The sequence below is a fragment of the Roseibium sp. TrichSKD4 genome (genome assembly GCF_000148725.1).
GTDB lineage: Bacteria > Pseudomonadota > Alphaproteobacteria > Rhizobiales > Stappiaceae > Roseibium.
Map to the genome: position 1 here is coordinate 425325 of NZ_GL476310.1, position 53363 is coordinate 478687.

The 53363-nt window shown below is 54.9% G+C and carries 65 protein-coding genes and 1 tRNA gene (2 of these 66 cut by a window edge); 16 read left to right on the top strand and 50 right to left on the bottom strand.

Annotation, left to right across the window (positions count from 1 at the left end; translation table 11 throughout):
• Nucleotides 1-95: the 5' end (the start) of a DNA recombination protein RmuC gene (locus tag TRICHSKD4_RS07795; RefSeq protein ID WP_050763375.1), read on the bottom strand. The gene continues 1093 nt to the left of window position 1, outside the view; the window shows 95 of its 1188 coding nt (coding positions 1-95); the start codon lies at nt 93-95; its stop codon lies off the left edge, out of view.
• Nucleotides 96-219: 124 nt separating this feature from the next.
• Between TRICHSKD4_RS07795 and def the strand changes: the two genes are divergently transcribed.
• Genes def through truA form a run of 5 tightly spaced genes read left to right on the top strand, consistent with a single transcriptional unit; the run spans nt 220 to nt 3783 of the window.
• Complete coding sequence (def, locus tag TRICHSKD4_RS07800) at nt 220-744, top strand: peptide deformylase (protein ID WP_040616498.1); 525 nt, start codon at nt 220-222, stop codon at nt 742-744.
• 29 nt (nt 745-773) lie between these two features.
• Nucleotides 774-1406 (top strand): MarC family protein, encoded by a 633-nt coding sequence (locus TRICHSKD4_RS07805; protein WP_009466958.1) that lies wholly within the window; start codon nt 774-776, stop codon nt 1404-1406.
• A 53-nt stretch (nt 1407-1459) separates the two neighbouring features.
• Nucleotides 1460-2395, top strand: a complete 936-nt coding sequence (fmt, locus tag TRICHSKD4_RS07810) for a methionyl-tRNA formyltransferase (RefSeq protein ID WP_040616567.1) — start codon at nt 1460-1462, stop codon at nt 2393-2395.
• Nucleotides 2396-2414: 19 nt separating this feature from the next.
• A complete protein-coding gene (locus TRICHSKD4_RS07815; protein ID WP_009466960.1) occupies nt 2415-2954 on the top strand; it encodes a GNAT family N-acetyltransferase in 540 nt (179 codons plus the stop codon).
• A 13-nt stretch (nt 2955-2967) separates the two neighbouring features.
• Nucleotides 2968-3783: a tRNA pseudouridine(38-40) synthase TruA gene (gene truA / locus TRICHSKD4_RS07820; RefSeq protein WP_009466961.1), complete on the top strand. Its 816-nt coding sequence runs from the start codon at nt 2968-2970 to the stop codon at nt 3781-3783.
• A 60-nt stretch (nt 3784-3843) separates the two neighbouring features.
• Here truA and TRICHSKD4_RS07825 read toward each other — a convergent pair whose 3' ends face one another.
• The gene (locus TRICHSKD4_RS07825) at nt 3844-4617 is read right to left on the bottom strand and encodes a DUF2189 domain-containing protein (RefSeq protein ID WP_009466962.1); all 774 of its coding nucleotides are present in this window, start codon (nt 4615-4617) and stop codon (nt 3844-3846) included.
• A gap of 182 nt (nt 4618-4799) precedes the next feature.
• On the opposite strand from TRICHSKD4_RS07825, the gene TRICHSKD4_RS07830 reads away from it, so the two are divergent.
• From TRICHSKD4_RS07830 to TRICHSKD4_RS07850, 6 genes are all read left to right on the top strand, one after another.
• Nucleotides 4800-5231: a DUF805 domain-containing protein gene (locus TRICHSKD4_RS07830; protein ID WP_009466963.1), complete on the top strand. Its 432-nt coding sequence runs from the start codon at nt 4800-4802 to the stop codon at nt 5229-5231.
• A 13-nt stretch (nt 5232-5244) separates the two neighbouring features.
• Nucleotides 5245-6420: a succinyl-diaminopimelate desuccinylase gene (gene dapE / locus TRICHSKD4_RS07835; RefSeq protein WP_009466964.1), complete on the top strand. Its 1176-nt coding sequence runs from the start codon at nt 5245-5247 to the stop codon at nt 6418-6420.
• A 3-nt stretch (nt 6421-6423) separates the two neighbouring features.
• Nucleotides 6424-7017 (top strand): hypothetical protein, encoded by a 594-nt coding sequence (locus TRICHSKD4_RS07840; protein WP_009466965.1) that lies wholly within the window; start codon nt 6424-6426, stop codon nt 7015-7017.
• Nucleotides 7018-7161: 144 nt separating this feature from the next.
• A complete protein-coding gene (locus tag TRICHSKD4_RS07845; RefSeq protein ID WP_009466009.1) occupies nt 7162-8514 on the top strand; it encodes an IS1380 family transposase in 1353 nt (450 codons plus the stop codon).
• Nucleotides 8511-8732: a hypothetical protein gene (locus tag TRICHSKD4_RS32255; RefSeq protein WP_009466966.1), complete on the top strand. Its 222-nt coding sequence runs from the start codon at nt 8511-8513 to the stop codon at nt 8730-8732. The genes TRICHSKD4_RS07845 and TRICHSKD4_RS32255 overlap by 4 nt, the downstream gene beginning before the upstream one ends.
• Before the next feature lie 143 nt (nt 8733-8875).
• A complete protein-coding gene (locus TRICHSKD4_RS07850; RefSeq protein WP_247642791.1) occupies nt 8876-9547 on the top strand; it encodes a class I SAM-dependent methyltransferase in 672 nt (223 codons plus the stop codon).
• 84 nt (nt 9548-9631) lie between these two features.
• Here TRICHSKD4_RS07850 and dapD read toward each other — a convergent pair whose 3' ends face one another.
• Complete coding sequence (gene dapD, locus TRICHSKD4_RS07855) at nt 9632-10480, bottom strand: 2,3,4,5-tetrahydropyridine-2,6-dicarboxylate N-succinyltransferase (RefSeq protein ID WP_009466968.1); 849 nt, start codon at nt 10478-10480, stop codon at nt 9632-9634.
• A 237-nt stretch (nt 10481-10717) separates the two neighbouring features.
• Here dapD and TRICHSKD4_RS07860 point away from each other — a divergent pair, with 237 nt between their 5' ends.
• A complete protein-coding gene (locus tag TRICHSKD4_RS07860) occupies nt 10718-11623 on the top strand; it encodes a DMT family transporter (protein ID WP_009466969.1) in 906 nt (301 codons plus the stop codon).
• Between the two features lie 19 nt (nt 11624-11642).
• Here the strand turns inward: TRICHSKD4_RS07860 and TRICHSKD4_RS07865 are convergent, their stop codons facing one another.
• The 9 genes from TRICHSKD4_RS07865 to rpmH form a co-directional block, all read right to left on the bottom strand.
• Nucleotides 11643-12506 carry a LysR substrate-binding domain-containing protein gene (locus TRICHSKD4_RS07865; protein ID WP_009466970.1) on the bottom strand — a complete coding sequence of 288 codons (864 nt, stop codon included), beginning with the start codon at nt 12504-12506 and terminating at the stop codon, nt 11643-11645.
• Nucleotides 12507-12593: 87 nt separating this feature from the next.
• Entirely contained in the window at nt 12594-13334 is a 741-nt protein-coding gene (locus TRICHSKD4_RS07870; protein ID WP_009466971.1) for a pyrimidine 5'-nucleotidase, read from the bottom strand.
• The gene (gene argB / locus TRICHSKD4_RS07875; protein WP_009466972.1) at nt 13331-14218 is read right to left on the bottom strand and encodes an acetylglutamate kinase; all 888 of its coding nucleotides are present in this window, start codon (nt 14216-14218) and stop codon (nt 13331-13333) included. The genes TRICHSKD4_RS07870 and argB overlap by 4 nt, the downstream gene beginning before the upstream one ends.
• A gap of 121 nt (nt 14219-14339) precedes the next feature.
• Nucleotides 14340-16181 (bottom strand): diguanylate cyclase, encoded by a 1842-nt coding sequence (locus TRICHSKD4_RS07880; RefSeq protein ID WP_168156990.1) that lies wholly within the window; start codon nt 16179-16181, stop codon nt 14340-14342.
• 377 nt (nt 16182-16558) lie between these two features.
• A complete protein-coding gene (gene yihA, locus TRICHSKD4_RS07885) occupies nt 16559-17206 on the bottom strand; it encodes a ribosome biogenesis GTP-binding protein YihA/YsxC (RefSeq protein WP_009466974.1) in 648 nt (215 codons plus the stop codon).
• A 45-nt stretch (nt 17207-17251) separates the two neighbouring features.
• Complete coding sequence (locus TRICHSKD4_RS07890) at nt 17252-17896, bottom strand: CatB-related O-acetyltransferase (protein ID WP_009466975.1); 645 nt, start codon at nt 17894-17896, stop codon at nt 17252-17254.
• Nucleotides 17897-18079: 183 nt separating this feature from the next.
• The gene (gene yidC, locus TRICHSKD4_RS07895; protein ID WP_009466976.1) at nt 18080-19891 is read right to left on the bottom strand and encodes a membrane protein insertase YidC; all 1812 of its coding nucleotides are present in this window, start codon (nt 19889-19891) and stop codon (nt 18080-18082) included.
• 6 nt (nt 19892-19897) lie between these two features.
• Nucleotides 19898-20293 carry a ribonuclease P protein component gene (gene rnpA, locus TRICHSKD4_RS07900; protein ID WP_009466977.1) on the bottom strand — a complete coding sequence of 132 codons (396 nt, stop codon included), beginning with the start codon at nt 20291-20293 and terminating at the stop codon, nt 19898-19900.
• A 63-nt stretch (nt 20294-20356) separates the two neighbouring features.
• The gene (rpmH, locus tag TRICHSKD4_RS07905; protein WP_040616499.1) at nt 20357-20491 is read right to left on the bottom strand and encodes a 50S ribosomal protein L34; all 135 of its coding nucleotides are present in this window, start codon (nt 20489-20491) and stop codon (nt 20357-20359) included.
• 329 nt (nt 20492-20820) lie between these two features.
• Here rpmH and TRICHSKD4_RS07910 point away from each other — a divergent pair, with 329 nt between their 5' ends.
• From TRICHSKD4_RS07910 to TRICHSKD4_RS07925, 4 genes are all read left to right on the top strand, one after another.
• On the top strand, nt 20821-21636 hold the full coding sequence (locus TRICHSKD4_RS07910; RefSeq protein ID WP_009466978.1) for a TVP38/TMEM64 family protein: 816 nt from the start codon (nt 20821-20823) through the stop codon (nt 21634-21636).
• A gap of 38 nt (nt 21637-21674) precedes the next feature.
• Nucleotides 21675-23105 carry an NAD(P)/FAD-dependent oxidoreductase gene (locus TRICHSKD4_RS07915; RefSeq protein WP_040616572.1) on the top strand — a complete coding sequence of 477 codons (1431 nt, stop codon included), beginning with the start codon at nt 21675-21677 and terminating at the stop codon, nt 23103-23105.
• 39 nt (nt 23106-23144) lie between these two features.
• Nucleotides 23145-24620, top strand: coding sequence for a HAMP domain-containing sensor histidine kinase (locus TRICHSKD4_RS07920; RefSeq protein WP_009466980.1), 1476 nt, complete (start codon nt 23145-23147; stop codon nt 24618-24620).
• 232 nt (nt 24621-24852) lie between these two features.
• Nucleotides 24853-24929 (top strand) — tRNA-Arg (locus TRICHSKD4_RS07925).
• 194 nt (nt 24930-25123) lie between these two features.
• Here the strand turns inward: TRICHSKD4_RS07925 and TRICHSKD4_RS07930 are convergent.
• From TRICHSKD4_RS07930 to TRICHSKD4_RS08110, 38 genes are all read right to left on the bottom strand, one after another.
• Nucleotides 25124-25756, bottom strand: a complete 633-nt coding sequence (locus TRICHSKD4_RS07930; RefSeq protein ID WP_009466981.1) for a trans-aconitate 2-methyltransferase — start codon at nt 25754-25756, stop codon at nt 25124-25126.
• A complete protein-coding gene (locus TRICHSKD4_RS07935) occupies nt 25753-27228 on the bottom strand; it encodes a ParB N-terminal domain-containing protein (protein ID WP_009466982.1) in 1476 nt (491 codons plus the stop codon). Before TRICHSKD4_RS07935 ends, TRICHSKD4_RS07930 begins: the two co-directional genes overlap by 4 nt.
• On the bottom strand, nt 27221-27418 hold the full coding sequence (locus TRICHSKD4_RS30175) for a hypothetical protein (RefSeq protein ID WP_009466983.1): 198 nt from the start codon (nt 27416-27418) through the stop codon (nt 27221-27223). The genes TRICHSKD4_RS07935 and TRICHSKD4_RS30175 overlap by 8 nt, the downstream gene beginning before the upstream one ends.
• Entirely contained in the window at nt 27384-27590 is a 207-nt protein-coding gene (locus tag TRICHSKD4_RS32260) for a Com family DNA-binding transcriptional regulator (protein WP_009466984.1), read from the bottom strand. Before TRICHSKD4_RS32260 ends, TRICHSKD4_RS30175 begins: the two co-directional genes overlap by 35 nt.
• Nucleotides 27591-27741: 151 nt before the next feature.
• Nucleotides 27742-27906 (bottom strand): hypothetical protein, encoded by a 165-nt coding sequence (locus tag TRICHSKD4_RS29170; RefSeq protein WP_009466985.1) that lies wholly within the window; start codon nt 27904-27906, stop codon nt 27742-27744.
• Between the two features lies 1 nt (nt 27907).
• Nucleotides 27908-28420, bottom strand: a complete 513-nt coding sequence (locus tag TRICHSKD4_RS07945) for a hypothetical protein (protein ID WP_009466986.1) — start codon at nt 28418-28420, stop codon at nt 27908-27910.
• A gap of 4 nt (nt 28421-28424) precedes the next feature.
• Nucleotides 28425-29411, bottom strand: coding sequence for a phage late control D family protein (locus TRICHSKD4_RS07950; RefSeq protein ID WP_009466987.1), 987 nt, complete (start codon nt 29409-29411; stop codon nt 28425-28427).
• Nucleotides 29408-29614, bottom strand: a complete 207-nt coding sequence (locus tag TRICHSKD4_RS07955) for a tail protein X (protein ID WP_009466988.1) — start codon at nt 29612-29614, stop codon at nt 29408-29410. The genes TRICHSKD4_RS07950 and TRICHSKD4_RS07955 overlap by 4 nt, the downstream gene beginning before the upstream one ends.
• Nucleotides 29615-29623: 9 nt before the next feature.
• Complete coding sequence (locus TRICHSKD4_RS07960) at nt 29624-30079, bottom strand: phage tail protein (protein WP_009466989.1); 456 nt, start codon at nt 30077-30079, stop codon at nt 29624-29626.
• A gap of 11 nt (nt 30080-30090) precedes the next feature.
• Nucleotides 30091-30345 carry a DUF1653 domain-containing protein gene (locus TRICHSKD4_RS07965; RefSeq protein ID WP_009466990.1) on the bottom strand — a complete coding sequence of 85 codons (255 nt, stop codon included), beginning with the start codon at nt 30343-30345 and terminating at the stop codon, nt 30091-30093.
• An 8-nt stretch (nt 30346-30353) separates the two neighbouring features.
• Nucleotides 30354-32792 carry a phage tail tape measure protein gene (locus TRICHSKD4_RS07970; protein ID WP_009466991.1) on the bottom strand — a complete coding sequence of 813 codons (2439 nt, stop codon included), beginning with the start codon at nt 32790-32792 and terminating at the stop codon, nt 30354-30356.
• Between the two features lie 155 nt (nt 32793-32947).
• A complete protein-coding gene (locus TRICHSKD4_RS07975) occupies nt 32948-33451 on the bottom strand; it encodes a hypothetical protein (protein WP_009466993.1) in 504 nt (167 codons plus the stop codon).
• Between the two features lie 7 nt (nt 33452-33458).
• Nucleotides 33459-33968 carry a hypothetical protein gene (locus TRICHSKD4_RS07980; protein WP_009466994.1) on the bottom strand — a complete coding sequence of 170 codons (510 nt, stop codon included), beginning with the start codon at nt 33966-33968 and terminating at the stop codon, nt 33459-33461.
• Between the two features lie 18 nt (nt 33969-33986).
• Nucleotides 33987-35186 carry a tail sheath protein gene (locus TRICHSKD4_RS07985; protein WP_009466995.1) on the bottom strand — a complete coding sequence of 400 codons (1200 nt, stop codon included), beginning with the start codon at nt 35184-35186 and terminating at the stop codon, nt 33987-33989.
• 107 nt (nt 35187-35293) lie between these two features.
• On the bottom strand, nt 35294-35824 hold the full coding sequence (locus TRICHSKD4_RS07990) for a hypothetical protein (RefSeq protein WP_009466996.1): 531 nt from the start codon (nt 35822-35824) through the stop codon (nt 35294-35296).
• A 2-nt stretch (nt 35825-35826) separates the two neighbouring features.
• Nucleotides 35827-36420, bottom strand: coding sequence for a hypothetical protein (locus TRICHSKD4_RS07995; RefSeq protein ID WP_009466997.1), 594 nt, complete (start codon nt 36418-36420; stop codon nt 35827-35829).
• Nucleotides 36410-36871 (bottom strand): hypothetical protein, encoded by a 462-nt coding sequence (locus TRICHSKD4_RS08000; RefSeq protein WP_009466998.1) that lies wholly within the window; start codon nt 36869-36871, stop codon nt 36410-36412. The genes TRICHSKD4_RS07995 and TRICHSKD4_RS08000 overlap by 11 nt, the downstream gene beginning before the upstream one ends.
• A 10-nt stretch (nt 36872-36881) precedes the next feature.
• Entirely contained in the window at nt 36882-40076 is a 3195-nt protein-coding gene (locus tag TRICHSKD4_RS08005) for a DUF4815 domain-containing protein (RefSeq protein ID WP_009466999.1), read from the bottom strand.
• A 9-nt stretch (nt 40077-40085) separates the two neighbouring features.
• Entirely contained in the window at nt 40086-40814 is a 729-nt protein-coding gene (locus TRICHSKD4_RS08010) for a hypothetical protein (RefSeq protein ID WP_009467000.1), read from the bottom strand.
• A 12-nt stretch (nt 40815-40826) separates the two neighbouring features.
• A complete protein-coding gene (locus TRICHSKD4_RS08015) occupies nt 40827-41969 on the bottom strand; it encodes a hypothetical protein (RefSeq protein ID WP_009467001.1) in 1143 nt (380 codons plus the stop codon).
• Nucleotides 41969-42826 (bottom strand): baseplate J/gp47 family protein, encoded by an 858-nt coding sequence (locus tag TRICHSKD4_RS28010; protein ID WP_009467002.1) that lies wholly within the window; start codon nt 42824-42826, stop codon nt 41969-41971. The genes TRICHSKD4_RS08015 and TRICHSKD4_RS28010 overlap by 1 nt, the downstream gene beginning before the upstream one ends.
• Nucleotides 42810-43172 carry a gpW/gp25 family protein gene (locus TRICHSKD4_RS28015; protein WP_009467003.1) on the bottom strand — a complete coding sequence of 121 codons (363 nt, stop codon included), beginning with the start codon at nt 43170-43172 and terminating at the stop codon, nt 42810-42812. Before TRICHSKD4_RS28015 ends, TRICHSKD4_RS28010 begins: the two co-directional genes overlap by 17 nt.
• A 12-nt stretch (nt 43173-43184) precedes the next feature.
• Nucleotides 43185-43544, bottom strand: a complete 360-nt coding sequence (locus TRICHSKD4_RS08035; RefSeq protein ID WP_009467004.1) for a hypothetical protein — start codon at nt 43542-43544, stop codon at nt 43185-43187.
• A gap of 14 nt (nt 43545-43558) precedes the next feature.
• Entirely contained in the window at nt 43559-44101 is a 543-nt protein-coding gene (locus TRICHSKD4_RS08040; protein WP_009467005.1) for a hypothetical protein, read from the bottom strand.
• Nucleotides 44098-44637, bottom strand: coding sequence for a hypothetical protein (locus TRICHSKD4_RS08045; protein WP_009467006.1), 540 nt, complete (start codon nt 44635-44637; stop codon nt 44098-44100). The genes TRICHSKD4_RS08040 and TRICHSKD4_RS08045 overlap by 4 nt, the downstream gene beginning before the upstream one ends.
• Complete coding sequence (locus tag TRICHSKD4_RS08050) at nt 44634-45110, bottom strand: phage virion morphogenesis protein (protein WP_009467007.1); 477 nt, start codon at nt 45108-45110, stop codon at nt 44634-44636. Before TRICHSKD4_RS08050 ends, TRICHSKD4_RS08045 begins: the two co-directional genes overlap by 4 nt.
• Nucleotides 45111-45114: 4 nt before the next feature.
• Complete coding sequence (locus tag TRICHSKD4_RS08055; protein WP_009467008.1) at nt 45115-45555, bottom strand: gp436 family protein; 441 nt, start codon at nt 45553-45555, stop codon at nt 45115-45117.
• On the bottom strand, nt 45536-45751 hold the full coding sequence (locus TRICHSKD4_RS30670; protein ID WP_168156991.1) for a hypothetical protein: 216 nt from the start codon (nt 45749-45751) through the stop codon (nt 45536-45538). The genes TRICHSKD4_RS08055 and TRICHSKD4_RS30670 overlap by 20 nt, the downstream gene beginning before the upstream one ends.
• A gap of 29 nt (nt 45752-45780) precedes the next feature.
• Entirely contained in the window at nt 45781-46077 is a 297-nt protein-coding gene (locus TRICHSKD4_RS08065) for a hypothetical protein (RefSeq protein ID WP_009467010.1), read from the bottom strand.
• A 58-nt stretch (nt 46078-46135) separates the two neighbouring features.
• Nucleotides 46136-47035: a TAXI family TRAP transporter solute-binding subunit gene (locus TRICHSKD4_RS08070; RefSeq protein ID WP_009467011.1), complete on the bottom strand. Its 900-nt coding sequence runs from the start codon at nt 47033-47035 to the stop codon at nt 46136-46138.
• A complete protein-coding gene (locus TRICHSKD4_RS08075) occupies nt 47025-47210 on the bottom strand; it encodes a hypothetical protein (protein ID WP_009467012.1) in 186 nt (61 codons plus the stop codon). Before TRICHSKD4_RS08075 ends, TRICHSKD4_RS08070 begins: the two co-directional genes overlap by 11 nt.
• Nucleotides 47211-47289: 79 nt before the next feature.
• Nucleotides 47290-48189, bottom strand: coding sequence for a Mu-like prophage major head subunit gpT family protein (locus TRICHSKD4_RS08080; RefSeq protein WP_009467013.1), 900 nt, complete (start codon nt 48187-48189; stop codon nt 47290-47292).
• 11 nt (nt 48190-48200) lie between these two features.
• Entirely contained in the window at nt 48201-48602 is a 402-nt protein-coding gene (locus tag TRICHSKD4_RS08085) for a hypothetical protein (protein ID WP_009467014.1), read from the bottom strand.
• A gap of 64 nt (nt 48603-48666) precedes the next feature.
• Entirely contained in the window at nt 48667-49644 is a 978-nt protein-coding gene (locus TRICHSKD4_RS08090; protein WP_009467015.1) for an I protein, read from the bottom strand.
• A 191-nt stretch (nt 49645-49835) separates the two neighbouring features.
• Nucleotides 49836-50108 carry a hypothetical protein gene (locus tag TRICHSKD4_RS08095; RefSeq protein ID WP_247642792.1) on the bottom strand — a complete coding sequence of 91 codons (273 nt, stop codon included), beginning with the start codon at nt 50106-50108 and terminating at the stop codon, nt 49836-49838.
• Nucleotides 50109-50241: 133 nt separating this feature from the next.
• Entirely contained in the window at nt 50242-51468 is a 1227-nt protein-coding gene (locus tag TRICHSKD4_RS29175) for a phage minor head protein (protein WP_009467017.1), read from the bottom strand.
• Nucleotides 51461-53044 (bottom strand): DUF935 domain-containing protein, encoded by a 1584-nt coding sequence (locus TRICHSKD4_RS08105; protein ID WP_009467018.1) that lies wholly within the window; start codon nt 53042-53044, stop codon nt 51461-51463. The genes TRICHSKD4_RS29175 and TRICHSKD4_RS08105 overlap by 8 nt, the downstream gene beginning before the upstream one ends.
• Nucleotides 53038-53363, bottom strand: the 3' end of a protein-coding gene (locus tag TRICHSKD4_RS08110) for a hypothetical protein (protein ID WP_009467019.1). It continues 1354 nt past the right edge of the window; 326 of the gene's 1680 nt are visible here — the last part of the coding sequence; its start codon lies off the right edge, out of view — the gene reads right to left on this strand; it ends in the stop codon at nt 53038-53040. Before TRICHSKD4_RS08110 ends, TRICHSKD4_RS08105 begins: the two co-directional genes overlap by 7 nt.

The following is a 53363-nucleotide window of genomic DNA, read 5'->3' on the forward strand; positions in this document are numbered from 1 at the left end:
CATAACAAAAGGACGAGCAGGGCAAGTGCGCCAAAGACGCACGCTTCCAAAACGGAAACCGGGCGCCCGGCAAAAATAAAGAGAGGTTCCATCATGAAACAAACATAGAACGATTCGGAATCGGCTGCAGCCGGAGGCGGTCCAGTTTGCCGTGTGTTCAAGGTTTTTTCCCGCGACTTCACGATTGACCACACACGGCGCTTTGGTTATGTGAACTTTATGACAAAACGCTCCATACTCACGATCCCTGATGCGCAGTTGCGCGAAGTTTGTGCACCTGTTGAAACAGTTGACGCGGATATCAAAGCGCTGGCAGACGACATGTTCGAAACCATGTATGCCGCCCCCGGTATTGGTCTGGCGGCAAGCCAAATTGGTGTACTCAAGCGCTTGTTTGTTTTGGATGTTGCCAAAGAAGATGCACCGAAAGACCCGATGGTCTTCATCAACCCGAAAATCGTCTGGTCTAGTGAAGACACGTCGGTTTATCAGGAAGGGTGTCTTTCTATCCCGGATTATTATGAGGACATCGAACGTCCGGCAAAGGTGCGTGTCCAGTTTCTGAACCGGGACGGGGCAGAGCAGGAAATGGAAGCCGACGGGCTCCTGGCAACCTGCATACAGCATGAGCTGGATCATTTGTATGGTCGCCTCTTTATCGATTATTTATCGAAATTGAAGCGTGACCGCGTCATGAAAAAATTTAACAAGTTAGCCAAGTTGAACGGCAAACTCGCCAGCTGACAGGCTGCGAAACAAGGCAGGATGGGCAAATGGACACCGCGTTTTTTCTGAAGATGTTCGCGGCGCTGTTTGCGATCATGAACCCGATTGCCAATCTGCCCGTTTTTCTGTCGCTAACCTCTGATCGTGATGCTGCCGGACAGCGCAAGGTGGTCGTAACCTTGATTATAGCGCTCGTGTGCGGCGCTGCGTTGGTCGGAATTGGCGGGAATGCCATCCTGAACCTTTTTGGCATCAGCGTGGATGCTTTTCGTCTGGCAGGCGGATTTTTGATCCTCCTGATTGCTCTGAACCTCATTCAGGGGGAGCAAAGTAAGGCTCACCATGGGACGGAGGCAGAACAGGCCCATCACGCGGAACAGGATCATCCGGCAATCTATCCGCTGACAGTGCCGATCCTTTTGGGCCCGGGCACGATTTCGACGATGATAATCTTTCGGGGGCAGGCCAGCACGGTGGAGCAGGACATTGCCTATGTGGCAGCGATTTCTTGTGCCATTGGGCTGCTCGCGGTCACTTTCTTTGCAGCTCCGTTCCTCGGGCGCGTTCTGGGGCAAACCGCGACCAGTGTGATGAGCCGGTTGATGGGTATGATCCTTGCTGCAATCGCTATGAGCATGATGGTTGAAAGCCTCAAGGTTTTGTTGCCTGGTCTGGCCTGATTGGTCCATAAGAGCGCTCAAACCCAGTCACGTTTTCAGGAAGCCTTATGTCGTTGCGCATCATCTTTATGGGGACACCGGAATTTTCGGTCCCGACACTGATGGAAATTATTGGTCAGGGACATGAAGTCGTTACTTGTTATTCGCAGCCACCACGCCCTGCGGGCCGGGGAATGGATCTCAAGAAGTCCCCGGTGCATGAGGCGGCGGAATCTGTTGGTATTCCCGTTTTCACTCCAACAAGCCTGAAGGATCCGACTGAGCAGGCAGCTTTCGCAGACTTGGATGCAGATGTTGCTGTGGTGGTTGCCTACGGCCTTTTGTTGCCGAAAGTGGTTTTGGATGCGCCGCGCGACGGGTGCTTGAACCTGCATGCGTCACTGCTGCCAAGGTGGCGGGGCGCAGCCCCGATCAACCGGGCTATCATGGCAGGTGATGCAGAGACCGGAATTCAGGTTATGCGGATGGAGGAAGGTCTTGATACCGGCCCCATAGGCATGTCTGAAACACTGTCCATTGATCCGAATATGACGGCAGGCGAATTACATGACCGTCTATCGGCTCTCGGTGGTGACCTGATGGTGCGGGCATTGGCAGCTCTTTCCCGCGGAGCGCTGGGCTTTACGCCTCAAGATGCAGAAGGTGTGACCTACGCCTCTAAACTGGCAAAGAGCGAAACACGGATAGACTGGACGCAAAGCGCAAGCAATGTGCACAATCACATTCGCGGCCTGTCTCCTTTTCCAGGAGCCTGGTGCGAACTGAGTGTTGGAAACAAGACCGAACGCTTGAAGATCTTGCGCAGTGCTATGGTTGAGGGTGCAAGCGGTGCTCCGGGGACGATTGTGTCTTTGGACCAGGGCCCTGTTGTGGCGTGCGCAGATGGTAGTGTTCGCCTCGTTCAGGTGCAGCGCGCCGGCAAGAAACCAATGACCGCTGAAGAGTTCCTGCGCGGTGTCCAGCTGCAAACGGGTTCAGTTCTGGGATAATGCAAGCGGGAGCTAGAAAGTGAACCACAACGCGCTGGTTGATGACCTTGTTATTCGTGATGTTCAACCCTCTGACGAGGCGTGTGTTCGTGATGTGACTGTGGCGGCTTTTGCTCAAGAGGAAGAAGCAGGTCTACTGCATCGCCTTCGCCATTGTGGAGCGCTTGTCCTGGAAAAGGTGGCAGTGAATGACGAAGGCAAGATCCAGGGGCATGTTGCGTTCAGTCGGGTGACGCCGCGCGCCACGGGCCGTGGTCAGGCCCTGAAGGTCTCATGTTTGGCACCGGCTTCCGTCTGGCCGCATTTTCAAAGGCAGGGCATTGGATCGGCCTTGATTAAGGCGGCCCTAGACGACCTGCGGAGTGCTGGAGAGGACCTTGTTTTGGTTCTCGGGTCGCCGACCTATTTTCCAGAACTTGGGTTCAGTTCGGAATTGGCCAGAAAAATCAAAGGGCCATATGCAGGAAATGCCTTCATGGCCTTGGCTCTCAGTAAGGCAGGGGAACGGGATCTTCCGATTGAAGTTGCCTTTGCGACCCCGTTTGAAGCATTCGAATAGTCAGGCCTAAGCTATGCCGCGTTACAAGCTGACAGTAGAATATGATGGTCGCCCGTTTTGTGGGTGGCAGCGTCAGTCAAACGGTCCGTCCGCACAAGGTGTAATTGAACGGGCGATAAAGGCTTTTTCCGGAGAGGATGTAACGATTGGTGGTGCTGGGCGAACAGACACTGGCGTTCATGCTCTTGGGCAGGTTGCACATGCGGACTTGTCAGAGGATTGGCCTGAAAAGACGGTTATGGGCGCATTGAATTTCCATTGTCAGCCAGACCCGGTCGTCATTCTTGCTTGCGAAAAAAAGCATGACGGATTTGATGCCCGCTTTTCTGCGATCCGCCGGTCTTATCGATATCGAATTCACAACCGTCTACCACCGCTCACCCATGAGCTGGGGCTTGCGTGGCACGTCAAACATGAACTTGATGCCGATGCGATGAATGAGGCGGCCCAAGAGTTTGTCGGCCATCACGATTTTACCACCTTCCGACATTCAAGGTGTCAGGCCAAAAGCCCGGTGAAGACCCTTGAGAACTTTACCGTGCGTAGGGAAGGGGAGATTATTCTGGCCGAGTGCTCCTCAAGGTCCTTCTTGCACAATCAGGTCCGGTCGATGGTTGGGACGCTGCGTCTTGTTGGAGAGGGGCGATGGACGGCCAGTGACGTTGGAGAAGCGCTGGCAGCACGTGATCGCAAGGCCTGCGGCCCGGTTGCGCCTGCAGACGGACTTTATTTGACACGGGTCGATTATCGGTCTGTTGAAGCCGACATTGCTGCAGCAGACGAGTGGCGCGCAAAGAAGGCGGCTCTGGACGTCGCCTCTGATGCTTGAGCAGACTGTCAAAGCCGATTAGCTGTCCTCAGGTGGCACGACGCATTTTCTATAAAGGTGCTATGTGGTGTGCCCCAAAATGGGAAGCGTTATCACCAATCCCAAAAACGCCGGGACCATTGAGGCTATCAGGACGATGGTCACGGTGAAGGCCCAACCGATCATCGGGATTGGAGACATGGCGACTGCGCGAACCGACGTGATCATTGCGGTAATGAAGTCTCGATCCTGTTCCAGAAGCAGCGGAAAAGAGATCACTGTCAGCGAGAACAAGGTCAGCGATAAGATTGCGCCGACAACGTGTCCAACCGCCAAAAACATCAAACCTTCTGGGGTGCCAACAACTTCCGAAATGAATTCGCCAAAGGAGGCAAAGGAACGAAACCCCAGAAACAGCGCCGGCAACAGGCGAACCTGATACATCCACATGATCTGAATGAACAGTACAAGAAAGGCCATCCAGGACAGCTCGCGTCCTTTTTGTGCCCACATTGTCGAGAGGATTGCCCCCCACGTGAGCGGTTCCTCTTTTTCAATTCGCCGACTAACCTCATAAAGGCCGACGGCTGCAAAAGGGCCGATCAAAACAAAACCCGCTGCCAAGGGGTAGCTGAGGTAACTCATGCCAAGCGCAGAGGCGCTAAGGATCACGAGAACGCCGCCAACGGCGAACAGGGCTCCAATGACAAGACCGATATGCGGTGCGGTTTTGAAGTCCTTCAATCCAGACATCAAGGCATCAACAATATCGTTTGCAGTAATTGCCCGAACCACTGGTGCAGGGCGGAGCGGCTCCTGCATGTCGGTGGGTGTACCAGCTCCTTGATTTTCCATAATCGAGCTTCCTCCCAAAAGCATCAAAACCATAGGATGCACCGCTGTGAGCCAATTGCCAATGTATCTTTTAGTTACAATTGAAAATGGAGATGCGTTTCCTTCTAACGTTTCTCCTTGATCCGAATAGGACTTCCGACTAACTCCAATGCAGGAAAAGCGAACCTCGAGAATGGTTTTTCATGAGTTCTGACATACCACCAGCCAACTACACGCCAGGTCTTGCCTGGTTGTTCCTCAGTCCTTTCGGCCGTCTTGGCCGACATGCCTACTGGCTGGGGTTTGGATTCATCTGGATGGTGATTGCCATTGCAATTCGCCTTTGGTGGGTGTCCCTTGATGGCAATGTAAATTTGGAGACACTGGATCTTGCGAGTTTTATGAACTCCAATCCTTTGTTGCCCTATCTCTTCTTTATTCTGCAATGGTTGGAACTGGCCTTTGTCATCAAGCGGTGTCAGGACTCGGGAATTACGGGGTTTGCCGCACTTCTTGTTTTTGTGCCGCTGGTCAACCTTTTGGCGGTGGTGATCTTCGGCTTCATGCCAAGTACCAATGGGCCTAACCGCTATGGTCCTGCACCGAACAGCTATTACCGAAGCCCCAAAGCGTGAGTCACTTTACCTAATGCCTGATCTGTCTTCTGCCGTCCGTGTTGCTCGTGATCTTATCCGCTGCCCGTCAGTCACACCGAAGGAAGGTGGTGCACTCAATTCGTTGCAAAGCACGCTCGAGGCTGCGGGATTCAAGGTCGAGCGCGTGACGTTTTCCGATCAAGATACGCCCGACGTCGAAAACCTGTTTGCCAGCATCGGAAGCGGCAAACCGCATTTCGTCTTTGCCGGGCACACGGATGTTGTTCCTCCCGGGGACAATAGCTCTTGGTCTCATGACCCGTTTGCGGGGGATATAGCCGGTGGGCGCCTTTATGGTCGCGGTGCGGTCGACATGAAGGGCGGTATTGCCGCTTTTGCCGCTGCGGCTTTGTGGTTTGTCGAGGAAAACGGAACCGACTTCGGCGGCCAGATTTCGTTTCTGATCACCGGCGATGAAGAAGGACCGGCGGTCAACGGGACTGCGAAACTGCTGGACTGGGCGCAAAGCCAAGGCCATGTGTTTGACGCTTGTATTGTCGGAGAGCCCACCAACCCTGATCATCTGGGTGATGCGATCAAGGTTGGTCGCCGTGGGTCGCTATCTGGCACCATTGAGGTGACGGGAACGCAAGGCCATGCGGCCTATCCTCATCTTGCCGACAACCCCATACCGGGTCTCATCAAGCTGCTCTCCGGTTTGGACCAGATGAAGCTGGACGATGGCAACGAACGTTTCCAACCTTCCAATCTTGAAATTGTGACAGTGGATGTTGGCAATACGGCCTTCAACGTGATCCCAGAGCGCGCCACCGGAAAATTCAACATTCGCTTCAATGATGAATGGGATTTGGCAGGGCTGAAAGACAAAGTCACCGGCGTTCTGCAACAGGCGGCGCCCGAGGGGCTAAACTGGACGATCGAGTTTAAACGCGATGCCAGTGAACCGTTTCTGACAAAAGATCAGAAGTTGATTGAAACGCTGTCCAACGCAATTGAAAATACAGTTGGACGGACGCCGGAACTCTCAACCGGCGGCGGCACGTCCGACGCAAGGTTTATCAAGAATTATTGCCCGGTGGTTGAATTTGGCCTTGTCGGGCAGACCATGCACAAGGTTGATGAACATGTTGCCATCGCGGATCTTGATCAACTCGCTGTTGTATACAGCCAATTCCTCAAAAGCTATTTCGGGCTGAAGGGGCAGTAAGACATGGTCTCGGTCCGTGAGGTTGAGGCATCTATAAAAGGATCGTGGCTGCTCTTCTTAAATCGTGAAGAGGGCCTTCGTTGGTTCGATCTTTCCATCAGCGGATTCTGGCGATCCTTTTTTGTCATTGTTCTTTTGCTGCCTCTTTTCGCCATAACCTCACTTGCCGAAAAACAGCTGCTCCTGACTGAAACCGAACTGGCATCTGAAGTATTTGAGACAGCCGCATTCTGGAGTGTTCGGCTGATTGGTCTGGGGCTGGACTGGATCGCGATGCCACTTGTGTTGGCAGTGATGGCCAAGCCCCTGGGGCTTGAAGCGCATTATCCCGCTTTCATAGCAGTCAGAAACTGGACAAGCCTTTTTGTCTCAATTCCTTACGTCTTTACTGCGTCGCTTTATCTTGGTGGGGTTTTATCCGGCGGACTGATGTATCTCACCTGGCTCACGTTCTTGGTGATGATCTTGTGGTACCGGTTTCAGATAACCCGGATGATTTTTGGTGCCTCGATGGGACTGACGCTCGGTATCGTGTTTCTTGACTTTGTGTTGTCAATATTCATCCAGACCACAGTGGACCGTTTGGTTGCTATGTGACTTAGTAAAACTATGATGATAGGCTCTTAAGTTAACTATATATTAATTATCCCGGATTTCCCAAGTAGTCAGCTGATTTAGCTTCTTCTATCCTATTTTTCTCTTTATATTACAGCGTGTTACTTGATGACGGAGGGCTGAAAAATGGCACACCCAACGGGTGCGGGTTCTGAGAGCGATTTTCGGCTGGATTTTGACCCTCGGGTGCGGTTGGAATTCCACGGTTCAAAGATCAGTTCTGATGGCGGTCTTCTGCTTTACCGGGAGCTTGATGACGCCCTTGGCCTTTTCGGCAAAGCGGTTCGGTTCCTTCGGGATACCCGCAAAGGTAAGAATGGCGTTCACACCTTGATGGGCCTGCTGCGCCAATCGATATTTGGTCGCCTTGCGGGCTATGAAGATGTGAATGATGCCGTGCGTCTGTCGCGTGACCCGGTAATGCGCCAGATTATCGGGGGCCGTGCCGTTGACACTCAGGCGGCATCCTCCTCCCAGATGGGCCGCTTTGAGACTGAGGTGCTCGCGACTGCCGCCAACAGGGAAGCCTTGGCCGATATGCCCGGTCAATGGATTGATGCGGTGCATGGTCGCCAAGGACTGAACTACATCACCTTGGACATGGATAGCTCTGTCAGCCCCACCCATGGCGCTCAGGAGGGAACCGCATGGAACGGGCATTTCGGCTGCAACTGCTATCACCCATTGTTCATCTTCAATCAGTTTGGCCACTTGGAACGCTGTGCCCTGCGCAATGGCAGCGTCCACAGCGCGGATGACTGGAAGGCTCTTCTGATACCCGTCATTGCGCGCTATGCAGAGCGCGACATCATGCGCTTCTTTCGCGCTGATGCCGCCTTTGCCATTCCGGAACTTTACGAGACTTTAGAGGCTGAAGGGTACCGCTACGCCATCCGCCTCAAAAAGAACGCTGTGCTGGAAGAGAAGATCAGCCATCAGCTGACCCGCCCCGTGGGACGTCCCTCAAAGACAAAGATCAAGCGCTTCTATGAGGTTTTTGAGTATCAGGCTGCTTCATGGAGCAAGCCCCGTCAGGTGGTTGCCAAGATCGAATGGTATCCCGGTGATCTATTCCCTCGCGTGGGTTTTGTCGTCACCAACTTGCCGATGGAGCCGGAATGGATCATCCGCTTCTACAATCAGCGCGGCACAGCCGAACAGCACATCAAAGAAGGCAAGAACGCCATCACTTGGACCCGCCTGTCCTGCAAGCGGTTCTGTGACAATGAGGTCCGGCTTCAGCTTCACGCATTGGCGTATAACCTTGGTGTCTTCCTGCAAGGGCTAGACCTCCCGGAAGAGGTCGCCGACTGGTCGCTGACAAGTATCCAGAGCCGCCTCATCAAAATCGGGGCAAAGGTCGTACGCCATGCGCGCAAAATCACGTTCCAACTGGCAGAGGTGGCTGTATCAGGCTACGTCTTCGGACGAATCCTCGCCGCAATCCGCGCCCTCAAGCCCCCGCCGAGGCCTGCATGACGCTCCAAACAACGAAACCAACACAAATGCGGCTCCACAGCTGTGTCTTGTCGCAGCCCAAACGGGATAAAGTCCACGAAAAGCTCAAAAACCGCGCTTACGTAACCGTCAAAATCGATAATCGCCCCGACAACGCTGCCGTCAGAGTTGCAAACGTCCGTGAAAACGGTCAACCTCGTCGCAACACACAGTTACTTGGGAAATATCCGATTATATAAAATCAGTGCTTGTTATTTTTTGTAATTCAATGAAAAGTTTAAGTCGTCTGAAGTATATTAAATGCGGTAGCTCAATTATGGACCTCTCTCCGGTATCGACCTCCAACAAATTCCGACGCATGCGAATGCAGGAGTTCTGGAATTTGGTTGAAACGTACCTTTCCAAGGGACGGATATGCCGCATCCTTGATCTTGGCGGAACCATTGAGTTTTGGCGGACTTGGGGTTCAGTGTTCGATCTTAGCGAAACTGAGATTGTCTGTATCAACACGTTCGATCAACCAGCGGATTTTGTTCTGCCAAATGTGACCTGCATCAAGGGTGATGCGTGCAATCTGAGCCAATTTTCTGACAGCACTTTTGATGTGGTTTTTTCCAATTCCTGTATTGAGCATGTTGGTGCATGGCCGCAAATGTCGCAGTTTGCTTCTGAAGTCCGCCGAGTTGGGAGAAGTTATTTCATTCAGACACCGAACTTTTGGTTTCCAATCGAGGCTCATGCGCGGATGCCATTTATCCACTGGCTGCCGGATCAAATTACCTACCGCCTTCATATGATGACTAAGACCGGTTTTTATCCAAAGGCAGATGATGTTGAAGGCGCAATGGAGATCGTGGAAGACGCCCGTTTGCTGGATATTCGGCAGATGAGGACGTTGTTCCCGGATGCAGAAATTCAAAAAGAAAAGTTCTTTGGGCTTACCAAAGCACTGGTCGCTGTAAGGCGAAAGAAATCGGCTGTTGGCGAAATGGGCGAGAGCTGGGGCGAGGTGGTTGCAAATGAACCCGGGCGCGAAAAACAGGCTGCCATTTAAGCAGCGCCAATAATATTGAACACGTCTTGTCGAATAAGATGAAAAAAGTAGGGGCCGAAGAAAATGACTGCGGCCCCTTTTTGATTAGTCGCGCAGCAATTCGTTGATGGAGGTTTTTGAGCGGGTTTGCTCGTCAACGGTCTTCACGATAACGGCGCAATAAAGGCTCGGGCCATAGTTTTCACCCGGCAGGTTCTTGCCCGGCAAGGAACCGGAAACAACCACAGAGTATGGCGGGACTTTTCCAACATGGATTTGGCCGGTTTGGCGATCAACAATCTTGGTTGACTGGCCGATGAACACACCCATGGAAATCACGGACCCTTCGCCGACCACAACGCCTTCCACGACTTCAGACCGAGCGCCGATAAAGCAGTTGTCTTCAATAATGACCGGGCCGGCCTGAAGTGGCTCCAATACACCGCCGATTCCGACACCGCCGGACAAGTGAACATTCTTTCCAATTTGGGCGCAGGAGCCGACTGTTGCCCAAGTGTCCACCATGGTGCCTTCGCCAACATAGGCACCGAGATTAACAAAGGACGGCATCAAGACAGCGCCTTTGCCAATAAAGGCCGAGCGGCGAACGGTACAATTCGGAACTGCGCGGAAACCGGCGTTTTCAAAGTCAACACCGCGCCAGCCGTCAAACTTGGAGGGAACCTTGTCCCACCAAGTCGCATCGCCCGGTCCGCCTTTGATAACTTCCATCGTATTCAGGCGGAATGACAAAAGAACGGCTTTCTTGGCCCACTGATTGACCTGCCAATTGCCGTCGACCTTTTCAGCCACGCGGAGCTGACCGCGATCCAGAAGGTTAAGCGTAGTATCAACGGCATCGCGAACCTCGCCGGTCGTGTGCGTGTCGATTGCGGCCCGGTCTTCAAAAGCGGCATCGATAACTTTTTCAAGTTGCGCAAGGTCGTGGGTCATTGGCAGGTATCTCTCCGAGAGTATCAGGTAATGGCGCGGACCTAAGCGGTCCGGAAGGGCTCTGTCAAGCAAGCATGACGGAAATGCGGTTGTTAGAGCAGGGAAGGGAGAGCCCGTCGCGCTTGAGTTCCCTTCACTGCTGCAATCGGATTGCTCAATTGAGCCAACAAGACGGGAGGCGCAGGATAGCGGTCTCGAGGTTGGACCCTCAGTTGGCATATTGGAAGGCTGCAAAAGATGGACTTATGGATCCCGATTACAGTATGCGCGGCCTTTTCGCAAAACATTCGATCTGCGTTGCAAAAACACTTGAAAGGGGAGCTGGGGACAATTGGAGCCACATTTGTGCGCTTTGGATATGGGCTCCCGTTCGCAGCGGTTTATCTGGCCGGTCTGCATTTCGGCTTTGGGATGGCAATCCCAAAGCCATCTCTTGTCTTTGCAGGGTTTGTCGCGCTGGGCGGGATTGCCCAAATCATTGCGACGTTCTTGTTGGTGCATTTGTTCTCACACAAGAATTTCACAGTTGGAACCGCATATTCCAAAACCGAGCCCATTCTTGCCGCGCTATTTGGCTGGGTGTTTCTGGGCGAAACGGTTGGGCTTTGGTCAGGTGCAGCCATCATGGTTGGTGTGATTGGCGTCATCGTGATTTCTCTGGCCCGGCGTGGTCTTCAGGGCATCACAATTCGCTCTGCCTTGTTGGGCCGCCCCGCCTTGATAGGTTTGGCATCTGCTGCATTCTTCGGAATTTCCGCGGCAGCCTATCGGGCGGGGTCTTTGAGCCTTGCAGAAGGGGAGGTTTTTGTTAGGGCTGCTTTTGCGCTTGTCTGTGCAACCGCGTTTCAGACATTGGTTATGGCTGTCTGGATGGCACTGATGGCACGGTCTGAATTGACCGCAAGCCTACGGACCTGGCGGGTGAGTATCTGGGTAGGTCTCACGGGTGTCGCAGGGTCGGTCGGCTGGTTTACAGCTATGACGTTGCAACAGGTTGCTTATGTCAGGGCTTTGGCACAGGTGGAGCTGATTTTCACGTTAGCTGCGTCGGTATTCCTGTTTCGGGAACAGATCCTCAAAATGGAGGTCTTCGGCTGCGCGCTGATCGCCGAATCAGTGGTGGTCCTGATCCTAAGCATTTGAGGCTCAAGCAAGTTGCTGTCTATGCAGCGCTGTGGAGCCAGTCGCGGAAAGCAGCGACCGGTCGTGATTGTGGCCTGTTGGGAGAGCGAACAAACCAGTACCCGGTTTCCAGTTCCTTGACCGGCCATTCAGGGGCAATCAAATGTCCGGCCGCGATCTCCTGAGCGACAAATCGTTTATCGATCACGATTGCCCCCATGCCGGCGATAGCGGCCTGAATGGCAAGGTCTCGGCTTTCCAGGACCATGCCTGCCGATGCTTCCCCGTGCTCCAGATCAACATGCGCAAGCCATTGCATCCAGTCGCCGCGACGACTGGCGCTGTGGAGCAGCCGCAAATCCTTTATACGGGATGGATCTGCGGTTGGCTGGCTCCCCAAAAGACTTGGTGCGAGCGCAACAGCAAGGTGCTCCTGCCACAAGAGCGAACTATCGACGCCTTGCCAATTGCCTTTGCCAAGTCTGATCGCGCAATCGTAGTTTTCGCGGTCCAGATCGACCGCGCGGGTCGAGGCGGAAAGAAGGATTTCAACATCGGGTTGGAGAGCTTGAAACTCCGGCAACTTCGGGATCAGCCAGCGGGTCGCAAATGTTGAAACGGTGCTGATTCTGAGTTCCGTGCGGCCCCGGCGCTTGAACGTGTCGACAGCCTCTTCAATCTGATCGAACGAATCACCCAGTCCAAGAGCAAGACGCTGGCCTTCTTCAGTCAAGCTCAACCCTCTGCCATCTCTGAGAATGAGTGTTGCGCCTAGCTCGTCTTCCAGTTTGCGCATGAGGTGCGACAGCGCGGACGGAGACACTCCGAGGCGCTCAGCCGCTAAAGAGGCCCTGCCCAGTTTGGCCAGAAGGGAGAAAGCATGAAGCGCGCGCAAGGAGGCCATGAAAATTCACTCAAAGGACGGTGCATCACATAGTTTACCGGACGACTCGCGCCAAAACCAACCTGTTTGTGCCATAGGGCAAGACCACTAAAGGTGGCCCGGAAGCGCCTTCAAGAAACCGGTCAAATCGTCGGTTACAAAATCCACATGAGGTGCTCGGTCGTCTTCCAGTTCCCATTCCCCATGGAACAGGTCCCTTGTATTCAGTGGAACAACCAGAACAGTTCTCATGCTCAATTTGTGCGGAACCACCAGGTTGCGGGAAAGGTCTTCGAACATGGCTGCACGGGCGGGTGAGACACAAGTCTGTTTCAAAAACAGATCATAGGCTTCGCGGTCTGGCTTGGGCACCAACCCAGCTGCAACAATGTCAAAGATATCTTCGAAGAGCTCAGTTACGCCAAGCGCTGCGGCAGTCCGTTCTGCATGAGGTCGATCGCCATTTGTAAAGATAAACTTCTTTCCCGGCAGAGCCTGAATTGCGGACTTGAGGTCAGCATTCGGCTTGACCGCCGAATAATCAATGTCATGAGCTTTTTCCAGAAAGTCGTCCGGATCGACATTGTGCTCCACCATGAGGCCGCGCAAGGTGGTGCCATAGGCTTTGTAATATGCTTTTTGCTGAACTTCTGCGGCCGCCCGATCCAAGCCTAAAAGATCTGCGACGTAATCTCCGATCTTTTCGTTGATCTGGGAAAAGAGATCAGCATCGAAGGGGTATAGAGTGTTATCGAGGTCAAACACCCACGCCTCGACACCGGAAAACACCCGAAGGTCTGTTAAGTGGGCGTGACGACCTTCTCGCGGAATGACGCGGCGGCCGGTCACGGGCAGATCAGCGTCCCGGCGCCGCGGTCGGTGAACAGCTCCAGAAGGACGGCATGTTCGACCTTGCCATCCAGAATAACGACGCCTTCAACCCCTCGGTTCAAGGCTTCGATGCAGGTCTCGACTTTGGGTATCATGCCGCCTGAGATAGTGCCGTCTTCAATCAACTCACGCGCCTTGGCGACGGTCAGTTGTTTGATGAGTTTGCCGTCTTTGTCCAGAACGCCCGGAACATCGGTCAGAAATAAGAGTCGCGTGGCATTCAAGGAGCCGGCGATCGCCCCAGCAAAAGTATCCGCATTGATATTGTAGGTGTTGCCGTCTGGACCTGGTGCAACAGGGGCTATGACCGGGATAAGGTCTTCCTTCAGCACTAGCTTCAATACAGTCGGGTTGACCTCAGCAGGTTCACCAACAAATCCAAGATCAACGACCTTTTCAATGTTGGAGTCCGGATCAACAACGGTCCTCTCCAACTTCTTGGCGGCGACCATGTTGCCATCCTTGCCGCACAAGCCGACGGCCCGGCCACCTTCGGAGTTGATCGAGTGGACAATCTCCTTGTTGATGGAACCTGCCAGAACCATTTCGACAACCTCGATTGTCGATTTGTCGGTTACGCGAAGGCCTGCTCTGAATTCACTGTCAATGCCGAGCCGGGTCAGCATTTTGCCAATTTGCGGACCACCGCCATGAACAACCACCGGATTGACTCCGGATTGGCGCAAAAGGGTGATGTCACGTGCAAAGGCCTCACCCAGAACCGGATCCCCCATGGCGTGGCCGCCGTATTTAACGACAACCATCTTGTTGTCATAGCGCTGCATGTAGGGCAGCGCCTGAGCAATGACATGGGCACGGCTGTGATGGTCTGGGATACTCATTTCAAAACGGGCTCTTGGGGTGCGATCAGAAACTTTAAAGAAGCTCTATAGCCGGTTTGCGAAGAGACCACAAACCTTCCGCTGCTGACTTTTCCGATATCGCTTTCAAGAGGAGTGTTACTCAACCAAACAGAATGGTTTCCAATGCGTTGGCGGAAACTGCATCATCGACCTGATCCCTCAGATAAGTCCTGCCGCCAAGTGTTTTGACTTGCGTGTCATCCAAGTGTCCTTGGTAGCCGCTGACGCAGACTTCACATCCGAGCTGATGTGCAAAATTGACCAGAGCCCTGCCAAGTGACTGGCGTGTCGAGTGGTGGTCTAGCCTGTCGATCTGGGACAGATCCAGGTTCAGCTTTTTGATCCCCGCCGAAACGTAATGAAAGGGACTGACCATTAAGGAGCCATAGTCAACAAGCCCCAGTGCAACCCCTAACTCGGACAAATGTAGCAATTGCCGTTTGAGCGACACCGAATCGCGTCGCAGGCTTTCGGGCAAAATGTTCAGTTGAAGGTTGGAATAGCCCAAACCAGTTTCTGCCACGATCCTGGAGATGGTTTGCGACAGGTTTGGATCTTCGGCCTGTGCCGGATTAAGCGCAACAGAAACAAACTTCTGGGTGTCGAGCCTTTGGTTCCAATCAGCCATTTGGATGCAGGCACGTCGTATAAAGTTTGTGCCTATTTCCACGGCTTCATCGGTTTGGGCCAATGTGAAGCGCAATGCACGCATATGCTGGGCCCCAATTTCGCCGCGCGCGCAGGTCAGGACAGCTTCCGCTCCAAGGAGCGTGTCGCCGTCCATGTCTCTGATTTCGAGGAATTTCAGGCCAATCTCGTTTGCCCGGTGGGCTTCTCCGATTGCCTGTCGAGCCGTTTCCTTGGCTTCCACTTTGCCGCGCATTTGGGGCGTGAAAAAATGAAAGCGGTTTCTCCCGGCTTTCTTTGCAGAATAAAGGGCCAGATCCGCATTGCCGAGCAGCTGCTCACCAGTCGCGCCATCTTCTGGCAGGACTGAAACTCCGATACTGCAGCCGAGGCGGATGCAGGTTCCATTGATCTCAAGCGGTTCATTCAGTGTCCTGATCAAAGCCTGTGCGCAGTCCTTGATGGCGACGCGGCGAAACAGGGCAGGGTCGATGATCGCAAACTCGTCGCCGCCTAAGCGCGCAATGGTCGCTTCTTCTGAAGGGATGGTTTTGAGCCTGCGGGCCACAACTTTCAGGATTTGATCCCCAAATGCGTGCCCGTAAGTGTCGTTCAGCATCTTGAACTTGTCGAGATCAAGATGAAACAGTGTGGCTCTGTCACCATGCTCCATCCAGTCGTCAAAAGTGCGTTTCAGTTGTTTTTTGAATGTTGTTCGATTGGCGAGGCCCGTTAAGGGATCGCGTTTGGCCTGAAAACGGATACGCTTTGTGTAAGCTTCCTCTTCGCTTACGTCCCGAGCAATACCGCGACAGCCGAGATAATCGCCGTTTGAAGTGAACACTGGTTCACCTGACAGGCTAACCGTCTTCTTCCCAGTCCCAACGTCAACGCTTTGCCGCTCGTCCCGAAAAGGTACCCTGCTATCAATAAGGGTTTTGAAGCGCGCAGAGTAAGCGGGATTGTGAAGCGCATGGGTCAGCAGGTCTTCGCTCGTTGAGGGGGGGCGTTTCGAACAATGGTGAATTACCGTCCGGCCGTCGGCATTCCGCTCCCATGTCCAGTCTGCGGCAATATTCAAAAAAGCCTTGGTATGGGCATAAGCAATTTGCGGGGCCAACAGAGCTTGCAGTGTCTGAACGAACCCATTCGTTTGGGTCTTTCGAGAGAGCAGCAATCGTTGCCATTGTGTGTTTTCAAAAAGCAGGACCAGAACGCCAAGCGCTTTACCCGTTATGCCGATAAGCGGAAAGGCAGAGGCTGCAGAGCAGTGGGGCGGGAGAAGGTGACTTTCCTGGGTCCTGCTTCCGGCCAATGGTGCTGAAATATGATGAGGCTGTTCAGTATGATGAACAATGCGGGTGAGGCTTGAAACGCAGTCAGTATGCGATTTTTGAGGGGTTACCCCCACATTGATCGGCGCGCGATTATCTGCAGCACTTAAATAAGCGGCACAGGCACCTGATGATTGACACGCTTCGCTGACTATAAAGCGAAGAGCATCTCTATTCGGTTCAGCATTGCGAGGTGCTGGTGCATTTTTGTTCTTATTTCCTGGCGTCGCTTCCATAGGGTCGTCAGGGGCGAATGCGCGCGTCTCGCAGTTCGCGGTCATGATTTTTGCCTCAACTTCTAAAAAATTGCCTTTTCAGGCATTGTAAAAAATTACAATTAGAAGCTGCGTAAAAAAGATTAACTAATCGTAAAGCGAGAGATCTCTGCTTTCAAAAGATCGATGCACAGATCCTTTTCAGAGGATGTGGCGATAATTTCGGGATAAGCGGCTATACGTTTGGCAAGTGCCGTTTGTGTGTCCGTGAGCAGTTTGGCGAGCTGAGGCTTCTTGATCTTGTCGGATTTGGTGAGAACGACCTGATAGACAACAGCGGCTTTGTCCAGAAGGTCCATTGTCTCCAGATCATTTTTCTTCAATCCGTGACGGCTGTCGATAAGAAGGAACACACGCCGAAGGTTTGGTCGACCCCTAAGGTATGAAAAGACCAGCTTCGTCCATGCATCAACAAGGCCTTTGGGGGCTTGCGCGTAGCCATACCCGGGCATGTCAACAATCGTGATGGGCGTGTCGGGCGCATGGAAGAAGTTCAGCATCTGAGTCCGGCCCGGCGTGCTTGACGTCCGAGCCAGCCCCTTGCGGCCGGTCAAAGCGTTGATCAAACTGGATTTGCCGACATTCGAGCGTCCTGCAAATGCAATTTCCGTATCTGCCGATTCTGGCAGGTTGACCATTTCTGTAACGCTGGTCTGAAAAGTCCAGGGCCGGGCGAACAGCAAGCGTCCGCGTTCCAGCTCTTCCGGTGAATATGTTTCATCTTCGCTCATAGGCGCGTTCTACATCGGCTTTGGCAGTGCGTCGAGCATTTACACTCACACAACCGAAGCCTTTTCCAGCGCTGTTAGATCTGCACCGCGTATAGCGTCGAGGTTTTGCGTGATTTTTTCAGTTGGCCAGTCCCACCAAGCGATCTCAAGCAGGCGGTCAATGGTGTGTTGTTCAAAGCGGAGGCGCACCACTTTGCCGGGGTTCCCCACAACAACTGCATAGGGTGGGACGTTTTTGGAAGCCATCGCATTGGCTCCTATGATTGCGCCACATCCAATCTCAACACCCGGTAGAATAGTGGAGTTCGTACCAAACCAAACGTCGTTGCCAACGACGGTATCTCCGCGGATATGATCGAAGATTATTCGCTCATCAAATCCCTCTCTCCAAGTTTCGCCGAAGATGTGGAACGGGTAGGTTGAAAAGCCGGTCATGGCATGATTGGCCCCGCTCATGATGAACGTTGTGCCTTGAGCAAGGGCACAGAATTTGCCGATCACCAATTTGTCGCCAATGAAATCAAAGTGATAACGAACATTTTGATCCTCAAATGCAGTCGGATCAATCAGGTCGTTGTAATAGGTGTAGTCACCCACCTCGATGTTAGCGCGGGAGATAACGTTTTTCAGGAAAACCGTGTGCGGTTCGCCGTTAAAGGGAAACCGGAGTTCGGGAGAAAGAGCAGGCATATGGACACCATTAAAAGCAAGAACAAGGGAATGGGGAAGCGTCTAAAACGCGTGTGATCTCCCATTGGGCACGTCGCCTTGTTGGAAAGATCCTGCTTCAGTGGTTCATATCACCTGCTCCAAAATGAAAAAGAGGCCCACTGGGTAGCGGGCCTCCTTTGAAGTTTCAACTGAAAAGAGCAATTACTTCTCTTCTTCCGCCTTGGCCGGTTTTCGTTTGAACGTCGACTTCAGATTGTCGAACAGTTCCACCTTCACACCCTGGCGGCTCATAATGACCCACTGCTGCGCGATAGAGAGGAAGTTGTTCCACGCCCAGTAGATCACGAGGCCTGCCGGGAAAGATGCCAGCATGAACGTAAAGATGATCGGCATCCAGGTGAAAATCATCTGCTGCGTTGGGTCCGGTGGAGCCGGGTTCATCTTCATCTGGACAAACATGGTGATGCCCATGAGAAGCGGCCAAATGCCAACCGTCAGGAGCTGCGGCGGATCCCAAGGGATCATGCCGAACAGATTGAAAATGGTTGTTGGGTCCGGCGCGGACAAATCCTGAATCCAGCCAAAGAACGGCGCATGCCGCATTTCAATGGTGACGAACAGAACTTTATAGAGGGCGAAGAACACCGGGATCTGGATCAGGATCGGCAAGCAGCCGGCCAGCGGGTTGATCTTCTCTTTCTTGTAAAGTTCCATCAAGGCTTGCTGCTGCTTTGCCTTGTCGTCGCCATAGCGGTCTCGGATTTCCTGCATCTGAGGCTGAACAAGCTTCATCTTGCTCATTGAGACGTAGGATTTGTTCGCCAACGGGAAGAAGACAAGCTTGATCGCAACGGTGACCAGCAAGATCGCGACACCGAAATTGCCGAACATCATGAAGAGCCAGTCGATCGCAAAGAACATCGGCTTGGTGAGGAAGTAGAACCAACCCCAGTCAATCAACAGCTCGAACTGTTCGATATTCAGCGTCGCTTCGTAGGAATCCAGTAGCTTGGTTTCTTTGGCACCAGCAAAAAGGTACGAATTGGCTTCGGATGTCGAACCGGCAGCAATAACAACAGCGCTTCCAAGGAAGTCAGCCTGGTAGTTGTCGGTCACATTCGAATGAGTAAAGCTCGGCTGGAATGTCTGGCCAGGCTCCGGAACCAGCGTTGCCGCCCAATACTTGTCAGTGATGCCAAGCCAGCCGCGGTCCACCTTGCCGGGACGATCAACACCAGTTTCGGCCAGATCGTCATAGTCAACTTCCTTCAGACCTTCTTCACCGAAGACACCAAGCAGGCCCTCGTGCAGAATGTAGAAATTGGTTGTCTCTGGTTGTCCGGTGCGGGCCAAAAGACCGTATGGGTAAAGCGTGACTGCTTCAGAACCGGAGTTTTCAACGGACTGTGTGACGGAGAACATGTAGTTCTCGTCGATAGAGAATGTCCGCTTGAACGTCAGGCCTCCGCCATTGTCGAAGGTAAGGGTAAGCGGTGTATTTGGTGTCAGCTGCGCGCCTGCAGGGGCTGACCAGACCGTGTCTGCGCCGGGAAGGGCAACGTCTGCACCTGGATCACTGACCCATCCGTAATCAGCGTAAAATGGCTCGGGGCTGCCTTTGGGTGAAAACAGAACCACCGTCGGGCTGCTCTTGTCGACAGTCTCATGATAATCCTTCAAACGGATATCATCGATCCGCCCGCCGACCAGATTGACCGAGCCAGAAAGACGCGGCGTGTCAAGCGTGACGCGTTCGCTGGCGGCAATTGCCTGCTCTCTTGTTTGAAACTGTTCCTGTCCGGATGCCGATGGTGCGCCGGTTGTAGCTGCACCCGGTGCATTTTGTGCTGAAGGGCGTTGGGGATCAGATTGCGCCTGCTCTGCAGCCTGCTGCGCTTGCAACGCTGCCTGCTGTTTCTCAAGCTGAGGTTGGGCAACAAAATACTGCCATGCCAGCAAAACAGCGAGGGACAGGGCAATCGCAAGAAGTGTGTTGCGGTTTTCGGAGAACAACGGAACTTACCTCTGCTTCTTGCTCGATTGGGACCGTGATGTACGCTTTTGCGGCCGTCTTGGCCCGCGGGGCGTGCGCGGATCGAGCACCTGCACAAGACCTGACTTAAGGTCTGCGATCATTTTGGGGAAGGGGGCTGTCAGGGCATCCTGACGAGCAACAATGACGAAATCGGCCTCTGTTGGGACTTCTTTGGGATCAAGCGCTGCAACAACCGCCCTTAAACGACGCTTGATGCGGCTGCGAACCACCGAGTTCCCTGTTTTCTTCGTGACCGTGTATCCGACACGCGATTGGGCGGCTCCCTTCCGCGCCAACCCTTGAATCAAAAAAGCGCGCCGTCCAATGCGACCTCCCTTGGAGACCGCGAGGAATTCGGCGCGCTTTCTTAAAGTTTCCATTGCGGCTGCATTTCCGTGCTGCGGGTAGCAAGCAAAACCGGCTGCGCCGCAATCGGTTGCCGATTAGGCGCTCAAACGCTTCCGGCCTTTGGCGCGGCGGCGAGCCAGAACTTGACGTCCGTTCTTGGTTGCCATGCGCGTGCGAAAGCCGTGGCGGCGCTTGCGGACAAGACGGCTCGGTTGGTACGTACGCTTCATTGTTCTACCCGCGTGCCAAACACGCGGCCCTTTTTGTCATAAACATGTTTGGAGAAAGCACCCGAGCCCCAATAAGGAGCGGTCCGAAAAGACCTGCGTCGATCGGATGCGAGTTCCAGTCGTGCGCGCTTATACGGGGCGTGCGCTTTCAAGTCAACGCACACAACGCAAAAACCGACGTTAAAGTGCCGTTCACGGGACAGTGAAGAACTGGCAAGGTGTCATAACTTGTCAGTGATCCAGCCTTTGCACACGAGAAATTCATGTACATCTGAAATCGTGGACAATGCCAAGGGGCGAGTGCAACGCAAATACGGGGCTTCTTCGTTATGACAATCGACAAGAATGTCGGCTTGAAAGAAACCGAGCGAACTATGGAAGTGACTGAAAAAACCTCCACTCAAGAGGGAAAGTCTGGCTCCTTTCTGAAAGCGTGGGGACCTCTCGCTCTTCTCGTCGCCGTTATGGGGTTCGGGTTTAGTCAAGGGTGGCACGAGGTCCTGTCTCTTTCCACGCTGATTCAGGAGCGGCAAAGCCTTATTTCCTCCGTGGAAAATAATTTTCTGCTCAGCCTTGGACTGTTCGCATGGATTTATGTCTGTGCAGTTGCTCTCAGTTTTCCTGGCGCGTCCCTTCTAACGATTTCGGGCGGCTTTTTGTTCGGCTGGATCGTTGGCGGGGCAGTCACAGTGCTTGCGGCCAGCCTTGGCGCGACAATTGTTTTCCTTATTGCTCGCTCGTCTTTTGGCGAATTTCTTACGCAGAAGGCTGGCCCATTTGTTGAGCGCCTGTCCGAAGGGTTTCGCTCCAATGCGTTCCACTATCTCTTGTTCCTGCGCCTGACGCCGGTTTTTCCATTCTGGTTGGTCAACATCGCGCCTGCCTTGTTCAAAGTGCCCTTGGGAACCTATGCTGTTTCAACTGCGCTGGGCATTCTGCCGGGAACGTTTGCCTTTGCCTTCATTGGCGCGGGTCTCGACAGCGTTATTGAGGCGCAGGAAGCAGCCAATCCCGGTTGCGCAGCAGATGGGACATGCTCGGTGGAGATCAGTGCATTGGTGACACCGGAATTGTTGGCCGCGTTTTTCGTTCTGGGAATCGCCAGTTTGATTCCGGTTGCAATCAAACGCCTTCGTTCCGCCTGATCCTGAACGCTTACTCCTGAAAACCGATGGGACCGAAAATGACAGTTCAACTGACGCCGGATATTTGTGTCATCGGGGCAGGCTCAGGTGGCCTTTCCGTTGCTGCTGCAGCCGCCGCTTTTAGTGTGGATGTGGTGCTGCTTGAAAGGGCGGAAATGGGCGGGGATTGCCTCAATACCGGCTGTGTACCCTCCAAATCCCTACTATCCGCCGCGAAAGCAGCCTATTCGGTTGGTCAGGCTGGAGCATTCGGAATTGATGCAAAGATAGACGGTATCAACTTTGCCAAGGCCAACGACCATGTTCATAACGTGATCGCAGCCATTGCCCCTCATGATTCCGTGGAGCGGTTCGAAGGGCTGGGTGTTCGGGTGATCAAGTCTCACGGTTCATTCGTCTCCGCCGACTGTGTCGTTACCGAAGGCTATGAGATCCGGGCGCGCCGATTTATTGTCGCAACTGGGTCAAAGGCTGCCGTGCCTCCGATAAAGGGTTTGGAGAGCGTCCCCTACCTGACCAATGAAACGATTTTCGATTTGCGCGAGGCTCCCGAGCACCTCCTCATCATCGGCGGTGGCCCTATTGGATTGGAAATGGCGCAGGCTCATAGGCGGCTTGGTAGCAAGGTCACGGTCGTCGAGGGGCAAAAAGCTCTTGGTCGAGATGATCCAGAACTGGCTGCAATCGTCCTGGATCAATTGCGCGGGGAAGGCATCACAATTGAAGAGCAGGCCACTGTTTCCGAGGTTGAGGCCGATGGCAGCGACATAACAGTGCGTTGGACGGGCAGTGACGGCACAGCTGGCGAGGTATCGGGTAGTCATCTTCTTTTGGCTGTTGGGCGCAGCCCAAATGTCGACGGTATGGGGCTGGCTGAGGCCGGGATCGAATATGATCGCAAAGGCATCAAGGTCGGGGCGGATCTGAGGACAAGCAACCGAAAAGTCTATGCAATCGGCGATGTGACGGGAGGTCTTCAGTTTACTCACGTGGCCGGTTATCATGCCTCACTTGTGGTGCGCTCTATCCTGTTTCGCCTTCCTGCCAAGGGAAACAGGGATGTCATTCCCTGGGTTACTTATACGTCCCCTGAATTGGGTCATGTGGGCTTGAGGGAACCAGATGCCAGACACCGCTATGGCGACAAGGTAAAGGTTCTGGAAGCTGCCTACTCTGGCAATGATCGGGCTCTCGCGGAGGCGCAGGGCAAAGGCAAGTTGAAACTGATTGTCGGCCCTAAGGGAAAGCTGCTGGGCGCTGATATCGTCGGTCCTCAGGCTGGGGAGATCATCAATCTCTTATCTCTGGCGATTTCTAAAAAGATGTCCATGAAGGACCTTGCTGGATTTATACCCCCGTATCCGACACTGGGTGAGCTGGTGCGCCGTGCTGCAATCACCTATTATGCTGATTTGCCGAAGAAAAACTGGCTCCGGCAAGTTCTTGCCCTGTTGCGCAAGTTTGGGTGAGACTGGCAATCGCCACAGCGATAACGGGAACGGCTGCGCATGAAGCATGAGAACCGACCGGACGAAACGGCACCAGAACAGCAAACGTCCAATGCAAATGCCATGAAGGCATTGAATGTGAAGACCAAGCCAATCAGCGGTTTGGGGGGGCTGTCAGGCAAGCTGCTGTTGTTGACTATCCTCTTTGTCATGCTTTCGGAAGTGTTCATTTATGTTCCCTCAGTGGCGAACTTCCGCAACACTTGGCTGATGGACCGGCTGACGACCGCAGGGGTGGCCGCGTCCGTCCTCACGCAGACCAATACGGTCGCGCCGAGATTTCAGGAGGAGTTGCTGGAAGCCACCGGCGCGGTCGCGATCTCCCTTGATCGGCAAAGCCAGCGCAGTCTGGTGGCGATGAAGGCGGTGCCGCTCAATATCGAATTTGAAGTCGATATGGGCAAGGTCACGCCGTGGAACGCGATCATGGAGAGTTTTCGCGTTCTGCTTTATCGCGGAGATGGTTTGATGCGTGTGATCGGCGCTGGCAAGATGGGCGATAGCGAGCGGGTAGATATCGTCATTCCCATATCTTTGCTGCAGAACGACATGTTGGCCTTTTCTGGCCGCATTCTCGCATTGTCGCTTTTTATCTCGATCCTCACGGCGTCACTCGTCTATATCAGCCTGAGAGCATTGTTCGTGAGGCCGCTGCAGCTGCTCACCGCCAACATGGAGCGCTTTTCCGAAGAACCTGAAGACCCGGAAAGAGTGCTGAAAGCCAGCGGGCGAAAGGACGAGCTGGGTGAGGCCGAAATGCGCTTGGCAGCCATGCAGCAGGTGCTGTCACGCAGTCTTGCTCAAAAACAGCGACTGGCCGACCTCGGACTGGCCGTATCCAAGATCAACCACGACCTTAGAAATCTCTTGGCATCCGCCCAGCTGTTTCTTGAGCGCATTGAAAATGTTCCGGACCCAACCGTCACCCGGTTGGCTCCAAAAATTCTGGCCACTCTGGACAGGGCAGTTGGCTACACACAGGCGGTTATGGCTTATGGAAAAGCACAGGAAGGCCCGCCTCAGCGGCGACTTATTAATTTGTCCAAGGTGGTCGAAGACGTCGCGGATGTGTTGGGCCTGTTCGAAGGGTCCGAGATTGAGTTCGTCAACGCTGTGGACCCGGGTCTGGAGTTGAATGCTGACCCGGATCAGCTGTTCCGCGTGATGATGAACCTTAGCCGAAATGCCGTGCAAGCCATGGAAGCAGATCGGAGCGACTTGGTGGTCAAACGCCTTGTCGTATCTGCTGAAGCTGACAAAGGTACCATGCTGATCCGGGTCTCAGATACTGGACCGGGCATTCCGGCCAATATCAAGGCGTCTCTCTTCAAAGCCTTTCACAGCGGATCAAAAAAAGGCGGGGTCGGGCTGGGACTGGCAATCGCTGCCGAATTGATCAAGGCTCACGGTGGTCAGATCCATCTGGAAGATGCCAAAAACGGGACGTGCTTCTGTCTGCAGCTCCCGCAAACCTGATTGACAACGCCAAGCTCCTCGTATTGGCGTACCGTCATTTGTGGAGAAGTGAAAATATAACAAAAACAATAGCTTGAGCAAAAATTGTGACGGTCGGGTGAAAAAAGTGGAATTTCCTCTTGCATTCAATCAGGGTCAGCTATAGAGGTAGCGCCCTGTTCAGGGGGTACACACAAACGCCCGCCGGAACAGACCCATCCGAAGCATCAACGTAGATGCAAAAACGGATCAAGCACCGGTAGCTCAGCTGGATAGAGCACCAGACTACGAATCTGGGGGTCGGGGGTTCGAATCCTCCCCGGTGCGCCACTAATTTCTTGATATATCTAACTTAATTTGAATGCGGAAAGCGCGCCGAAACTCGCTCTCCCGCTGTGTCGGCACCTGTAGCGCGCCATTTTGTTTGGCAAAAAACGTCATTTCGAATGGCAACCATTTTTGGCTATTTTTGTGCCCCCTTTTAGAAAGGTTTTAAAGCCGTCTTAAATGGCGTTGAGCCGTCCTCATGAATTCGAAATGATCCAGCCTGCGAAGTCCGCAAACCGGAACGCCTCAACAGCGGGTGCAATTTCAGCGGTGGAGACAGGACGTTGAACTCCTATCAGCCGCATTTCCTTCTCGGTGACCTCTGCCGGTGGTGCACCTGATTGCAGCTTATGGTGCCAAGTCAAACGGCTAAGGACGGTCCCCTCGTAACCTGCGGCCGAGACGCATTTGTCGAATACGATAATTGCCCCGCCTGGACGAAGTTTCTCCCTCAGTCTCGCCATGAGTTCTTGCCGTTCCGCAACGGGTAAAAACATCAGGGTCAGGAAAAGGATTGCTACGTCGAATGGCTGGTAGTCATAGGCCGTTGCATCGGCGGTGATTGCTTCTCCGGGGGCTTGGTAAGCCCGGATCATATCTGCACATTCATCCAGTGCTATGAGCCGCGCTTTGCGCTCCAATAATACCCCGTTGAGGTTTCGACCCATGTTCCCGGTCGAACATCCGATATCGTAGATCAAGCCACCCTTTGGGATGTAGTGCTTGGCAATCAGAACCGCCGCATCTGTCGCCAGTTCGTACCAGGGCAGTTGTTCGCGGACGTGCCGGTCAAATTCATCGTGAAAACCCTTGAAGGTCCAATCGCTCATAACTGGACCTCCAACCGTTTTTCAAACGCCTGGATTGCCTCGCAAACAAGACCCATGCGCCCGCCGGGATAAGGTAGGTCAAACTCAAATGACAAGGCATCGACGAGCGCCTTCCGGTCAATCTGCAGCGGCTTGGAACATATCGCCGTTACATTGTTGATGTGCACCCCGATCTCCACCGAGCCAAACCGTTGTTTAAACAAGCGTTCAAATTCACTTGGCTGAAAGAACTTCTGGATCTTCGGCGCATCGTTCAATTCAGAAACGGCGGTTCCCGGCTCATCCTTTAAGATAAATCGCGCACTGCGGGCCGCTGTTGTTCCTAAGCCAATACCAACCGAGCACTCCCGCCAATTAGGGTCTTTGCAGGATCTTGCAGCGGCATAAAGGACAGTTTCAGGTGAAGCCAGCGCTGCACATATGGTGACTATGTGATCGCGGTCGCCGGGAAAGGGTACAGAGTTCAAGACGCTGGCAAGGAAAATACTGGAATAGGTTTGGCCCTCAGCCACCGTTTTGAGGAACCTTCGAGCAGTACGGCGACCCGCCTTCACACAAGGTTTTTGACCATTTGACTTGTAAGGCTCGAAGGTTGTTACTTTCAGCCCGATCTTGCGCAGTATCTTTGCCTCGTCACCGTGCCCAGCTCCAAAGTCCAGAACGCGCGAGCCGTACAGGCTACGCATTCGGGCCGCTTCACGTCCGGGCGAGAAGTCCTTGCACCGCCCGGCACCCAGCGCAAATAGGAAACCGCTCCCGAGCGAAGTCCGTCTTTGGCGACTACGCCGATAGGCATTGGACCTAAGAATGTCGCGAAAGGGTTCCGAAAACTGAAAATCCATACTCAGCCGGTTAAGCGCAAACGCGACAAGATCAGGATCAATCGAACTATCCAGAACCACACAATCAATTTCCGCCTCTTGACGCGCCGAGGCATCCTGAAGGCGGCCTATGCCGTTGATCACTTCACCTTCAGCCGAGACAATGATGGGCATTTGAAAACCGTAGCTTGCCAGCTGCCGGGCTGCGTTAGCTGCATAGCGCTCGAACTTTTCAAAGTTCAACGTCAACAATTCCGGCACAGAGCGCCGTTCTGTGATCAGACACGGGTAGCGATTTTCAGTATCAGAAAGTGACGCCAGTTGTTTGAGCAAGTCAGCCGCGGAGATCCGGCTGTGATCGATATCTGTCAGGGCAAAATCATTTGTTGCCCTATTGAACGTCAGGTTCGCGCCAGCTGTGTCGCAACCGTTTTTCTGCCCAATCACAACAGGAACAAGCCAGCCAAGATCATCAGCGGCCGTTGACCGTTGATGTCCCGACAACAACATGCGTTCAGAAGTGGCATAGATAGGTAGGAGAAAGCCGAACTTTTGCAGAGAAAGGCGGATAAGTTCCAGGCGATCAGGATCTGTCTCGCGCGGATTACGAGTGTCCCCGTGAAGGGACGATGGGGCGACAAGTTCAATCAATTCCAAGCCTCCCCTTGATTTCTGCGATTACATCATCGCGTGCAAAGCCAACGCTTGCGTTGAGCTGCCGCTCCCAATCCTCGAACCGCTTGCGATCAACGAGGAAACTGTGCGGTCCAATCCGAATGGTGGCCATCGGAGCGGTGGAGCACACGTCATAGTCCTTTAAGGGCTGAGTTTTCTTGCCCATCTTTAAAGCCTTTCAGGGTGCGCTCGCTCGGGCGCTCTGGAAGGGGCTCAACCGGCCTCAAACTGTTCATCGTGCCACATCGTGGGCACTTGACCTCGACTGTGCCGCGAATGGCGGCGGGTTCTGACTTCATCAAAAGCTTGCGGCACCTGCCACATCGAATTTCCTGCATGACAACCGTCTGCCGACTCAGCCACACTGCACTTGCCCGCGCGGGCAGCGGGTGCGGCGGTTATCCTCATTTACTGTCGGGCGGGTTCACGTTTTGCGACACCAGATCCCGCCGTCCGGACTTTCGGGTCCGGACCACCCGTGTCTCTTTCTTAGTCCTCTGTTTTCCGCTTTGCCGGTCTGAAGCCAGAGGGAACAAATCCAACCGGCTCCGGCTCTCTCAAAAGCTCGCGGCCGTGAAGATCGAGCAAGCCGGTTCGCCTTGCTCCAAACTCGTCAAATTCACTTTCTTCTGGTTCCGGCACGTATTTTGTCACCTCATTCCACCTCAGGCGTTCTGATGGATCGAAGCGTTGCCCCCCGGTCCAGAAAGTGTTCAACGAGTTCGCTTGGCGTTACCGGGTTGGGCCAGCCTTTCCGGCCGCTCAGGCGAAAGGCGTACTCTGTCCGGCGCAAGAGATCGACGGCGAACTCCGAGCAGATCTTTCCCTTGCCTGCGAATTTGACACCCAGCCCGGCGCGGGCCGCGTCCGCATAGGAGTATTTTCGGCCAAAGACACTGATACCGTAGGTTTCAGCCTCGTCCGTCCAGTCAGCGCCCGTTGCGATATGATCGAATGGCAGGGTTTCAGAAACAGCCCTGAAGCCAACGCCAACACCTTCACGCGCTTCCATGACAAAGAGCCGATCCTTGAACCACCACGCAACACCGACGTGGCTCCAGGAACCGGCGGACACAATGCGAATAAAGAGAGATAAAAGGCTATCCGAACGCCACGCCAGCAAATCGCCAGAGCGGATACTTTCGCGAGCCGTTGCATAGTCAACCATCCATCTACTCCCTCATTTCACAAGAGGCCGATGTATCGAATGCCATGCCTTCAGCATCGAATGAGTGGGTGACAGATGTCGTGAGCCAGTCCCGGTCCGCTTCCGGGGATAAACCGGTCAAGGTGAGGTTCATCTGTTCAAGCAAATCCGGGTCGCCGCACTTGCACGTAATCTCGATCTGCCGCTCTTTCCGGTTAAGCTGCTTTGCCTTGGAACGCGCCGCCGCCGTTGCCGTTTTTTGATCTGGAAAGAGCTTGCGGTGTTCGTACCAAGGGTCACCCTTGTCGAGCTTTTCCTTCACGACAACCCGCTTGCCCTTGTCATGATCGCGGTAAGCGGTTTTCACCCCGGCGTAGTTGTTCCGAAAGTCCCGGCTCCAGTTCCAGGACTTCAAATCGTCACGGGTGAGCGCATGGGTCCGCAAGGCTCCCGAAAGATCAAGGGCGCTACCTCGTTCCAAAAACAGGATCTTGCCGTCCTCGTATTTTTCGATGGCATCGTGAAGGTCGGCAAGTTCCCCGACCATCTGCATCAGAGACTTTTCACCTCTGAAGAAATGGTCATAAGGAACGCTCTCAAAGGCCGGTGAGACAATGGCCTCAAAGCCAGCGCTTTTGGCTTCCGACTTCAATATCTGCCCGAGCGTTGTGTCCTTGTGTGTCTTGGTTGCCCGATGTTTGGCACTTGCCCTAAAATCAACGGAGGTGCCCCGGATTTCCAGAAACTCGCCGCTCTCTTCCTCAAAGCCGCCGCTGTAACCGTCGCAGATAAATGGACCAAAGCGCCGCTTGCGCCCTTCAACATAGCCGAGCGTCGCCCGGATCTTTGCCCCTTCACGCGGTCTTGGGAGCTGCGCAAAGGGGTCGGCAAGGCGAGCGGTGATCTTGTCCGGATCGCCGCCGCTGTTGAGAACAATATCCACTTTCAGAAGATGGGTTGTGACCAGATCGCTCGATGCGCCATCAAAGGTCAGCTCACAAAACGGCGTCATCGGTTAAACCCCGATTGCGGCACTGAGGGCTTAGGCGCGCTCCATTCGGGCAGGGTTATTGTCACCCCGGCCGGAAGGGTCAGGCCGAGATCCGCAAGGCCGGGATTGACCTCATAAATGGCCTCGCGGGCATCCTCGGTGCCGTAGGTCTCAAAGGCGATCAAGTCCACCATGTCGCCGTCGCGGGTCATGTAGTCCCTCATGCCAGTCTCCTAAAACAAGGTCTGCGCGAGACGGTTCAAGGCATTGCCAATGCCGCCGCCCATCAACGGGTTCGGGTTTTCTCGGCCGGAATATCTGGACACTTTGATGTCGTGCGCCCCTTCAAGGATTATTCCGCCTGGTCCGATTGTGTCCTGTGATAGACGGACGCTCAGAATTTTCACCTTGCCGAAGGTCTTTCCCGACCTTGAATAGAGCGGGACCGGCTGGCCTCTCATGGCCGTCTCGGCAATGGCTTCGGCCTCAGAAAACCCGCCAAAGGCTTGGTCGAAGATGGCCCCGGAGATGGTCACAGCAAGCGGATTTGCGCCGAAGAAGTGATCGACCTGACCGCCTCCGGCCGTGAAGTTTTCCTTCCAGCGCGCCTCATATTCGGTGACCAGCTTTTGGTAGTTGAGGCCGGAGACCGTGAAGTGATGCGGGCCAAGGCGCATAAGAATGTCCATCGCCTAGTTCCCTATAGTTTTAGCGCAAATTCCGAAAGACGTTCAAAACGGCCATCCAGAAACTCATTTGTTGGCCGAACCCAGCAAGTGCCCGTATGACAGTCCCGATAGATAACAACTGGTTCCCGATCTTCTTCACGTAACGCTACCGCCTGAACCCAATATTCGGTCCCGCGCTTTACGTGCTTCCAGTGGCTTTCGATACCAATGTCATGCCGGACGACAGCAAGGTTTCGGCGTGCTTCGATGATGTTAAATTCCGGCATGTTTGCTCCTAATCGATATCCCGCATGAGGGAGTTGTTTGCCGCCTTGATTGAACCTGTCGCCGCTTGCCCGGCTGCAACTGGCACCCCGTGAACGTGGGTGTGGTAGTGATTGGTTTGGCTCATGTGCTTGGACTGATCGACCGACTGCGGCACCTCAACGACCTTTGGTTCGCCGCCCGCCTGGTTGTGATTGGCTGCGGCCCGTTCAAGCGCGGCGATCAAGGCGGCCTGATTGGCAGATTGAACCTGTGCCGGACTTGGCACCCGTTCAAACTTTGAGGGCAATGGCAGGCGGTCACCTTTCGGCCCGGCACTGCTTTGTGCTGTCTGGGCTGCTTTGGGTTCATCGCGTTCGCTGCTGCCAAGAAGCGCAAAGCCGCCTATGGTGAACTTCTCCTGAAGGGCGGCGATCTTGCCGTCTAACCAGCTCTCCAGACTGCCCCAGGCGCTTTCCAGTCCGGCCCGGATTGCATCGACAATCATCGCCCCGAGATTTGCCAAAGCCTTAAATGTGTTCTCGATAGCCGAAACCACCGCCTCGCCAAATGCAGCGCCCAGCTCCTTGCCTGAGGCTTCAAAGGCGGCCTTTTCCTCACTGCTGAGTGTTTCGCGGGTGAACAGGTTGGAGAAGAAGTCGCTGACGGCTTCGCTTATGCTGTCCAGTGCCGGGCGCACCCATTCGAAGGAGAAAACTGACCGGAAGGCGGCTTTTGCCTTTTCAGCGTCAATCCCGAGCCGGTCTGCCCATCTTCCAACATCCGCCTCAAGAGCATCGAAATAGCCTTTGAAGATGTTTTTAAGGCCGTTTAACGCCGGTTCAAAAGCGGACAAAAGCCCGTCGGCAAAACCAGACACAAAGCTGGAAAAGCGGTCCCAATATTTCCAGAGGGCAAAGAGCGCACCGGCGATCAGGCCAATGATCAGGACAACGGGCCAGCCTGCCGCGACAATCGCAGCGAGCGCCGCACCGGCGGCAACCTTGAGGCCCGTCAAAAGCGGGCCGACCCAAGCAAGGCGAACAAGTGCCCAGCCCAATCGGCCAAGGGCGGCACCCATCTTTGCGACAAAACCAGCTGCAATGCCAACAGCTCTCAGCGCCTTCAGGAAGCCGAACAGGCTCGAACCGGCAAGGGCAAAGAGGAAGGATGCGACACGGGTCGCAACACCCAGCCCCAAAAGCCCGGCCGTTGCCTTGACGATATTGGCGACAAGCTCCGGGTGTGCTTCAGAAAACGCATTGAACCTGCGCACAAGGTCTGTGAGCTGATCGAGAATGTATTTGATCCCGCCGGAAAGCCCGCCGGTTGCCGTGGTCGCATTGTCCAGCTCGATAACAAAGGCTTTCCACTTCTCGACCACCGTATCCATGACACGGTTATAATCCTTGTCGATGACCCCATCGGCCTGAGCGGTCTCGTCGCGGATGCGCCGGTATTCTTCCAGCTGTGCGATAATCGGATTGAGGAATTGCTGGACCTGCATGTCGCCGTAGATGTCGCCGATGATGTGCTTGTTCTTCTCGGCAAGGTCATGCATGCGGATGAGCATGTATTCCATCGGGTCTTTGCCGTTCTCAACGGCCGTCGCGACTTCCTTTCGGATATCGATCCCGAGCTTCTTGAATTTCTTGACCGTCTCCGGACTGGTCATCTTGATCAGGAAGTTCATGAAGTTGTTGGCAGCCTGACTGGTATCGCCAGCGCCCTTGACCGCGATCTGCAAGGCAGACGCCATCTTGATCAGGGCGTCTTCCCCTTCCATGCCAAGATTGTAGGCCGCTGCCGTCAAGCCGGGAAAATGCCGGGCCATGTCCTTCAGCTCAAAACCACCGAGCTTTCCGGCCGCTGCCATTTTCTCAATGGCCGTGTCGATGCTGGAGACCGGGATCTTCAGATTGCTGATGGACGCATAGGCGGCGGCTGAAAGGTCTTCAATGGCCGCACCCGTTGCGGTTGCCGCCTTGCCAATAGTCTTGATTGATCCGCTCGCCTCGTCCTTGGAAAGGCCCTTAGCCATCAGGAAGTCGAGACCGCCGAGAAGATCGGTCGCCGTTTGATTGACCGCGCTCGCCGTCTTGCGCAGCTCGCTTTCGATCCCCTTCATCTGTGTGACGGTCATATCTGCCACGTTGCCGAAGTGGGCAAGCTGGTGTTCGAACTTCGCGGACTTTAAGACAGGCGCAATGACAATTGCCCCCATGGCGGCGGCATCCATGAGCCTTGTGCGGGCTGCATTCAGCTTGCGCTCATATTTGGCAACGTTCCTGTTGAGCTGTTCACCATCAAAGACCTGCCCAAAGGCCCGGTTAAGCCCTCCGCCCATGCGCCGCCCGGCCGCAGCTGCGCGGTCTGCCATCCGGTCAAGGTTCCGGCTGATGGTGTTTGCCGTAGAGGACGCCTGATCGATCAGGCGCAGAACCATGGAAAAGGAGAGCTTGCCGCTCATGGTCTAGTCCTCGTTCGGGGCGGTTTCGTTTGAACGGCGTAGGTGGTCATGGAAGGCACAGGCCCGGAGGAACTCCATGGCCTCCCAAGGGTCCGGCCCGCCGCCATAGCCTTGCATCAGGTCGGCGAGCATGTCGTCTGAATGGATTGCGAAGCTTAAGAGCCTTGCTCTTCGCTCGTTTCGTCCTTCACCATCCCGGCGATCATGGGTGCAACTTCTGTAAAAAAACCGACCACCTTGCCAGCAATGACCACGAGATCCTGCAAGGACAGGCGAGCTGCCTGATCCGGTTCAAGGCTGAGATAAGACCCAAGGGCTGCGTTAAAGGCGTCAAAGCGTTCCTGCCGGATCAGGTCACCAAGCAACTTGGCAAGAAGCGCCCGGTCGAACGAATTGTCCTCCGGCAGCTCTTCGTCTGCCTGTTCCTCATTTGGCTCAGCGTCCAGGTTGACGCGTCGTGCTTTGCCTGATGGTTCTTTTGCCGGAGTTGGATTTGCCTCGTCTCGGTCTGCGTTTTCCATGAGGGTGCGAATGGTGTCCGGACCAATGGCAAGCAGGAACTTTTGAATGTCCGCCAGTCGCGGCGCGCCAATCATGATACTGGCAATGACCTTGCCATCACCGGTCGGGATTGGATCTTTGAGATTTAGGCTTTCCATGATTTTGTCACCCTCGCTGCAGGAAGCGGTTGCGGTTCGCCCAAATTTGCTTGCCGTTGAGTATGAGTGAGTTCTTTTTCAGATCCCCCTCATCGATGAGCTTGTCGTTCTTGTATTTGCGGTAGCGCCGCAAATTGGTGACCTCATAGTCCCACTCAACGAGATCCTCGCGCTTGCGATCGGCTTCCTTGGCCGGATCAAGCTCGCCCTCGTAGTAATGGCGAATGCCGATCTCATTGGTCGGATCATCCTCATCGACCATGTATTCGGACCAACTCAATGCGATTGGCTCGCCAATCGGCAATTCATCAAAGCCGTTCGGGTAGGTCACGACCTTGAACTTGAAGGCCTTGAACTTGAAGCCGGTGATCGGGTTGGCGTTGAGAATTGAACCACCAGCGTGAAACTCCTTGCGCACCGGCTCAATGCCGCCCGGTGTGGTGGTTTGCAAGGTGCCGTAAAGATCCAGCGTTTCATTTACGACGAGGTTGAAATCGCGCGGTATTAGTCGAGACATGAAGGCCTCCCGTGAAGGTTATTGAGAAAAGGACCAATTTCCGGAGGCGGCCAAAATCGCAGCGACCGTACGTTTCAGGTAACGCGGCTGGCGCTTGTGCTCGATGTCGACCAAGGTGATCGGCGGCGGCGGGAAGCTGTCGTAACTCAATACAATTCTGCCGAGTTCCAGCGCCCTGTCCGAGTTCCGATCACCTTCAAAGCTGGCATGACCACCGACCAATTTTTGATCGTCGATCATATCCGAGAACAGCCCGTTCATGCGGTCAAGGACGGCCGTCACCTTGTCGGCGATGAGCGGTTCGGAAATCACCCGCCAGATATGGCGAGCCAAGGCTTCATTGACGATATCATCGACGCGAAGCTGGCAATAAAACCGCATTTCGCTATCGGTCGTTGCGGCATAGTCGCCCCATGTTCGCCAGCCGCCTTGATGGGAAATGATCGTATTGACCTGATTGGAAAGCAGGTAATTTGCCCGCGTGTCACTCTCGCTCATGTGGTGCGGCACAATCCGGTTGACGCCCAAAATGGCGAGCACCTTGTTGCCCCATGAGGCGTGGAAGCCGACTTCCTTGTCTGTCTGGACACCAGCGGCCGCGACATGAGCTTCTGCTGTCATCATGCCGCCAGCCGTTTTGACGAGCGGGTCAAAGATGATCATGCGCTCGTCGTCAAAGTCCTTTCGGAAGGTGATTGCGTCCTCGTCGGTCGTTCCCGGTCCGGAAGTGATGTGAACCGCACCAAGGCGCTTTGCGATCTGTCCTTGCGCGACGGCCACAGGGTTCGCTGCATTATCTACCCGGAACCCGGTCAGCGTCGGCGTCAGGATGATCTTCGGGCGATAATGGACATGGCCTTCGGCGGCTTCCAAAGCGTAAAGACCGGATTGTGCGGCCTCGTCGCCGCGCGCTTTTTCAAGTGTCGCATCCGGACTATCACCCGGCTCAAACAAATTGACTACGACGGCCGCACCGGACACGCTCTCAAAAAGAGCGTCGGTGTATTTACGGGCTGTGCCTGTCGTGCCGAGTTTCTCGCGCTTGTCCGTATCGGACTTGAACAGCATAAACGGCTCGTTGCGCGGCAGACTGGCGTCAGCGTCGTCAGAATAGACATTCATGCCGACCGTGGTGGTGTCGTAGATATCGATCGCACCAAGGCCGGAGCCCACGCGCTTGAAGCGTAAGCCCTGATGAAACTCGTCCGTTGCGGCCATGAGGCCCTCCCATCAATGAAACAAGGGATGTCTTCAGATGGGAGCAGGCTAAAAAGAAACCGGGCACGAAGGCCCGGTGACAGGTGCGAGGGAAACGAAGTCAGGCGTCAGATTACCGGATACTGCGGGAATGCGATCTCTTCCCCTTTAGCGGCTTGCGCCATTGCCGTTCGAATACAGCTTTCAGCCCATTCGGTACGAATGCCGACCTTGACCAGCTTCACAAGCATTGCCGTTGCATAGGCTTTGCGCTCGGTCTTGGTCTTGCCCTGAACCTTGCCCAACACCTCAGCATCGAGCGCATTGACCACCGAGGCGCAGGCTGAGTCGAAGTCCTTGCCCGCTGCAATAATCCCAAAGACCGTCGCTTCCAGACTTGGCACACCGGCTGCTACAAGTTTGGTGCGGTAGCTCTCTGCCCACTTGGCATCCTGCGCCTGCTTTTCGGCGCTATAGTGGGCGTAGATATGATCTGAGATCCGGGCACGCAGATGTGTCTCTTGCGCGGCGTTCGGAAATTGCTCTCGAAGTTCTTCAGCCTTTTCCACGATCTGATCATTGGAGGCATCGGCCCCAAGAATATCTCTTGCCTTGCCCTCGTAAGCTGCCGAGCCGTCTGGCATCAATGCAAAGTCCATGATCAATCCCCCATATAGGTTAGGAAAAAGCGGGTGTAATAGCCGTGTGAATGAGCCGCATAGAGGTTTGTTCCGGTCGCCCAGGCATGGAACGAGATCGTGTCGCCTTCATTGAAATATGCGGTGTAATCTGCGGTCGTCGTCATCCAGTAAGCGCCATACATGTAGTTGTACTGCACGGTGTTCGCATTGTGCCGGATCTGGAAGTAGCGGTGCCCTGAATTGGTGTGTTGCATCACGTATCCGCCGACCCGATAAAAGCCAGGTTTCTGGATCGTAATCACTGAGTTGTCGACACTGGCGTAAGCGGGATCTGCCTCAACATGCGTCGAAGATATGTCTAGGCTAGAGCCAGCAGCGCTCGCGTGACTGTGCCCGTTCGGCCCTCCAGCCCAAACCAGTTTGGATTGCGCATACCCTTGGGCCATTATGTTCCAAGTGGCGGTGTCCGTTGGATCGACGCCCGTTTTCGGATCTGTTCCCACGAAGATGAAAGATGATCCGTCATAGAAAACGGCGTCATCCCGTTCATAGGTAGCCTCCGGATCGTAAGCGCCTTTCCAGGCGATCTTGATTTTGCCTAGATCAATCTGCATGGCTCAGGCCCTCATTGTTCATGATCAAATGACCGCTGTCATCGAGCTGGAAAGTGACGGTGCCCGGCAACACAGCAAAGCAGGCAAAGTCTGATGCGGCACAAGGCTCGCGGGTTTGAGTGAGCTGCAAATGACCACCCACGCGGTTGAAGCCGAAGACGGTAACTTCACGATCACTGATCATGTCATCAACATCAGACCGCAAAGCTCGTCGTTCGATGAGACCGAGCAGCTTGCCAAGTGTGTTGCCGGTTTGCGAAGCCCCGCCGATCAGTGCGCGGATCGCTGCCTCCAACCCGCTTCTATTTGCCTTTTCCTTCAGCCGAGCGTCATGCTGTCCATACGCTTGGTCAACGAGGCCGAGCGCCTCATTGATCCGGCGCATGCCTGTTATCTGCGGCCCTTCAGGATCAGCAAGCGGCAGTTTGAGATTTTCCGTTTCCTCACTCATCACCGCGTCCTCAAATCTTCAAGGGTGAGGCATGGCAATAAGCCATTGCCGGGCGGTGAAGCGCCGAGCCTGTTGCCGTGATCTGAATGGCGGTGGTCTCGGTTGTCACCCCGGCAAGGCGATAGGTCCGCTTGAACCAGCCTTCGCCATGCTCTTCCTGAGCGTGAAGGTCTGTCAGTTGGAACACCCCGTCGCTATCGCGAACCGCAACAACAAAGGAAGAATTGCCCGGCGTGCGCTCCAGTGTCGTGATCTCCACCGTCATGTCATTGCCGCAAGTGAACGCGCGGCTGACATAGCGCTCGGTTTCAACAAGCTTGCCAAGCACAATCTGGATGTTGGGGAAGAGGATCGGGGTGGCCTCCTGGGTGCCCTTTAAAACCGCTTTAACGGTCAATTCCTCGTCCAGAACTTCGCTTAAGGAAATCACCTGTCCCGGCGCACTTTTCAGCTCGCCGCCGTTTTCCCGTTCAAAGATCAGCTCTACTTCCGTGCCTGCAACCGGCGTTTCAACGCCCGCCAGCGCCAGAAGATCCGTTGCTGCACCTGCTGGCACTGTCCCAAGCTCAACCGTGCGTGTTGTTGCAACCGGCTTGGCTTCCTTGATGATCGTCCAAAGATCCATGGAATGATGATGGACATAGGCCGTGTTATTGGACGAGGAAATCATCACCATGTTGAGATTGGGCTGTCGTGTCACCCAGCCCTTGTCCGGGTCAAACTTGCCAAGCTCGGCAATGGCAAGCGCATGCCGGTCATCATTGGTAAGCCAGATATGAGCCTTTTGCTCAAACGCTTCCATCCAGAGGGGAACGGGCAGAACGAACTCAAGAATGTCACCCTTTTTGACGCCGCGCATGTCCATTTCAACCTCGGCCAAAGCCGGGCCGGTCGGCTGCGCGCTTTGAACATTGCGGATCTGCAGGATGACGGGGCGGGTTTCGTCTCCGACTTCCTCAACAAGCACGCTGACAGACCCAAGATAAAAGCCCTTGGGCGGTGTCCAGATATAGCCAAGCGGATCGAACAGGCGACGGGTAATCACACGCTGAACGGTGGTCACGGCCCGCATTTCGTTGATGGTAATAGAGCCACGACCGACATAGGTCGCAAAACCTTCATTGCCGGTCTTGCTGACAAAACGAACGCTCTTGGCACCCGCCGTCAAACCTTCGGGAATACGGAATGACCCGACAAGGCGGCCATTTGCGTCTGCCTTCGGGGCGGGATCAGGCAGTGCAAGAGATATCCCGTCAAACTCGATGAGCGCCAAAGGCTCATTCGGCCCATAGCCGTTGACCTCATAGACAACATCACGGGAGCGCAAACGCTCATCTGCGACCGTTGATCGCGTGAACATCTCCGTTCTGGTGTTGACATTGACGGACGTTGAAACTGCCGCCCGAAAACCGCGCCCAATTGTCCGCGTCCAGTCAGCAAGGCGCTGAGTGATTGCTGAATGCCACCGGCTGGTCGTGCTTGTCCATTGGTCCATCGCCGGATTAAGGCTCACGCGCACCGGAACCGGATCAGCGGCCTGATAGGGATTGACCCGCATTTGTCCGGTTTTAAGGCGTTGCTCAAGGATGGTTTCAAATGTCACCTCGTTGAACAAGGTTTCATTTGCGGTAAAGCCCTCTACAAGGCTGGCGGAAATTGGCAGGGTCAAAACGCCGTTGACGATGGCAAGCCCTTGGTCAACACCCTGATCGCGGCGGCTGTCATCATCAAAGTTGTCCGCAAAAATCTCGGACTTGGCATATCCGTTGGCAATATTGGCATCGAGAATGAGCTGCATGCGGGCAATCTCATTCCGGTTGGCAATGGTCTGGTCTCGAATGTACTCCCGATCCTGCATGGAGACCGTGCGAACTGCGACATTTCGAACGTCCGGCCCCTCAATCCAGTCGTGGTGCAGTTCCGCCAGGACAAGTTTGACAGTTGGTGCATTGGGTGTAACCGGACTATAGGCGCGCGCTGTCCCCTTGATCCGCTCCAACCGGCCATCCTTATCGAGCGTAATCAGGTCGATGCGCGGCATCTTCCAGCGGTAGTCAATATCAACTTGCGAGCCTGTAACGGCCCCGGAAATTGTCACGGACGTGTCGTCCTGAAGGTCCGGATCAATCGAGCGCTTATAGGTATATGTCACCTGATAGGTGGAGCCGGTTGCTGGCTCACTGCCTTGAGCGCCCCAATCCACCTCATCGCCAATGAGCTGATAGTCGGTTCCAACTTCAAATGTAGTCTCGCCTTGAACGACAGAGACAATTCGCGCGACTTGCGCATCGGGCAATGGATCACGCCCGCCGATGATCTGGCTGCGATGAACGTCCGCTGTCTTTTCTTCCAGAACAGACACATCAAGGATTTCGGCAATCGGTGTCCGGTTGAGAGTGATCTTCAATGACCCTGTACCGCCATCATTAAAATAATGTGGCTCGGCCCGAATGGTCTCTAGATCCGGGTCGCTTGCATATTCCAAGCGTTTGGCCGTGTCCCGGTCAATCTTCTTGCCCTTGACGTTGGCCGTGCCTTCTTCAACCGAGAGCGCAAGGATATCTGCCGCGCTGGAAAGCAGGCTGACCTTGCAGCCCCAGACCACATAGTGACTGTTGCTCTCGTAGTCATAGCGGCCCAGAAGATCATTGATCCCGGAAAATTCAGGCGGCGGGCTGGTGTCGAGAATAACCCGGTCCTCCACCTCATAGATCGGCACGAAGCGATATTCGATTTCATTCGTGGAAATCATGCCTTCCGTGGACAGGCCCCAGCGCAGCTTTTCCTCCCATTGCGGGCAGCGTGGTTTGTTGTGGGACTCGAAGGACTGATCGTTGAATTTCAGGCTGACATCTTCCAGATGGGTGATGATCCGCCGTTCCAAAATGGCTCCGATCTGAAGCTTGCCCTCAGCCGGGATTTGCAGTTCGGCCTCTTCAATGTCCCGGCCCATCCCGAAATAATAGATTTTGCCGCTTTCTGCGATGGCCGCGCCGGTCTCCTTGTTGATGGTGACCGTGCAGCCTTCCATTTTGTCACCATCACTGAACATGCCGTCGCCAATAGAGCGAATGCGATGTTCCAGCATGGACCGGGCCACATTGGCGTCCGCCCCGAAATAATAAGTGTCTTCTGTCTCCAGAAGGCCGGTGCGGTTCTTCTTCGGATCAAAGTCGTTGATGTACTTGTCTGGCAGGTTCACCATGAAACTCTCCTAGATTTCCAAAATGAACGTCACGTCCAAACTGCTCATTCCATCGCGGGCAAGGGGCCGCACGCGATCAGCCATGAGCAGCGTTCCGGGAGTGGCGATTTGGTCGGGGGTGTAGAAAAGCTGCCCCGGTGGCAGATCAGCTGCGACTTCACAACCGGAAAACAGCCCAAATTCGGTAATGGCCTTGCCAACGGCATCGCCAGCGGCCAGACGGCCACGAATGAGCAACATGCGTGTCGGCTCATCACTGAAGGCGTAGCTTTGATTGCCGACAGGCAAATGCCGCGCATCCGGGTTTTCGTTCTCAGCCGATGGCAACACGTAATCAATGTTGGTCATCCGGCCCCGGCCAACTTCATCGACAAGGGCTGATTCATGAAGGGTTGGCGCTGGAATGGCCGCCTCATAGGAAACAGACAGCATGGCATCTGGCGCAATATTGCTTGCCTCAGTGCGGGCAATGACCCCTGAAGGGCCTATTGCAAAATCAGCCTCAACAAAGTTTTGAGACCCATCGGCCAAAGAGACCGAGACCGGGGTGCTGTCAAAAACCGGATGTTTGAGCGCGGCGCTGCCATCTTCACCAAGCGTGACCACTTCCGCCTGCGGTTTGCCCCACCATGGCTCTCCGGCCCCAAAGGCAAACAGGGTTCCGGCCTGATTGGCATCCATACGCTCCCGGATCATGCTGACCAGCATGGCCCGCCCTGCGTTCATGTTCACGGGCATTTAAAGGCTCCTTCAAGACGGCTTTAAATCCAGCAAGGTGCTTGGCGATGACCCAAACTCTTGCGGACCGGGCGGCAGGCCGGACCAGGGCGCATTGTCCAGATCAGCAAGCCCGCCGATATGGTGCTCAATGTGCAAAAGAGAGGGGCTTTGCGGCACGGTGACATGTGCACTGACAGAAACGGCAACATCACCATGTACCCGCGCTGCAAGACTGACCTTGCCGCCGATCCGGTGTGGCTCTGGAACTGCGCTTAAGCGGTGAGACTTTGGCGTATATCCGAAGGGGCGTTTGGCCTTTGCTCGCTTGAAGGAACGGGCCGTCTCGATCCGATAAGCCCCACGCACGCTTTGAAGTGCGCCGCGCTTGCTGACAGCCCGGATAACACCGGCAACCGGGCGAACAGACATTTCCAGATCGGGCGTACCCCATGCAAAAGCACCGCGTCCCAAATCATAGGTGACTGTAATTTGGGAGGGGTGTGCCAGCGCTGCCTTTGCCGGTCTGATCGAGCGGGCGCGAACGATATCTGAGTGACGGCGCGTAGCCCCGCCAATCCCGATTGTGATTGCCCCGCTGATCTGGGTATCCAGTCGCCCGACCAGATCCACCTTCTCCATAAAACTGATAAGCGGCCAGTCAGGACGGAACCTGATCCCGGACGGATTGCCCCGAATGGAGTTGGTGCGCTTGCGCTGCCCCTTTATGAGTGCCCGGTGATCGAGCTGCCATGTGACCCGGTAAAGTTTGGAGCGCAAAGACTGCGACAGCCTTGAAAGGGTGATGATCCCTTCAAGCTCGCCTTCCGTCGCGCTTTTGCCCAAATGCAAATGAGTGCGCTTGGAGCGCTCCTGTTCATGGGTCGCATATGCGTCGATCCAACTGCGGGCAACATGCCCGGCCGGGATGGTTCCCCGGATCTTCTGCCAGCGCCGCCCTTCCGCCAAAGCGCGCCGGGGATTGTCCAGGAATGGCAGCACCGGCTGCAGTCCCCATTCCCAAACCAGAAAGGGCAGATCCTCGTCAGTCGGGTTTCTGAGGCGTTCTCCCAGAACCTTGTGAAGGTTCAAAAGATCATCGGGGAGCGCCAAGGCAGCTGCCAGGGCAACTTCCAGCGCTGAAGCATTGGGAGGGAGCGGAAGACGGCGGGCCATCACCAGCCCCGCGACTGGCTAAGTTCAAGAAGAAGGTCTTGAAGGTAAGCGACCTGATAGGGCAGCACCGCAGGCGGCTCATCGCCCAGCATTTCCACCTTGTGAACACCGGGCACCTGAAGGCGGCTCGATGACCATGACCAGGGCACGTCGCGGCCAAGCCCGATATGTTCGGCAAAGGCTCCGCGATATCTCGGCTCCAAAGCGTCAAAAACCTGCGGGTCCGTGTCCGGTTCCAGCGTAATGCGGGAACGAACCACTACCGGAACCGGCTCCGCGCCAATCACATCAATCTCGGTGTGATCGTCTGGGTGAACTTCATCAGATGTCAGGCGGGCGCGAACCCGTGCCACCAGATCTTCAGACGGTATGCCGTCCAGTGTCTTTGCAAGGATTGCCACCCGCACACGGCTGCCGCCTGGAAAGTCAACGGAGATATCAGCAATCTCGTCAGGCGCAACTTCAATGGCCTTGCGCCGATACCACTCAAGCGGCCCGGCCGCCGATGATCCGGTGCGGTTTAGAATAATCCGCTCTTGGCGGCGGGCCTCGGTTTCGCCGTCGATTGGTTGAAGGCCCTCATCTTCCAGAAGGAGTTTTAAGTTGTCACCAGATGCAAAATAGACAAACCGCGCCCGGTACCGCTCATTGACCCGTTGGCGCATGACGGTCTCGTCCTCAGAAGCGGATCGAAGCGCACGAACAATTGGAGAGCTTTCAGTGAGCGCTGAAAAATCTTGTCCCGCCTCTTGCCTGTAGACTTCCAGAAAGACGGCAAGGCGTCGGTCAAGGATGGCCTCGGTCGAAACTTCCTCAACCAATTTCGGGCGGGGAAGAATATCAAGCGCCTTGAGCATTTGCCAAAACCCCCTTGCCGATGATCCGCCTCACAACTTCGTCGCTCGGAATGAAACGGAAGGAATAGAAGATATCGACACGGCCGTGTTCATCCGCATCGTTTAGGCCGAAGTCTTTCAGCTCTGCTTCCGGTTCCCATTCCACCGCATCAACGATCGCGCCAAACACATCCATGATCGTGTCTTCAGTGAGCGGTCTGGAAATGAGGTCCGGGGCTGGTGAGCCGAAATCACGCTTGCCGGGCTGGGTTTTAAACGGCGTTGAAAAGGTCGTTTCAATGCTTTGAACGACCCGTTCAACACCGGATATTTCTTCGCCGGTAAACCGGCACATCCCGACCAGCATCGACCCGCGTCCCTAAGCCTCGGGGAGTGGTTTAATCACCCCCTGTAATTCCAGCGTTTTCGCAATGTCGTTGTCGAGAACCAGAACATCAGCAAGGGAGGTGACGCTCGGAATTGGTTCATCAGAAATCAGAACAAGCGCACCCGCTTGATAAGCCCGCCCCACATGGAAGTTATGAGCCAGCACGCGGGCTTGATCTTTGCCGAACCCCTCCGGCAGGCGCTTTTCATAATCGGATAGGGACGAGCCTTGTTCTGTCACCCCGGCGTCTTCTGTTACCGGCGCTTCAGGGATTGCCTCGGTTTCCACGACCTCAACATCTTCGGCCTTTGTCTCAGGTGCCGCTTTCGTCTTTCGTGATGCGCGTGCCATCTCAAAAAATCCCTTCACTTTGCAAACGTGTTGCTTGCAGCCGTCACAATCGGCCAAAGCCCGGCAGAAGACCCGACCTTCACCAGGACGAAATCGCCTTTACGAGCCACGGGCGGTCCGCCCGTTGACCCAAGATCAACCCGCTCTGCGGTCAGTTCCGCGCCGCCCGCCGTCAAGCGGTGCCGTGTTTCTCCTACTGTTGTGATGTCTTCTTCCGCCTCATTGGACGGTGACTGATTGTCAGCGTTTGGCCCAAGCGGAAGGGCAAGCGAGCCGGGACCGAAATCACCACCCGGCGAGAGGATCAAAAGCTGTTCACCGGCTGAAATCGTAGAGCGTTTCTTGATCGCCCCCGATTGACCCAGAACACGAATAGGCGGGGTTTCAGGGCGACCGTTTTCATCATCGCCTTCAGCGTCATCGACACCGACGACACGGTCCTTCTCCGGATCATATTCTGCGGCCGTTGCAACCCGGAACATGTTCCGGATCATTTCCTGAAGGCGAACGACCTCATCTTCAAGGGCAGCGATCCGATTATAAAGATCCGCGCTCACTTGTTTTCTCCGGTATTTTCCCTGTCATAGAGAACGGTTCCATCGGTGCGCACGATCTGGTCAACCTCGTGCTTTCGCGGAGCCGGATCGATTACCGTCATGTCCTGTTTCCATGTCAGCGCCGTCAGCGCATGGCCCTTGCTGCGCTCATCGCTGGTCAAAATGGGCAGATAGGTAAAGTCGTTCGGCTGAGAAACGCCCTTGAACCCGAAAACATTGCGGTGAACGAGATTGAGACATTCAAGGCATATCTCGGATGGATCTTGTCGGGTGTCTGCGGTCCTTGTCACCAGCATGATTGCGAACTCGCAATCAAGCCGGATTTGGCCGGAATGCTGGATCTGGGGTTTTGCAAGAACCATAGAGACGAATGCGGAGGGAGTTTTGAACTTGATCCTGCCCAGATCATCAATCTTGAACTTACCATGAAGCACCGCCGCTGAGGTAATTGAGGCAAGCTTTGAAACTTCATCCGCCACGGTTTTCAAATAGGCGCCGGGCTTTTTAAGGTCACTGTCATTTGACGAAATGCTCATTCGATCAGGTTCCTCAACAGGGTTCCGACAAGTCCGTCAATCTCGGCCCGGTTGGCCGCTGACAGGCCGAGATAGGGCCGCGCGGGGATTTCAACTTTTTTGGCGCGGATCGTTCGACCGCCAATTCGGAACACCAAAGCCTCGGCATCCTTGGGAACGATGGTTCCGCCGAACTGGTGAATGCCGGCATAAACAAGAGAAGAGCCGACCACGGCCGCGTCGCCGTCAACTTCATGGTCAATGGAGTCCACAAGAGCGCCGGAGCGCACGAGCGTCTCGGTGCCTTCGCTGTTGTCCTTCCAGGCGTCCCCGTCAGGCGAGGTCTTTTCCGTATCGATCCGCCGCTGGACTTGGCTTGTCACCAGTGCGCCGATTGGGTCGAGCAGATAGGCAGGATCAAGTGTGGTGAACTTTTTGAGCGCCGCCCGCATTTCCTCGCGGGGGATATCGATCTCAACGCCAATGCCCGCCATAACATCACATGGATTTCAGCCGGTCGCGGGTCATGACCCGTTCGGGCGGCGCGTCAAAGATCACATTGTCCGAGCCGTCCGCATCTTCCGGGACAGCTGCCTGTGGCTCAGACAACCCAAGGCCAATCATCCCCTTGGAAATCTGTTCCAGGCGCTTGATCGCCGCCTCGTAGCGTTTTTCGATATCGTCAGTCAGGCTCGCATGCGTCCCGGCAAGAAAGTAAACGGCAATATCAATGCACGGGCGGCGCAGGAACGCCGGTTCGCTGGAAAGCGGCAGCTCATATTTATGGGTCAAATACCCGTCAATGGTCCGGCTCGCATCTTCAAGAGCTGAGAGCGCGGTCGCCGGAACAGGCTCCCCGGTGTTCTCCCTGTCGGTCAGAATGCGGAGTTCATCTTCGCCCTTGGCCGCCAACATCTGGTCATAGGAAGCGTAGAGCATGGCCTCGCACTCCTTCGGGATGGACCCCGACAATGATCTCGTTGGCCTCTTCGGGCGCAACCTCGAGGCCATTCTTGCAGGGCCAGTACTCGAACTCAGCGATATCGCTGTCGACGGTGTAAATCGGCAGGTCTCCGCATTGGTCTTGAGCCTTCTGCAGAATTTTGATGACCTGAGATATTTTCATGCTGCTCATCTGTCCCGCTCCGCTTGATTGAAATGGGCTTACTCCGCTGGCTTGCCTTGCGTGCCCGCTTTGTCACCCTTTGGAGCGCTCGCCCGTTTGGCGCGCGAACGGCCACGCGACTTGGGCTTGGTCTCCCCGTCTTGAGGGTCTTCAGCTTCGTCGTCTTCATCGAACGGAACAATTGCCAAAACCGGGTCCGCGATAAGTGCGGAAAGCAAACGTTCAGCCGCATCGTCGTCCTCCGGCCGGTCAACAATCGTCCGCTGACCCGCCTTGAACTTCAGACCGGCCCGACGGCGGTCGTGGGATGCAATGACGCAAATCTTCTCAGACATGGGAAGGCTCCTTGCTCCCTACGCGGGAATGTCCCGCGCAGGAAATCAAAAATGAGGTTTAGTTAAGAGCGGACTGGATTTGGCTGCCCACGCGCCGTGCAACCCGGCGCAAGGTTTTCTCGGTTCGCCTGTCAATCGAGCCTTTGACCAAATAAAGCTTGGCCTGCATCTTGTAGCTGTCCGTGCAGCCGAAAAAACAGCTGGTCAGGTTGGACGTGATCCCGTTTGACGGAACCCCCACGGACACCAGAAGCGGATCTCCGGCAAGATCGACCGCATCATCAACATCACCGTCATTCATCGCGCCAATACGGAGCTTTTTGGAAAGATAACTGTTGGCCTCCGACAAGGCCCGGTTTGCCTTTATACCCGTCACCAGAAGGATTGCATCCACTTCCCCTTGAGCGAGTGCTTCCAAAGCAAACTCCGGATCATCATGTTCACTGGCAATGCGGACCGCGCCATAGTCATCATCTTCAGCAACAAGGTTCGCCCAGGTCTGAACGGCTCCGGAAAAGTCCGGATCGCCGAGAACAATGGAGGCTTCCTTGCCATAGCTTTCCAGATCATCCAGTTCACCCACCTTGCCATCCCGGTTGACCAGGAGGATCAGGTATTCTTCGTGAAGCGAGGCGACGGTTACAAACTCTCGTGCAGAGGCTGGGTCATTGCGTTTCAAGTTGACCATGGCGTCGGGCTGAGAAACGAGCACATTGCATTCGCCGCGCAAAGCCCGGCTGATATTGCCGAGCGAGCCGCCCGTATCGACAAGCACCTCAGACGTGATCTTTTCTTTTGCCAGACTGTCGGCAATGGCCTTGGCGGCAAGATAGTAGCTACCGCCATCGGTGCCCGAGCATATTGATATCGGTGGCTTGAGGTCTTGGGCAAATGCGCTTGGGAGGCAGATGGCTATCAAGCCGGTAAGGGCGGAAATAAGAAAAAGATTACGTTTCATTGGTTTTCACTCCAATTTTGACGATCAGGGAAACAAGGGCGGCAACGCACAAGCCATAGAGTTCATCAAGGCCAAAACCGCCGAGAGCCATGTCAACGGCGGGGATGGAAGCGGTCAGCGTTCCGACAAAAAGGAACAACTTGGCGATGACCCATCTTTTGAAACGGTTGATCATGGTTCCTCACTAAAGGCGCGCTCGCGGGCTATCCCCGCGAGAGGCCAATTCAATTTTTGGAAAAAAGCCGACTACTTGGTCAGCTGGAGAGCCACGGGCAAACTTCGACCTTGCACTTGTTGCGGTGCGGGTTCGGCTTGCCGTTTTCAAACTTTTCGACGCTCATCAGGATATTGGCTGCATCTTCAAGCGAAGGCGGAACCATGAGGATATTCGGCTGAATGGTCAGCTTGGTCCCGTAGTCGCCTTCTTGCGACTTCATGGCCGTGTAAACCTTGGCGAAGTTGTCAGGCGTGAACTCTTCCTTGGACGCAAAGGCCAATTGCCAGAAACCGTACCCGGCGGCCTCGCGGGTCTTTGCCCCATAGACAACTTCGTCCAGCATGAAGACGCGCTCGGAATTGATGTCGGTCATGGCGTTGAAGACCGGCTTTTGGCGAACCTGTCGCACAAGCGGCTTTAAAGAACGGGTTGTGTCGAACAAATACCAGGCAGGCTTGTCACCGGCCCAGAAGTTGGAGACGGACTTTTCCTTGCCTTCCTCGTCCAGAACCGGATGATCGGTATCAAAGAAGTTCTGACCGTCATAGCACTCGGCAGAGAACCCAAGTTCCAGCGCTTCAAAGATCAGCTTGTCAGGATGACGGGCAACGCCATTGCCCAAACCTTCCATGCGCGGCTTGTAGATCCCCAGATTGTCATCGGCCAAATCATCAAGCTTGAAGGCAACCGTCAATTCGAACTTGCGGTTCTTGATCCGGTAATCATGAGACCCGAGCTGGCGGATGACACGCTCGCCGATCCACTCCCGCATTCCCGGAAACTCGCCAAGCCAGCCATATTCATTGGCCGTGGTGGTTGAGGGAACTTCCGTGGCAATGGTCGGCCACATCGGCTTGTGCTGATCAAAGCCCTGCTGATAGTTGCGGCGAAAGCCAATCCCCGCCGTGCGCAGGTTTTCGAGTGTAAAGTCAGCCATTGAAGCGGCTCCTATTCAAACTCGACATAGACAAGATCACCCTCGATCTCGCGAAGGATACCGGCCTTGGACCGGGAACCACCGCCATCGGTGCGGGCAATCGTCTCATCGTCGATGATGTAACAAGGGGAGTTGATATCGGCCCGGCTCACCGGATCGCCGTTATCGTTCTCAAAGTGGAACCAGCCGTCCCGGCGGCAGTCCACGCGGATGGCACCATTCGCCCCACCGAGATTGTCGGCCGTGTTTTCAGCAACACCGGCAACAGTGAGGTTTGCCGCCTCATAGGCCGGTTTGGCAAACCCGCCCTCAAGGACAACAAGTCCGCCCTTGAAGATCTTCACGTCACCGGCAACCGGCGGGGAGGTTCGATCACCGCCACGGCGGCGAACCTCGCGTGATTTGGAAAGCATTTTTTTGGGTCTCCTGAATGACCGCTTCTTTTCCCGAAGGTTCAGCGGCTAAGGTCGGCCAGCGTTACGCGCTGGCTTTCAAGTCCTTCAAAACGTCTTCATTGGCCGGGTCGATCCCGAGGCTCGCAAGGATCTTGGACTGATCCTTGTTGAGGGCGATCTTGTCACCGCCCGGATCACCCGACTTGTCACCCGGCTTGGTCTCAATAAGTGTTGGCGCGCCCTCGACCATCTTGCGGAAGCTGTTCAATCCGTCTTCCGTTTTGCAGGCTGCAAGGTGATAGTCTTTGGAGGACGGCGTAATCTTACCGTCCTTGATGGCCTGATCGACAACCTGTTCAGCTTCCGCGCCCTCAAGCTCGGCAACCTTGTTCAAGGCCGTTGAGAGCTTGCCGCTCACCAGCTCGTAATCTGCTTTGGGAACAAACTTCTGCGGATCTGGTTGATCCGCCTTGTTGAGCGCCGTCTGCAATTCTCCATCTTTTGCCTTCACGGCTTCAAGAATGGCAGTGTCAGACGCCTCGTCAGCCAGCCCAAGCTGACGACACAGCGCAATGCGCATTTCCTTGTCCATAGTACACTCCGGCTCGCTGATCTCTTCGCGATTGAGCGCTTTCATCATCAGGTTTGGCTTGTTGGTCAGACCGGCATCGGCAATCTTGTGAATGACGCCGCTGGTGTCATGACGAAACACGGGCGACAGATACCGGTACTCACGCTCGGCGATCATGTTGATCGCCTTTTTCGTCCACTCCACCGTGCCCCAGACCTCGCCGCCACGAACCTCAAGGCCCGTGATCCAGCCTGCAGCTGGCATGGGTTCGCCCTTGCGCAGGTGGTTGGCGTGTTCATAGTCGATGACAAGAGGCTGGCTGTTTCGAGCCTCAAACTCGGCAACAACCTTTTCCGGCTGACTGTTGATCCAACGCCGCCCGTCCAATCCGTTCACTTCCCCCTTGGGGAGAAGCTGGATCTGGTTCGGCGCGCCGTTAGACGCATTCAATGCAATAGCCAAATGGCCCTGATTTGATGACTTGCTCATGACCCCGCCAAATTGGCAAAGGGGCGAGCAAATTCAGCCGGTGACAGATGACTGGGGAGTTTTACGCATATGGGGGGGCAACCCGCCCGCGCAGGATCAAATTTAAAGGGGTCTTAAATAGGGTAGATCGTGCGTTTTTAAATTTTGGGTAACTTCACCCGTCTTGGACTGGAAAGCGCTTCTATGGCCGTTTATTTATCACCCAGCTTGACAGGGCGCTCTGTCAAGCTTTGAGACCAGTCGCCATCAAAATTGAAAGTCGGAGCTGGCTTGGGTTCGGAAAACCAAAAATCTGTGAAGGCCGCAACATCTGGAACACAAAACCAATGCGCCTCGCCGTCCTTGTCCATAGCCCACCAACGTGCATTTTTCGGAGCCTGCTTCCAGTCAATGTTGGTAAGGGAAGGTTCTTTGTTTTTTATATCATTTCCCATTATTTGACGACGCCTCAAATTTGCAGCCACACGCTTTTAATGGTATGGTCCCGGCCAAGGTGCTCACGTAGGACGCTCGTGCCCTGTGTGCGCGACGAAAGATCCACCCCAACTGGACTTTCTGAGAGTAACTTCCGGCTCTCAGGGCACCTTACCAAAATCCCTAGTTCCTGTCTTCTTCCGGTACGGTTCGCAAAAGCGGCCCGCGCTTTTGGTAGAACTTCAGCTGGTTCGAATTTGTGCGCCGGAAGGACTTCAGGAAGATTTCTCTCCCGTCTTTTGTCACCCTGAAAAGCGCCCGCCACCAAACTCCATCTATGAGCGCGCTTGCTGCAAAGTCATTCGCTTTTGGTTCTGCACTCAAGTCGCGCCGGATCTCGCCCACATCAAGGCTCCGCTGAACAAGCTGATAGATATCGGCATCAAGATCGGCCCGCTTACCAATCTGCTTTGCCGCATCGGCAGTTGAGAAAAACGCCGTGCGCGTGGTGGCCCCAATCTTTTCCGCAATCGTCTCCGGCACCATGGCAACAGGGGCAAATACAGGCTTGCCGGCAAGCGCCCCCGACTGAACACGGCGGAACATCTGCGAGCCGACCAGATCGGTAATCGCCGCGCGCCGGATATGAGGCGGGGCGGTATCCAGTTTGCCCGAAAGATGATTTGCCAATGTCCGGTGACGTGACTTGCCGGGATTGGTCTGCCAGCCCGGATCGATCCCCTCAGGGATTTGATGCACCGAGCCATCCCGCTTGTTCACCCATTGCCGGGTCGGAATATCCGGCGTCTCGCTGACACCGCCCAGGCTATCGGCTTCGGCTTGGGTGATCTGGCGAACCCAGCACACACAGCCCCAGCCATTGGGCGGCATCCATGTATCCCAGAAGGGATGATCAATGGGGAGGATGGTGTTTTCCCGAGCGACATGGTGCGGGCGATGTTCGCGCGCAACGCCCAGCCGATACACCAGATAGGGCAAGGCGTGCTTGGTCCGCTGGAACCGTGTCCACTTTCCCGCCGCCATGGCAGAGCGGGTATTAGCCCAATAAATCGTCTTTAAACGCCGGTTGCTGCCCAGCTGAACAGTTTCGAGGTCGCCGGTCTTTGGATCAATCCGATCCGCCTTGCCCCACCACCCCATGCTTTTGAGCTTTGGAGAAAGCTGCTTTTTAAAATCCTCAAACGTCGCCCCTGTTCGAATGGCTTTTTCAACCGCTTCATGAAGCTCGGTTAAAACGGCGACTTGATCCGCTTTGGCGACCGTAAAAGCATAGGCGTGTTCTTCCCCATGAAGATCCTGCCAGTGATAAGACGGTTTTAAGGTCTTGCCGTCCAGATAACTCAGAACCTCAGGAGCCGGTCCCTTGCCAAATCGAAACCGGTCAGCCATCAGACTTGTCGTCGCCTAGGGCGCGGGCCTTGAGTGTGGCAGCGGCAAGCGCATCAGTAAGCGGTCCCACATCCTGATCTGCGAACAAGCTATCGAGACCGGCCGCAAACGTTTCAAGGCTATCGGAGTTTTCCAAAAGGCGGTGGATCGGTTCCAGCATCGGATCGCCCTGAAGCCGGTAATCCTTGAGGGCGTGGGCCATGATTTCGGCAAGGTCATCACCCTCGCTGCCGTGGTCATGATGCTCCCGGTTCAGTGCCTTCTTGTCGGGCTTGTCCTTTTCCTCGTCTTCTTCTTCGTCGCTGTCACTATCTGACTTTTCAGGTGCTCCACCGATGGTCTCTTCCCTTTCGCCCGGTTCGTCATAACCGAACTTGTCCCGCACCTGCCGCGCCGACAATCTGACGCCAACCTTGTGAAGCCGTTCCAGAACCTTGCTCTCAAGGTCCAGATCCTCCGGCTCATCCGGTTCCAGCTTGAACCGGGGGAAACCATCCAGCTGACCGAAGTTGATCAGACAATAGGGAATGATCAAATCCCGGTTGATCGTGAACGCCAACTGGCGTCCATCAGCCTTCATGATATCTGTGCGCACCCGGTCATGAACTTCTGCCTGACCAAGCGATGACCCGTCATCCGTGGTCATGGTCTGGCCCAAAACAGCCTTTGACATGGCTCCGTCCAGATACTCGGCAAAATCCTTGAAGACAGGACCGCCAGACGTTTTCGCCTGGATCAGTTCCATTTGCATGCTGTCAGGAATGATGGCCGCTGCATCCCTTGCTATGGATCGCACGGCCCGCAAGAGTGCCTTCTTGTCCTTGTCGTTCGCGCCCTTGCCGTATTTGCCGAGGCGAAGCGGTTGGCCGAAGATTTCACAAAAGGCCGCCCAGTCCTTGATCGTGTAGCTTTTCAGCATCCATGACCAGACCGCAAGACGGGCAAGCCCGCCACGGATCGGCAAGCCTGATTTGATTTGCGGTTTATGGACAAGATAGCGCCACGGTTGAAGCTCGATCCCTTCAGGAAGGTTGGCCTCTTTCAGGCGAACCTCACGGCGGGTTTTCTTGTCAAAGGTCAACCAACGCGGATCCACCCGCTCAAAGGTTTCCGGGACAACACGGGACGGGTTATCGGTGTTCCAGCTGATCTCTATTGCAGACACGCCCTTGCCAAGCGCATCAAGCAAATCCCCGAGCATCAGCCCGAAAGTGGGATTGTCCAGAATGTCCTCGCGGACCTGTTCGGCAATCTTCACGTCGTCCGGATCTTCACTTGCCGCCTGTATCTCCGGCTCAATCCCCAAAAGCGCAAGTTTGCGGGTGGCAATGACGGACCCATAGTGGCCGTCCCGCTCTTCCATTTCTTCGGCAAGGATAAAGAACTCGGCCGGATCGCCTTCGACAGCCTCCCGCAAAACCCCGGCGAGCTTTTCCGGGGTGATGTAGGTGGCAACCTCATCATGAAGAACCGTGCGCGGCCCGCTCTCTTCTGCCGTTGCAATCGGATTGCTTAGCGCACCGAGTTTCAACGCCTTTTGAACCGCCTTTAAAGGGGATTTAAAAACACTCACCATGGGCTGTCCCGCCTTGTGTTCATGAGCGTGCCGTTATGGAAATCGTCGTCATCATCGAACCCGTCATCATCCGGGTCCGGATCGTGAATGGAGGTGTAGGCATATTCGGGCAGGTTTTGCCGTGACGCGTAATAGGCCAATGCTCCGGCTGGCGCGCTGTCGCCGTGACGCTCCAAGCCATCGGAACCTTTGGTGCGGTGGTCATCCGGCACCTTGATAATGCCGTTCACGTAGCTGAGCGCCTGATGGTCCCGAAGAATGTCCTCGTGGCGCGGCAGCAAAACCGTTCGATCGGTGAACGCCTCGATGTAGGGCGGCA

What these genes read in the sequence shown, in the direction of transcription:
- TRICHSKD4_RS08035 (WP_009467004.1), bottom strand. Translation starts at nt 43,544, where the DNA reads ATGGCACGCGCATCACGAAAGACGAAAGCGGCACCTGAGACAAAGGCC.
- def (WP_040616498.1), top strand. Translation starts at nt 220, where the DNA reads ATGACAAAACGCTCCATACTCACGATCCCTGATGCGCAGTTGCGCGAA.
- TRICHSKD4_RS07950 (WP_009466987.1), bottom strand. Translation starts at nt 29,411, where the DNA reads ATGACGCCGTTTTGTGAGCTGACCTTTGATGGCGCATCGAGCGATCTG.
- TRICHSKD4_RS30670 (WP_168156991.1), bottom strand. Translation starts at nt 45,751, where the DNA reads ATGAGCAGCATGAAAATATCTCAGGTCATCAAAATTCTGCAGAAGGCT.
- TRICHSKD4_RS07985 (WP_009466995.1), bottom strand. Translation starts at nt 35,186, where the DNA reads ATGGCCGCAACGGACGAGTTTCATCAGGGCTTACGCTTCAAGCGCGTG.
- truA (WP_009466961.1), top strand. Translation starts at nt 2,968, where the DNA reads ATGCCGCGTTACAAGCTGACAGTAGAATATGATGGTCGCCCGTTTTGT.
- TRICHSKD4_RS07920 (WP_009466980.1), top strand. Translation starts at nt 23,145, where the DNA reads ATGAAGCATGAGAACCGACCGGACGAAACGGCACCAGAACAGCAAACG.
- TRICHSKD4_RS32260 (WP_009466984.1), bottom strand. Translation starts at nt 27,590, where the DNA reads ATGCAGGAAATTCGATGTGGCAGGTGCCGCAAGCTTTTGATGAAGTCA.
- TRICHSKD4_RS08045 (WP_009467006.1), bottom strand. Translation starts at nt 44,637, where the DNA reads ATGAGCATTTCGTCAAATGACAGTGACCTTAAAAAGCCCGGCGCCTAT.
- TRICHSKD4_RS08015 (WP_009467001.1), bottom strand. Translation starts at nt 41,969, where the DNA reads ATGGCCCGCCGTCTTCCGCTCCCTCCCAATGCTTCAGCGCTGGAAGTT.
- TRICHSKD4_RS28010 (WP_009467002.1), bottom strand. Translation starts at nt 42,826, where the DNA reads ATGCTCAAGGCGCTTGATATTCTTCCCCGCCCGAAATTGGTTGAGGAA.
- TRICHSKD4_RS07915 (WP_040616572.1), top strand. Translation starts at nt 21,675, where the DNA reads ATGACAGTTCAACTGACGCCGGATATTTGTGTCATCGGGGCAGGCTCA.
- TRICHSKD4_RS07910 (WP_009466978.1), top strand. Translation starts at nt 20,821, where the DNA reads ATGACAATCGACAAGAATGTCGGCTTGAAAGAAACCGAGCGAACTATG.
- yihA (WP_009466974.1), bottom strand. Translation starts at nt 17,206, where the DNA reads ATGAGCGAAGATGAAACATATTCACCGGAAGAGCTGGAACGCGGACGC.
- TRICHSKD4_RS07830 (WP_009466963.1), top strand. Translation starts at nt 4,800, where the DNA reads ATGAGTTCTGACATACCACCAGCCAACTACACGCCAGGTCTTGCCTGG.
- TRICHSKD4_RS07845 (WP_009466009.1), top strand. Translation starts at nt 7,162, where the DNA reads ATGGCACACCCAACGGGTGCGGGTTCTGAGAGCGATTTTCGGCTGGAT.
- TRICHSKD4_RS08080 (WP_009467013.1), bottom strand. Translation starts at nt 48,189, where the DNA reads ATGGCTGACTTTACACTCGAAAACCTGCGCACGGCGGGGATTGGCTTT.
- TRICHSKD4_RS08085 (WP_009467014.1), bottom strand. Translation starts at nt 48,602, where the DNA reads ATGCTTTCCAAATCACGCGAGGTTCGCCGCCGTGGCGGTGATCGAACC.
- TRICHSKD4_RS08075 (WP_009467012.1), bottom strand. Translation starts at nt 47,210, where the DNA reads ATGATCAACCGTTTCAAAAGATGGGTCATCGCCAAGTTGTTCCTTTTT.
- TRICHSKD4_RS07865 (WP_009466970.1), bottom strand. Translation starts at nt 12,506, where the DNA reads ATGGCCTCCTTGCGCGCGCTTCATGCTTTCTCCCTTCTGGCCAAACTG.
- TRICHSKD4_RS08090 (WP_009467015.1), bottom strand. Translation starts at nt 49,644, where the DNA reads ATGAGCAAGTCATCAAATCAGGGCCATTTGGCTATTGCATTGAATGCG.
- TRICHSKD4_RS07860 (WP_009466969.1), top strand. Translation starts at nt 10,718, where the DNA reads ATGGACTTATGGATCCCGATTACAGTATGCGCGGCCTTTTCGCAAAAC.
- TRICHSKD4_RS30175 (WP_009466983.1), bottom strand. Translation starts at nt 27,418, where the DNA reads ATGGGCAAGAAAACTCAGCCCTTAAAGGACTATGACGTGTGCTCCACC.
- TRICHSKD4_RS08055 (WP_009467008.1), bottom strand. Translation starts at nt 45,555, where the DNA reads ATGCTCTACGCTTCCTATGACCAGATGTTGGCGGCCAAGGGCGAAGAT.
- TRICHSKD4_RS08065 (WP_009467010.1), bottom strand. Translation starts at nt 46,077, where the DNA reads ATGTCTGAGAAGATTTGCGTCATTGCATCCCACGACCGCCGTCGGGCC.
- TRICHSKD4_RS07955 (WP_009466988.1), bottom strand. Translation starts at nt 29,614, where the DNA reads ATGAGGGACTACATGACCCGCGACGGCGACATGGTGGACTTGATCGCC.
- TRICHSKD4_RS07960 (WP_009466989.1), bottom strand. Translation starts at nt 30,079, where the DNA reads ATGGACATTCTTATGCGCCTTGGCCCGCATCACTTCACGGTCTCCGGC.
- dapE (WP_009466964.1), top strand. Translation starts at nt 5,245, where the DNA reads ATGCCTGATCTGTCTTCTGCCGTCCGTGTTGCTCGTGATCTTATCCGC.
- TRICHSKD4_RS32255 (WP_009466966.1), top strand. Translation starts at nt 8,511, where the DNA reads ATGACGCTCCAAACAACGAAACCAACACAAATGCGGCTCCACAGCTGT.
- TRICHSKD4_RS08105 (WP_009467018.1), bottom strand. Translation starts at nt 53,044, where the DNA reads ATGGTGAGTGTTTTTAAATCCCCTTTAAAGGCGGTTCAAAAGGCGTTG.
- TRICHSKD4_RS07975 (WP_009466993.1), bottom strand. Translation starts at nt 33,451, where the DNA reads ATGGAAAGCCTAAATCTCAAAGATCCAATCCCGACCGGTGATGGCAAG.
- TRICHSKD4_RS08005 (WP_009466999.1), bottom strand. Translation starts at nt 40,076, where the DNA reads ATGGTGAACCTGCCAGACAAGTACATCAACGACTTTGATCCGAAGAAG.
- TRICHSKD4_RS07970 (WP_009466991.1), bottom strand. Translation starts at nt 32,792, where the DNA reads ATGAGCGGCAAGCTCTCCTTTTCCATGGTTCTGCGCCTGATCGATCAG.
- rpmH (WP_040616499.1), bottom strand. Translation starts at nt 20,491, where the DNA reads ATGAAGCGTACGTACCAACCGAGCCGTCTTGTCCGCAAGCGCCGCCAC.
- dapD (WP_009466968.1), bottom strand. Translation starts at nt 10,480, where the DNA reads ATGACCCACGACCTTGCGCAACTTGAAAAAGTTATCGATGCCGCTTTT.
- TRICHSKD4_RS07945 (WP_009466986.1), bottom strand. Translation starts at nt 28,420, where the DNA reads ATGGTTGACTATGCAACGGCTCGCGAAAGTATCCGCTCTGGCGATTTG.
- argB (WP_009466972.1), bottom strand. Translation starts at nt 14,218, where the DNA reads ATGAGTATCCCAGACCATCACAGCCGTGCCCATGTCATTGCTCAGGCG.
- TRICHSKD4_RS07805 (WP_009466958.1), top strand. Translation starts at nt 774, where the DNA reads ATGGACACCGCGTTTTTTCTGAAGATGTTCGCGGCGCTGTTTGCGATC.
- TRICHSKD4_RS08010 (WP_009467000.1), bottom strand. Translation starts at nt 40,814, where the DNA reads ATGCCCGTGAACATGAACGCAGGGCGGGCCATGCTGGTCAGCATGATC.
- TRICHSKD4_RS07990 (WP_009466996.1), bottom strand. Translation starts at nt 35,824, where the DNA reads ATGGACTTTGCATTGATGCCAGACGGCTCGGCAGCTTACGAGGGCAAG.
- TRICHSKD4_RS07995 (WP_009466997.1), bottom strand. Translation starts at nt 36,420, where the DNA reads ATGCAGATTGATCTAGGCAAAATCAAGATCGCCTGGAAAGGCGCTTAC.
- TRICHSKD4_RS08000 (WP_009466998.1), bottom strand. Translation starts at nt 36,871, where the DNA reads ATGAGTGAGGAAACGGAAAATCTCAAACTGCCGCTTGCTGATCCTGAA.
- TRICHSKD4_RS07840 (WP_009466965.1), top strand. Translation starts at nt 6,424, where the DNA reads ATGGTCTCGGTCCGTGAGGTTGAGGCATCTATAAAAGGATCGTGGCTG.
- rnpA (WP_009466977.1), bottom strand. Translation starts at nt 20,293, where the DNA reads ATGGAAACTTTAAGAAAGCGCGCCGAATTCCTCGCGGTCTCCAAGGGA.
- TRICHSKD4_RS08050 (WP_009467007.1), bottom strand. Translation starts at nt 45,110, where the DNA reads ATGGCGGGCATTGGCGTTGAGATCGATATCCCCCGCGAGGAAATGCGG.
- TRICHSKD4_RS07980 (WP_009466994.1), bottom strand. Translation starts at nt 33,968, where the DNA reads ATGTCTCGACTAATACCGCGCGATTTCAACCTCGTCGTAAATGAAACG.
- TRICHSKD4_RS28015 (WP_009467003.1), bottom strand. Translation starts at nt 43,172, where the DNA reads ATGCTGGTCGGGATGTGCCGGTTTACCGGCGAAGAAATATCCGGTGTT.
- TRICHSKD4_RS08070 (WP_009467011.1), bottom strand. Translation starts at nt 47,035, where the DNA reads ATGAAACGTAATCTTTTTCTTATTTCCGCCCTTACCGGCTTGATAGCC.
- TRICHSKD4_RS07825 (WP_009466962.1), bottom strand. Translation starts at nt 4,617, where the DNA reads ATGGAAAATCAAGGAGCTGGTACACCCACCGACATGCAGGAGCCGCTC.
- TRICHSKD4_RS29175 (WP_009467017.1), bottom strand. Translation starts at nt 51,468, where the DNA reads ATGGCTGACCGGTTTCGATTTGGCAAGGGACCGGCTCCTGAGGTTCTG.
- TRICHSKD4_RS07890 (WP_009466975.1), bottom strand. Translation starts at nt 17,896, where the DNA reads ATGCCTGCTCTTTCTCCCGAACTCCGGTTTCCCTTTAACGGCGAACCG.
- TRICHSKD4_RS07965 (WP_009466990.1), bottom strand. Translation starts at nt 30,345, where the DNA reads ATGCCGGAATTTAACATCATCGAAGCACGCCGAAACCTTGCTGTCGTC.
- TRICHSKD4_RS07930 (WP_009466981.1), bottom strand. Translation starts at nt 25,756, where the DNA reads ATGAGCGATTGGACCTTCAAGGGTTTTCACGATGAATTTGACCGGCAC.